The organism is Streptomyces sp. NPDC006602 (assembly GCF_042870385.1).
Lineage (GTDB): Bacteria > Actinomycetota > Actinomycetes > Streptomycetales > Streptomycetaceae > Streptomyces.
Genome location: NZ_JBIAHG010000004.1, coordinates 381,601 through 437,557, shown reverse-complemented (window position 1 = coordinate 437,557; position 55,957 = coordinate 381,601). Strand labels below are relative to the sequence as shown.

General features: G+C 71.7%; 55 protein-coding genes and 1 pseudogene (1 of these 56 cut by a window edge). 32 read left to right on the top strand and 24 right to left on the bottom strand.

What is annotated here, in order from left to right:
- From ACFYO2_RS14290 to ACFYO2_RS14260, 7 genes are all read right to left on the bottom strand, one after another.
- Window positions 1-13, bottom strand: the 5' portion of a protein-coding gene (locus ACFYO2_RS14290) for a hypothetical protein (RefSeq protein ID WP_388348309.1). The gene continues 221 nt to the left of window position 1, outside the view; the window shows 13 of its 234 coding nt (coding positions 1-13); it begins with the start codon at window positions 11-13; its stop codon lies off the left edge, out of view.
- Window positions 14-274: 261 nt separating this feature from the next.
- Entirely contained in the window at window positions 275-694 is a 420-nt protein-coding gene (locus ACFYO2_RS14285; protein ID WP_388348307.1) for an ATP-binding protein, read from the bottom strand.
- Between the two features lie 340 nt (window positions 695-1,034).
- Window positions 1,035-2,936, bottom strand: coding sequence for an SWIM zinc finger family protein (locus ACFYO2_RS14280; protein WP_388348619.1), 1,902 nt, complete (start codon window positions 2,934-2,936; stop codon window positions 1,035-1,037).
- 488 nt (window positions 2,937-3,424) lie between these two features.
- Complete coding sequence (locus ACFYO2_RS14275; RefSeq protein WP_388348305.1) at window positions 3,425-6,283, bottom strand: DEAD/DEAH box helicase; 2,859 nt, start codon at window positions 6,281-6,283, stop codon at window positions 3,425-3,427.
- 98 nt (window positions 6,284-6,381) lie between these two features.
- The gene (locus ACFYO2_RS14270; protein ID WP_388348303.1) at window positions 6,382-6,960 is read right to left on the bottom strand and encodes a sugar kinase; all 579 of its coding nucleotides are present in this window, start codon (window positions 6,958-6,960) and stop codon (window positions 6,382-6,384) included.
- A complete protein-coding gene (locus ACFYO2_RS14265) occupies window positions 6,957-8,105 on the bottom strand; it encodes an ROK family glucokinase (protein ID WP_388348302.1) in 1,149 nt (382 codons plus the stop codon). Before ACFYO2_RS14265 ends, ACFYO2_RS14270 begins: the two co-directional genes overlap by 4 nt.
- Window positions 8,106-8,354: 249 nt before the next feature.
- A complete protein-coding gene (locus tag ACFYO2_RS14260) occupies window positions 8,355-9,092 on the bottom strand; it encodes a GntR family transcriptional regulator (protein ID WP_388348300.1) in 738 nt (245 codons plus the stop codon).
- A 130-nt stretch (window positions 9,093-9,222) separates the two neighbouring features.
- Here ACFYO2_RS14260 and ACFYO2_RS14255 point away from each other — a divergent pair, with 130 nt between their 5' ends.
- The 3 genes and pseudogenes from ACFYO2_RS14255 to ACFYO2_RS14245 all read left to right on the top strand — a co-directional run bounded on the left by ACFYO2_RS14255 (window position 9,223) and on the right by ACFYO2_RS14245 (window position 11,545).
- Window positions 9,223-10,245 (top strand): Gfo/Idh/MocA family oxidoreductase, encoded by a 1,023-nt coding sequence (locus tag ACFYO2_RS14255; protein WP_388348299.1) that lies wholly within the window; start codon window positions 9,223-9,225, stop codon window positions 10,243-10,245.
- Between the two features lie 340 nt (window positions 10,246-10,585).
- Window positions 10,586-10,714: pseudogene (locus ACFYO2_RS14250) on the top strand (IMP dehydrogenase); the annotation flags it as partial.
- 372 nt (window positions 10,715-11,086) lie between these two features.
- Complete coding sequence (locus ACFYO2_RS14245; protein ID WP_388348297.1) at window positions 11,087-11,545, top strand: pyridoxamine 5'-phosphate oxidase family protein; 459 nt, start codon at window positions 11,087-11,089, stop codon at window positions 11,543-11,545.
- Between the two features lie 69 nt (window positions 11,546-11,614).
- Here ACFYO2_RS14245 and ACFYO2_RS14240 read toward each other — a convergent pair whose 3' ends face one another.
- Window positions 11,615-11,893 carry a hypothetical protein gene (locus ACFYO2_RS14240; protein ID WP_388348296.1) on the bottom strand — a complete coding sequence of 93 codons (279 nt, stop codon included), beginning with the start codon at window positions 11,891-11,893 and terminating at the stop codon, window positions 11,615-11,617.
- Window positions 11,893-12,294: a hypothetical protein gene (locus ACFYO2_RS14235; protein WP_388348294.1), complete on the bottom strand. Its 402-nt coding sequence runs from the start codon at window positions 12,292-12,294 to the stop codon at window positions 11,893-11,895. Before ACFYO2_RS14235 ends, ACFYO2_RS14240 begins: the two co-directional genes overlap by 1 nt.
- Before the next feature lie 469 nt (window positions 12,295-12,763).
- On the opposite strand from ACFYO2_RS14235, the gene ACFYO2_RS14230 reads away from it, so the two are divergent.
- Window positions 12,764-13,513, top strand: coding sequence for an SDR family oxidoreductase (locus ACFYO2_RS14230; RefSeq protein WP_388348292.1), 750 nt, complete (start codon window positions 12,764-12,766; stop codon window positions 13,511-13,513).
- Between the two features lie 154 nt (window positions 13,514-13,667).
- Here ACFYO2_RS14230 and alc read toward each other — a convergent pair whose 3' ends face one another.
- Together alc and allB are read right to left on the bottom strand one after the other, a co-directional pair.
- Entirely contained in the window at window positions 13,668-14,798 is a 1,131-nt protein-coding gene (gene alc, locus ACFYO2_RS14225; RefSeq protein ID WP_388348291.1) for an allantoicase, read from the bottom strand.
- Between the two features lie 63 nt (window positions 14,799-14,861).
- Window positions 14,862-16,199 (bottom strand): allantoinase AllB, encoded by a 1,338-nt coding sequence (allB, locus tag ACFYO2_RS14220; RefSeq protein WP_388348289.1) that lies wholly within the window; start codon window positions 16,197-16,199, stop codon window positions 14,862-14,864.
- Window positions 16,200-16,478: 279 nt separating this feature from the next.
- Here allB and ACFYO2_RS14215 point away from each other — a divergent pair, with 279 nt between their 5' ends.
- On the top strand, window positions 16,479-17,273 hold the full coding sequence (locus ACFYO2_RS14215; RefSeq protein WP_388348287.1) for an IclR family transcriptional regulator: 795 nt from the start codon (window positions 16,479-16,481) through the stop codon (window positions 17,271-17,273).
- A gap of 54 nt (window positions 17,274-17,327) precedes the next feature.
- Here ACFYO2_RS14215 and ACFYO2_RS14210 read toward each other — a convergent pair whose 3' ends face one another.
- On the bottom strand, window positions 17,328-17,648 hold the full coding sequence (locus ACFYO2_RS14210) for a DUF5955 family protein (RefSeq protein ID WP_388348285.1): 321 nt from the start codon (window positions 17,646-17,648) through the stop codon (window positions 17,328-17,330).
- A gap of 189 nt (window positions 17,649-17,837) precedes the next feature.
- Between ACFYO2_RS14210 and ACFYO2_RS14205 the strand changes: the two genes are divergently transcribed.
- Both ACFYO2_RS14205 and aceB read left to right on the top strand, forming a co-directional pair.
- On the top strand, window positions 17,838-18,437 hold the full coding sequence (locus tag ACFYO2_RS14205) for an NTP transferase domain-containing protein (protein WP_388348283.1): 600 nt from the start codon (window positions 17,838-17,840) through the stop codon (window positions 18,435-18,437).
- Between the two features lie 224 nt (window positions 18,438-18,661).
- A complete protein-coding gene (aceB, locus tag ACFYO2_RS14200; RefSeq protein ID WP_388348281.1) occupies window positions 18,662-20,293 on the top strand; it encodes a malate synthase A in 1,632 nt (543 codons plus the stop codon).
- A gap of 4 nt (window positions 20,294-20,297) precedes the next feature.
- Here aceB and ACFYO2_RS14195 read toward each other — a convergent pair whose 3' ends face one another.
- From ACFYO2_RS14195 to ACFYO2_RS14185, 3 genes are read right to left on the bottom strand one after another with little or no spacing between them, the layout of a single operon-like run.
- Window positions 20,298-20,573, bottom strand: a complete 276-nt coding sequence (locus tag ACFYO2_RS14195; protein ID WP_388348280.1) for a SelT/SelW/SelH family protein — start codon at window positions 20,571-20,573, stop codon at window positions 20,298-20,300.
- Window positions 20,570-21,484, bottom strand: a complete 915-nt coding sequence (locus ACFYO2_RS14190) for a HipA family kinase (RefSeq protein ID WP_388348278.1) — start codon at window positions 21,482-21,484, stop codon at window positions 20,570-20,572. Before ACFYO2_RS14190 ends, ACFYO2_RS14195 begins: the two co-directional genes overlap by 4 nt.
- 22 nt (window positions 21,485-21,506) lie before the next feature.
- Window positions 21,507-23,051 carry an IucA/IucC family protein gene (locus tag ACFYO2_RS14185; RefSeq protein WP_388348276.1) on the bottom strand — a complete coding sequence of 515 codons (1,545 nt, stop codon included), beginning with the start codon at window positions 23,049-23,051 and terminating at the stop codon, window positions 21,507-21,509.
- Window positions 23,052-23,155: 104 nt separating this feature from the next.
- Here ACFYO2_RS14185 and ACFYO2_RS14180 point away from each other — a divergent pair, with 104 nt between their 5' ends.
- From ACFYO2_RS14180 to ACFYO2_RS14170, 3 genes are read left to right on the top strand one after another with little or no spacing between them, the layout of a single operon-like run.
- The gene (locus ACFYO2_RS14180; protein WP_388348274.1) at window positions 23,156-24,655 is read left to right on the top strand and encodes an IucA/IucC family protein; all 1,500 of its coding nucleotides are present in this window, start codon (window positions 23,156-23,158) and stop codon (window positions 24,653-24,655) included.
- 45 nt (window positions 24,656-24,700) lie between these two features.
- Window positions 24,701-25,963, top strand: a complete 1,263-nt coding sequence (locus tag ACFYO2_RS14175; protein WP_388348272.1) for a VWA domain-containing protein — start codon at window positions 24,701-24,703, stop codon at window positions 25,961-25,963.
- Complete coding sequence (locus ACFYO2_RS14170; RefSeq protein WP_388348270.1) at window positions 25,963-26,766, top strand: hypothetical protein; 804 nt, start codon at window positions 25,963-25,965, stop codon at window positions 26,764-26,766. The genes ACFYO2_RS14175 and ACFYO2_RS14170 overlap by 1 nt, the downstream gene beginning before the upstream one ends.
- A gap of 51 nt (window positions 26,767-26,817) precedes the next feature.
- Here the strand turns inward: ACFYO2_RS14170 and ACFYO2_RS14165 are convergent, their stop codons facing one another.
- Complete coding sequence (locus ACFYO2_RS14165) at window positions 26,818-27,444, bottom strand: winged helix-turn-helix transcriptional regulator (RefSeq protein WP_388348269.1); 627 nt, start codon at window positions 27,442-27,444, stop codon at window positions 26,818-26,820.
- Between the two features lie 85 nt (window positions 27,445-27,529).
- Between ACFYO2_RS14165 and ACFYO2_RS14160 the strand changes: the two genes are divergently transcribed.
- The 5 genes from ACFYO2_RS14160 to ACFYO2_RS14140 all read left to right on the top strand — a co-directional run bounded on the left by ACFYO2_RS14160 (window position 27,530) and on the right by ACFYO2_RS14140 (window position 32,260).
- Window positions 27,530-28,738, top strand: coding sequence for a pyridoxal phosphate-dependent aminotransferase (locus tag ACFYO2_RS14160; RefSeq protein ID WP_388348267.1), 1,209 nt, complete (start codon window positions 27,530-27,532; stop codon window positions 28,736-28,738).
- 207 nt (window positions 28,739-28,945) lie between these two features.
- A complete protein-coding gene (locus ACFYO2_RS14155; protein WP_388348265.1) occupies window positions 28,946-30,133 on the top strand; it encodes a glycosyltransferase in 1,188 nt (395 codons plus the stop codon).
- 328 nt (window positions 30,134-30,461) lie between these two features.
- A complete protein-coding gene (locus ACFYO2_RS14150) occupies window positions 30,462-31,061 on the top strand; it encodes a histidine phosphatase family protein (RefSeq protein ID WP_388348263.1) in 600 nt (199 codons plus the stop codon).
- A gap of 82 nt (window positions 31,062-31,143) precedes the next feature.
- Window positions 31,144-31,776 carry a hypothetical protein gene (locus ACFYO2_RS14145; protein WP_388348261.1) on the top strand — a complete coding sequence of 211 codons (633 nt, stop codon included), beginning with the start codon at window positions 31,144-31,146 and terminating at the stop codon, window positions 31,774-31,776.
- A 61-nt stretch (window positions 31,777-31,837) separates the two neighbouring features.
- Window positions 31,838-32,260: an acyl-CoA thioesterase gene (locus tag ACFYO2_RS14140; protein WP_388348259.1), complete on the top strand. Its 423-nt coding sequence runs from the start codon at window positions 31,838-31,840 to the stop codon at window positions 32,258-32,260.
- A 16-nt stretch (window positions 32,261-32,276) separates the two neighbouring features.
- On the opposite strand, the gene ACFYO2_RS14135 is transcribed toward ACFYO2_RS14140, so the two are convergent.
- Window positions 32,277-32,672 (bottom strand): winged helix-turn-helix transcriptional regulator, encoded by a 396-nt coding sequence (locus ACFYO2_RS14135; protein WP_388348257.1) that lies wholly within the window; start codon window positions 32,670-32,672, stop codon window positions 32,277-32,279.
- Window positions 32,673-32,773: 101 nt separating this feature from the next.
- Here ACFYO2_RS14135 and ACFYO2_RS14130 point away from each other — a divergent pair, with 101 nt between their 5' ends.
- Window positions 32,774-34,216 (top strand): MFS transporter, encoded by a 1,443-nt coding sequence (locus ACFYO2_RS14130; RefSeq protein WP_388348255.1) that lies wholly within the window; start codon window positions 32,774-32,776, stop codon window positions 34,214-34,216.
- 67 nt (window positions 34,217-34,283) lie between these two features.
- Here the strand turns inward: ACFYO2_RS14130 and ACFYO2_RS14125 are convergent, their stop codons facing one another.
- On the bottom strand, window positions 34,284-35,138 hold the full coding sequence (locus ACFYO2_RS14125; protein WP_388348253.1) for an NAD(P)H-binding protein: 855 nt from the start codon (window positions 35,136-35,138) through the stop codon (window positions 34,284-34,286).
- A 96-nt stretch (window positions 35,139-35,234) separates the two neighbouring features.
- On the opposite strand from ACFYO2_RS14125, the gene ACFYO2_RS14120 reads away from it, so the two are divergent.
- On the top strand, window positions 35,235-36,032 hold the full coding sequence (locus ACFYO2_RS14120; protein ID WP_388348251.1) for a helix-turn-helix domain-containing protein: 798 nt from the start codon (window positions 35,235-35,237) through the stop codon (window positions 36,030-36,032).
- 263 nt (window positions 36,033-36,295) lie between these two features.
- Here ACFYO2_RS14120 and ACFYO2_RS14115 read toward each other — a convergent pair whose 3' ends face one another.
- The 6 genes from ACFYO2_RS14115 to ACFYO2_RS14090 form a co-directional block, all read right to left on the bottom strand.
- Window positions 36,296-37,675, bottom strand: a complete 1,380-nt coding sequence (locus ACFYO2_RS14115; RefSeq protein ID WP_388348249.1) for an 8-oxoguanine deaminase — start codon at window positions 37,673-37,675, stop codon at window positions 36,296-36,298.
- Window positions 37,676-37,791: 116 nt separating this feature from the next.
- On the bottom strand, window positions 37,792-38,730 hold the full coding sequence (gene pucL, locus ACFYO2_RS14110) for a factor-independent urate hydroxylase (protein WP_388348247.1): 939 nt from the start codon (window positions 38,728-38,730) through the stop codon (window positions 37,792-37,794).
- 4 nt (window positions 38,731-38,734) lie between these two features.
- Window positions 38,735-39,148, bottom strand: a complete 414-nt coding sequence (gene uraH / locus ACFYO2_RS14105) for a hydroxyisourate hydrolase (RefSeq protein ID WP_388348245.1) — start codon at window positions 39,146-39,148, stop codon at window positions 38,735-38,737.
- Between the two features lie 2 nt (window positions 39,149-39,150).
- Entirely contained in the window at window positions 39,151-39,663 is a 513-nt protein-coding gene (gene uraD, locus ACFYO2_RS14100; protein WP_388348244.1) for a 2-oxo-4-hydroxy-4-carboxy-5-ureidoimidazoline decarboxylase, read from the bottom strand.
- Between the two features lie 147 nt (window positions 39,664-39,810).
- Window positions 39,811-40,179, bottom strand: a complete 369-nt coding sequence (locus ACFYO2_RS14095; RefSeq protein ID WP_388348232.1) for a helix-turn-helix domain-containing protein — start codon at window positions 40,177-40,179, stop codon at window positions 39,811-39,813.
- Window positions 40,176-40,442 carry a hypothetical protein gene (locus ACFYO2_RS14090; RefSeq protein WP_388348230.1) on the bottom strand — a complete coding sequence of 89 codons (267 nt, stop codon included), beginning with the start codon at window positions 40,440-40,442 and terminating at the stop codon, window positions 40,176-40,178. Before ACFYO2_RS14090 ends, ACFYO2_RS14095 begins: the two co-directional genes overlap by 4 nt.
- A 178-nt stretch (window positions 40,443-40,620) precedes the next feature.
- Between ACFYO2_RS14090 and ACFYO2_RS14085 the strand changes: the two genes are divergently transcribed.
- The 15 genes from ACFYO2_RS14085 to ACFYO2_RS14015 all read left to right on the top strand — a co-directional run bounded on the left by ACFYO2_RS14085 (window position 40,621) and on the right by ACFYO2_RS14015 (window position 55,563).
- Window positions 40,621-41,586, top strand: coding sequence for a lytic transglycosylase domain-containing protein (locus tag ACFYO2_RS14085; protein ID WP_388348618.1), 966 nt, complete (start codon window positions 40,621-40,623; stop codon window positions 41,584-41,586).
- 115 nt (window positions 41,587-41,701) lie between these two features.
- Complete coding sequence (locus tag ACFYO2_RS14080) at window positions 41,702-42,775, top strand: sigma-70 family RNA polymerase sigma factor (RefSeq protein WP_388348228.1); 1,074 nt, start codon at window positions 41,702-41,704, stop codon at window positions 42,773-42,775.
- A gap of 109 nt (window positions 42,776-42,884) precedes the next feature.
- Window positions 42,885-43,829, top strand: coding sequence for an ABC transporter ATP-binding protein (locus tag ACFYO2_RS14075; RefSeq protein ID WP_388348226.1), 945 nt, complete (start codon window positions 42,885-42,887; stop codon window positions 43,827-43,829).
- Window positions 43,826-44,596, top strand: a complete 771-nt coding sequence (locus ACFYO2_RS14070; protein WP_388348224.1) for an MlaE family ABC transporter permease — start codon at window positions 43,826-43,828, stop codon at window positions 44,594-44,596. Before ACFYO2_RS14075 ends, ACFYO2_RS14070 begins: the two co-directional genes overlap by 4 nt.
- A gap of 3 nt (window positions 44,597-44,599) precedes the next feature.
- Window positions 44,600-45,403 (top strand): MlaE family ABC transporter permease, encoded by an 804-nt coding sequence (locus ACFYO2_RS14065; RefSeq protein WP_388348222.1) that lies wholly within the window; start codon window positions 44,600-44,602, stop codon window positions 45,401-45,403.
- 5 nt (window positions 45,404-45,408) lie between these two features.
- Entirely contained in the window at window positions 45,409-46,653 is a 1,245-nt protein-coding gene (locus tag ACFYO2_RS14060; RefSeq protein WP_388348220.1) for an MCE family protein, read from the top strand.
- A complete protein-coding gene (locus ACFYO2_RS14055; RefSeq protein ID WP_388348218.1) occupies window positions 46,650-47,687 on the top strand; it encodes an MCE family protein in 1,038 nt (345 codons plus the stop codon). The genes ACFYO2_RS14060 and ACFYO2_RS14055 overlap by 4 nt, the downstream gene beginning before the upstream one ends.
- Complete coding sequence (locus tag ACFYO2_RS14050) at window positions 47,684-48,697, top strand: MCE family protein (RefSeq protein ID WP_388348216.1); 1,014 nt, start codon at window positions 47,684-47,686, stop codon at window positions 48,695-48,697. Before ACFYO2_RS14055 ends, ACFYO2_RS14050 begins: the two co-directional genes overlap by 4 nt.
- The gene (locus tag ACFYO2_RS14045) at window positions 48,694-49,806 is read left to right on the top strand and encodes an MCE family protein (RefSeq protein WP_388348214.1); all 1,113 of its coding nucleotides are present in this window, start codon (window positions 48,694-48,696) and stop codon (window positions 49,804-49,806) included. Before ACFYO2_RS14050 ends, ACFYO2_RS14045 begins: the two co-directional genes overlap by 4 nt.
- Entirely contained in the window at window positions 49,803-51,065 is a 1,263-nt protein-coding gene (locus ACFYO2_RS14040) for an MCE family protein (protein ID WP_388348212.1), read from the top strand. The genes ACFYO2_RS14045 and ACFYO2_RS14040 overlap by 4 nt, the downstream gene beginning before the upstream one ends.
- On the top strand, window positions 51,062-52,339 hold the full coding sequence (locus tag ACFYO2_RS14035; protein WP_388348210.1) for an MCE family protein: 1,278 nt from the start codon (window positions 51,062-51,064) through the stop codon (window positions 52,337-52,339). Before ACFYO2_RS14040 ends, ACFYO2_RS14035 begins: the two co-directional genes overlap by 4 nt.
- Window positions 52,336-52,851, top strand: a complete 516-nt coding sequence (locus ACFYO2_RS14030; protein ID WP_388348616.1) for a hypothetical protein — start codon at window positions 52,336-52,338, stop codon at window positions 52,849-52,851. Before ACFYO2_RS14035 ends, ACFYO2_RS14030 begins: the two co-directional genes overlap by 4 nt.
- 27 nt (window positions 52,852-52,878) lie before the next feature.
- The gene (locus tag ACFYO2_RS14025) at window positions 52,879-53,628 is read left to right on the top strand and encodes a hypothetical protein (protein WP_388348208.1); all 750 of its coding nucleotides are present in this window, start codon (window positions 52,879-52,881) and stop codon (window positions 53,626-53,628) included.
- A gap of 156 nt (window positions 53,629-53,784) precedes the next feature.
- Window positions 53,785-54,624 carry a TIM barrel protein gene (locus ACFYO2_RS14020; RefSeq protein WP_388348206.1) on the top strand — a complete coding sequence of 280 codons (840 nt, stop codon included), beginning with the start codon at window positions 53,785-53,787 and terminating at the stop codon, window positions 54,622-54,624.
- A 45-nt stretch (window positions 54,625-54,669) separates the two neighbouring features.
- On the top strand, window positions 54,670-55,563 hold the full coding sequence (locus tag ACFYO2_RS14015) for a 2-hydroxy-3-oxopropionate reductase (RefSeq protein ID WP_388348204.1): 894 nt from the start codon (window positions 54,670-54,672) through the stop codon (window positions 55,561-55,563).
- The last annotated feature ends 394 nt before the right edge of the window (window positions 55,564-55,957 follow it).

Sequence of the window (55,957 nt, the reverse complement as noted above, 5' to 3'; positions counted from 1 at the left end):
CCAGTTCGTCCACGACAGGGCTCCGGCTTCCGCCGGTTCTCCGGGTCGGGGACCGCCGCCCGCCGGTACCGCTGACCAGCCTCGTGTTCACCGAATCGAAGGCGCCTGGCACGCGGATGGCCGGGACAGCACCAGCCCATCACGGGAGGGGTGTCGCCCCCGAGGACGTGAGCGGTGACGACTCGCTGGACACCGCGGAGGCTTCGGCACTGAGCAGGAGCTCTGCGGCAGCGCCGACTTGCTTGAGGCGGCCCTCGGGGCCCCTGGCGCAGCGTCACATGGCCAGGACCGCGCGTACCCGCTTGCCGCCCCCGGTGACCGGAGTGACGTCGAAGCCCTGTGCCAGGCACCGCACCATGGCCAGGCCTCGCCCGCTCTCGCCCTCGGCCGCGGGCTTCCGCAGGCGGGGCCGGGCCGGGCTGTCGTCGAAGACCTCGACGGTCACCCGTTCGTCGGACACCCGCAGGCGCAGGCGGCAGCCACCTTGGCCGTGCCGGGTTGCGTTGGCGACCAGTTCGGACACGATGAGCGTCGCGTCGTCGATCTGCTCGGCATCCACCGGCGCCATGCGGTGGCGGGGCCGGGAGAGAAACGCTGAGGTCAGCCTCCGTGCCTGTCCTGCCGATGTGGCCTCGTCGGGCAACAGGTACTCCACTCCTACGGAACGCCGATGGGTACGCCGATGCGTACGCATGGCGGATCACTTCCCCTCCTAGGACACCCGGCATGCCCGCGGCCTGGCCGCTTGCCGGGGCCACGCCATATCTTGGGCGGCCGGTCCTGCCCAGTCCTGATGCCCCTGGACGGTGATCGCCAACCCGCAGGCGGGCATGCGACTTGACGGTGCCGCCCGCGACGAGCAGCACTGGTCGGCGGCCGCGATCGTCGGCGCCTCCGAGCGCGGCAAGTACACGCTCGCGCGGGCGCCGTGGCCGGAGGCGTACGTGTCCGGCCCGTGCGATCTCCTCTGGTGGCGAGCTCGTCGAGCAGGAGTCTGGCACCAGAACTCACTCCCGCTCAGTTTCCAGGAGCGGTCACAGGTCGGTCGGTGTGCCGAGGCCGGTGAGGGCGCCGACCGGGTCCAGGTCGGGGGTGCCGCGGGGCCACCAGTCGTCGTGGCCCGGCTCGGACTCGTAGGCGTACCACAGGCCGTCGCGGCCGAGACGGAGCTGGACATGGCCGCGGGGGTGGGTGAGGTGGTTGTGCCAGGGGCGGAAGGCGGGGAGGTCGGCGGCGAGGAGGAGGGGGCGGGCACGGTCGAAGCGGCCGGCCGGCGGGTCCCAGGGCTCTTCGAGGACGGCGAGTCCCTCAAGTCCGCCCTGCCGCCAGGCGGCGACCGCGCGGGCCAGTTCGGACGGGGTACGGCCGGCTGCGGAGGCCAGTGCGGCGTAGATGGCGCGGGTGCCGGCGGTGAGTCCGGAACCGGGGCGGGCCGCGGCGAGCCGCACCGCGTCCTGCCACAGGGTCAGTTCGCCGACCGGGTCGCGGCCGGTGGCGAGCAGCGCATGGGCGCGGGCCGCGGCGTCGGTCGCCAACTGGTCCAGCGCGAAGGGGTCCGGGCCGCCCGGGGCCGCGGGATACGCCGGGGGCTGCTCGGGGTGCGGGGGCGGGGGCAGGGGCGCCGGGAGGGGCGGGAGGCGGCGGGGCGCGAGGACGTCGCCGGCCCGTACGCAGGGCAGCCGGGCCGGGCCCTGATCCTGGGCGGCGCGGGCCGCGCGGGTGGCGCTGAGCCGGGACAGGGCGTCGAGCAGGTCCTGTTCCCCGCGGCCGCGCAGCAGGAGGAGTACGAAGGGATCGGCGTCGAGGAGTCGGGCGGTCTGGTAGCAGAGGGCCGCGGCGTGCTTGCAGGGGTGACCGCGGTCGGGGCAACTGCACTGCGGTTCGAGGTCGCCGGGGCCGGGCAGCAGCCGCACGCCGCCCTCGGCGAGCGCCTGGGGCATCTCCTTGTCCAGCAGCGCGGCGATGTGTCCCGGCCGCTCGGCGGCACTGTCCAGGAACCGCTCCCAGTCTGCGTCGTCGAGCGTGCGCAACCGCACCTGGACGCGGTACGGCCGGGGGCGGCTCCCCTGCACGTACGCGAGCACCAGCCCCGGAGTCACCGTGATGGCATCCACGTTCCCCTGCTCGGCATATCCCCGCCCACGCGCCAGCCTCTTGCCGTCCAACGCCCCCTCCTCCAACGCGGCGACCCACGCATTGCCCCACCAGGTCTCGGCGAACCCGGCGCCGTCCGACGGCCGCGGCGGGAAGGCGGGGAAGGTACGACGCAGGTCGCCGTCCCGGCCGGGGGCGGCCATGGAGCGCGGGCGGCGGGGTGGTGCCGGTGGGGGCTGAGAGCTGGGGGTGGCGGACGCCCAGGGGGGCGGGGGCGGGGGCGTGGTGGAACCTGGCATGCCGGTGCCGGTGCCGTCTGCGTCAGTGGCTGCGTCTGCGGGGTGCGGGTCCGCCGAGGGCGGGAGAGACCCCGCCCTGTCGGCGCCGGTGCCCGCCGGGCTCGGAGCAGAGGGGGCCGCAGGTGGCCCGAACGTGTGGCTGCCGGCGTCCGCCGGACTCCCACCGGGCGTGGGTGAGGGCGACCCCGACGCATCCGACCCGGTCTGCCCGGGACTCGGGGCAGACGCGGCAGAGGACGACCCCACCATGCCGGCGCCGGCCTCCCCCGGACGCCCACCGGGCACGCGCGAGACCGACCCCGACGCATCCGAGCCGGTCTGCGCCGGACTCGAGGCAGACGCGCGCGAGGACGACTCCTCCACGCCGACGCCCGCGTCCCCCGGACGCCCACCAGGCGCGCGAGGGGCCAACCCCGGCACATCAAAGCCCGCGTCCGCCCGGGCCTGAGGGTCGGTCGATGTCCGTGCAGCCGAACGAGCCTGCCGCGTAACGTCGTTGTGCTCCCTCTGCTCCTCCCCCGGATCGTCCACGTCCGCGGGCATGCGGAAGGCGTCGGCCAGGAACTCCCGTACGTCACGCGCCCGGAGGTCGGCGGTCCGGCCCGGGGCGCCGCTTCGAGGCCGGCGGACGGCGGTCGGGGCCGTACGGCGCCGTCGACGTGCGGCCTCCGTCTCCTGGGTCGCCGCGTCCGCCCGGGCCTGCCGTGCAGCATCGCGAGCCGCACGCAACGCCTCGCGCGCGACGTCCGCGGGACGCGCGCCCTCACGGGCGGTTTCGTCGCCGCCCTGGGTCGCCGTGGCGGGCTGTTGCTCGGGGGCGCCGGGCTCGTCGATTCCTTCGGGCGGCTCAAACGCGTCGAGGTCCCCACCAGGCCCACCAGCCTCGCTTGCCCGGTCGCTCTCAAGCGCCGCCCGCTCCACATCACGCCCTGGATGCCCGGCCGCCCCCCGCCGATCGGCACCACCGCGCCCGCCGGCCCGCTCCCGTGCCTCCTGGAGCGCGCGGCGTGCTTCGTCGGCGGGACCGGGGGTCACTGGGGCCTCCTCAGGGAGACCAGGTCGGTGAGTTCGCGGTCGGTGAGTTCGGTGAGGGCGGACTCGCCGGAGCCGAGGATCGCGTCGGCGAGGGCCCGCTTGGCCTCGAGCATCTCGGCGATGCGGTCTTCGACGGTGCCCTCGGTGATGAGGCGATGGACCTGGACGGGCTGGGTCTGGCCGATGCGGTAGGCGCGGTCGGTGGCCTGTTCCTCGACGGCCGGGTTCCACCAGCGGTCGAAGTGGACGACATGGCCCGCGCGGGTGAGGTTGAGGCCCGTGCCGGCCGCCTTAAGGGACAGGACCAGGACCGGGGTCGCCCCGCTCTGGAAGCGGTCCACCATGCGTTCGCGCTCCGGCACCGGTGTCCCGCCGTGCAGGAGGTCCACCGGGACCGCGCGGGCGGCCAGGTGGGAGGTGATGAGGCGGGCCATGCCGACGTACTGCGTGAAGACGATCGCCGAGCCGTCCTCGGCCAGGAGCGTGTCCAACAACTCGTCCAGCAGGGCCATCTTGCCGGAGCGGGCGGCCAGCCGGTCGGTGGCCGTCGTCGGGACGTCCTCCTTCAGATACAGGGCGGGGTGGTCGCAGATCTGTTTCAGCGCGCCCAGCAGCTTCAGCACCAGGCCCCGGCGGCCGATGCCCTCCGCGGTCTCGATGGCCAGCATCGACTCACGGACCACCGCCTCGTACAGCGCGGCCTGCTCCCGGGTGAGCGGGACCGGGTGGTCCGTCTCCGTCTTGGGCGGCAGCTCGGGGACGATGCCGGGGTCGGACTTCTTACGGCGCAGCAGGAAGGGGCGGACGAGGCGGGCCAGCCGGGCGACCGCCTCGTCGTCCTCGCCGTTCTCCACGGCGCGCGCGTGGCGGGCGCGGAAGGACTTCAGAGGGCCGAGGAGTCCCGGTGTCGTCCAGTCCAGCAAGGCCCACAGCTCCGACAGGTTGTTCTCCACGGGCGTGCCGGTGAGGGCCACGCGCGCGGGGGACGGGATCGTGCGCAGGGCCTTGGCCGTCGCCGAGTACGGGTTCTTGACGTGTTGTGCCTCGTCCGCGACGACCATGCCCCAGTGCTGCTCGGCCAGTCGCGGTGCCGCCGACCGCATGGTGCCGTACGTCGTGAGGACGAAGCCGCCGTCCAGGTCGTCCAGGGTGCGTTCGGGGCCGTGGAAGCGGCGGACGGGGACGCCGGGCGCGAACCGGGTGATCTCCCGCTGCCAGTTGCCCAGCAGGGAGGCCGGGCAGACCACCAGCGTGGGTTCGGTGCGGGCCCGGCGCAGGTGCAGGGCGATGAGAGTGATCGTCTTGCCGAGTCCCATGTCGTCGGCGAGGCAGCCGCCGAGGCCGAGGGAGGTCATGAGGTCCAGCCAGGCCAGGCCGCGGAGTTGGTAGTCGCGGAGGGTGGCGTGCAGTCCGGGCGGCGGCTCGGCGGGGCGCACCCCGGCTGTCAGGCGGTCGCGCAGGGTGGCCAGGGCGCCGGCCGGGACCGCCTCGACCGTCTCGCCGTCGACCTCGGCGCTGCCGGTGAGGGCGACGGACAGCGCGTCGACCGGGTCGAGCAGGCCGAGTTCGCGCTTGCGGGCCTTGCGGACGAGGGCGGGGTCGACCAGCACCCACTGGTCCCTCAGGCGGACCACCGGACGGTGGGCCTCGGCGAGCGCGTCCATCTCGCCCTCGCTGAGCGGGTCGCCGCCGAGCGCCAACTGCCAGCGGAACTGGAGCAGTTCCTCGCTCTCGAAGAAGCCGGTACCGTCGGTCGCCGAGCCGGGTGCGGGCCGGACCACGGCGGCCGCGGTCAGGTCCTGCGCGAGGTCCCGGGGCCAGTGCACGGCCACTCCGGCCGCTGCGAGCCGGGTCGCCGCCACGCCGAGCAGATCCCCCAACTCCTCGTCGGACAGGGCCAGTACGTCGGGCACGTCCTGCTCGGAGAGGCGGTCCAGGGGCGGCCATACGCGGGCCGCGCGGCGCACCGCGAGGGCCGCGTCCACGCGGGCGCGGGGGCCGAAGGCGGCGTCCGCGTCGCCGGACCACAGGGCCGCCGCGTCGGCCACCAGGGTGGGGTCGGCGAGGCTGTGCACCTGGACGATCGCCGCGCCGGCGTGGCGCGCCCCGTCGCCGCTGTCGTCGAACAGGTTGTACGCCGCCAGGTCCAGGCGGAGCGAGATGCGCACGCCCGCGTCCATGCCGGCGGCGACCTCGGCGGCCCAGTCGGCGGCGCCGGGCAGGCGCTGCGGCTCGCGCGCGGCGAAGGGCTTGCCGGAGGCGTACGCGGCGGCCGGGGTGCGGGGCAGGGTGTCCGCGACCGCGTCCAGGAAGGAACGCATCAGCGCTTCCGGTTCGGGCAGCTTGATCACGCCCGGGCCGGGCAGCGGGACCGCGTGGCCTTCGTACGGCAGGGCGGCCGCGACCGCGCGCAGGTGGGCGATGTCGGAGGGGTCGAGGGGACCGGCCCGCCAGGCGTCGTGGCCGGTGGCCGTCAGTCCGGGCAGCAGCCGGCCGCGGGCGGTGAGCCGCAGCGCGTGCAGTGCGGCCGCGCCCCAGCAGGCGGTGGCGGGGTGGGCGGCGGGGTCGCGCCGGGCGCGGACGAGCAGGGGCAGGGCCTCGCCGAGGGTGAGCGACAGCGCGGGGGCGGCCCTGCGGCGTACGCCCGCGCCGTGGCGTCGTACGACGGTGAGCTCGGTGTCGGCGGCGGGCAGCGGTCCGTCTTCCGGGTCCCAGAAGGCGATCCGGCCCTGGCGCGGAAGGGGCGCGGGCAGGAACACGGCCGCGAGTCGGACGGGGACGGACTGCGCCGCCCGCCCGTCCGACGAGACCGCTCGGCCCGCGCTGCCGTACGCCGTCGTCGCCATGTCGCTCATACGTCCTGTCACCTCCCGCCCGTGTGTCGGATCACTCGTCTTCGACTCTACGGGCGGGGTCTGACAATCGGCCCCGGGGACCGGCCGGGGCCCTCGTTCTAGGGAACGGTGCGCGAGACGACGTAGACCATCGGGCTGGCCGGGACGGACAGGTTGACGACGATGTCCTGGGTGGGGGCCGGGTTCATCTGCGTGTGGACGAGGCCGAACCACGGGCCGGGGCCCTCGAAGGACCAGCCGGTGATGCTCCGGTCACGTGTGCTGATGGTGATCTCGCCCTGCTGAAGGTCCTCCCGGTCGACGCCCACGCCGGTGAGGAAGGCGTCGAGGCCGGCCTTGCTGGTCCGGAACTGGACGTAGAGGCGGCTGGTCTTCCAGTTGTTGGTCTCGTAGTAGGCGATGTGGTCCGCCGGGTGCGGGACCGGCACCTGGTAGAGGCGGCGCTGCACCTTGGACGGCCAGCCCGCGCTCAGGCCGGTGGCCGAGTACTTCGCCTCCTTGTCCTTGCCGCTGTCACGGCTCTGGTTGGCGGAGATCACGAGGTAGCCGGCCGGGACGCCGATGAGCAGGACGATGATGAGCAGTGTGAGCGCCCTGCGGCGGTTGCGGTGGCGGCGGTCCTCCGGCGACCGGCTCTCGTCCGAGGCCGCGGCCGGGCGCGGCAGCGACGCCGTCACGCCGTGTCCTGTGACGTACGGCGGGCCTCCACGTACCGCTCGTAGCGCTCGTACCGCTCCACCCGGCGCCGCTTGGCGCGGCGGAAGCGGCGGGCGACCAGCCGGGACAGGTCGGCGGCGCCGACCATGCCTGCCTCGGGGCCGAGCTGGGCGCGGACGATCCGGGCCTCGGGGCGGTAGCCGCGGCCGGTGAGCTGCCGCTTGAAGGCGTCCCGCGCGGGGTCGATCAGCAGGCCGTCGGCGGCCGAGACACCGCCGCCGATCACGAAGCAGGACGGGTCGAGGGCTGCGGCCAGGTTGGCGATGCCGACGCCGAGCCACTGGCCGATGTCCTGGAGCAGTTCGATGCACATCGCGTCGCCCTCGCGGGCCAGCTCGGTGATCATCGGGCCGGTGATGTCGCCGATGTTGCCCTTGACGTGCTCGATGATCCCGTACGCCACCGGGGAGTCCGCCGCGGCCAGCTCGCGCGCCTCCCTGACCAGCGCGTTGCCGGAGCTGTACTGCTCCCAGCAGCCGCGGTTGCCGCACGGGCAGCGGTGGCCGCCGGGCACGACCTGCATGTGGCCGAACTCGCCGGCGACGCCGTACTTGCCGCGCTTGACCTGGCCGTCCTCGAGGATCGCGCCGCCGATGCCGGTGCCGAGCGTGATCATGACGAGGTGGTCCTCGCCGCGGCCCGCGCCGAAGCGCCACTCCGCCCAGGCGGCGGTGTTGGCGTCGTTGTCGACGAGGACGGGCACGGAGAGCCTGCTCGAGATGCGGTCCCTGAGGGGTTCGTTGCGCCAGGACAGGTGGGGCGCGAACAGCACGCGGTTGCGGTCGGCGTCGACCCAGCCGGCCGCGCCGATGCCGACCGCGTGCACGTCGTGGCGGTCGGACAGGTCCAGGACCAGTTCGACGATCGTGTCCTCCACGACCTTCGGGCTCTTGGACTTGTCCGGAGTCTCCGTGCGGAGCTTCTCCAGGATGTTGCCGTCGGCGTCGACGACGCCCGCCATCACCTTCGTGCCGCCGATGTCGATGCCGACGGTGGGCACGCGGGGTGCGGTCAGGTGCGATCGGCGCTCCCTCGTGCCGACCGTGCGGAGCGCCGGCGCGCGGCGGGAGCCGATGGGGGCGGTGAAGTTGCCGTAGGTGCTCATCGCCGCCGATTCTGCCTCAACGTCGGGGTGGATGCTGTACTGGGGAGCGAAGGACGGTTCCTGTGCTCTGCCGGGTGCGGGTGCGTCGGGGCTGGTCGCGCCCCGCGGCGGAGCCGTATGGTGATACATCCCGTATGCCCCTTGCGCTGCGGTTCACGGCGCGGATCGTCCGGCTCGGCTCGAAGGGGGCGGTGTCCTTGTGCGAGCCGGTCGATTGTCCTGACATTGCGACGAACCGGCACGTCTGCCTCAGGGGCGTACGAGCAGCTGGAACTCGAAGGAGTAGCGGCTCGGCCGGTAGGTGTGGCTGCCGAACTCGACCGCGCGGCCGGTGTCGTCGAAGGTCGTGCGCTGCATGGTGAGCAGTGGGGCGCCCTCCTCCTCGGCGAGCCGTTCGGCCTCGGCGGCCGTGGCGGCGCGGGCGCCGATGGACTGACGGGCGCTGTGCAGCGTGATCCCGGCGGCCCGCATCATGCGGTACAGGCCGGTGGCCTCCAGCTGCTCGGTGTCCAGGTCGAGCAGTCCGGGCGGCAGGTGGTTGCTGAGGTACGCCATCGGCTCGCCGTGCGCGAGGCGCAGCCGTTCCACCCGGTGTACGTCGCTGTCCTCGGTCACGCCGAGGGCGGCCGCGATCTCGGCGGTCGCCGGGACGATGGTGTTGACCAGGACCTTTGTCGCCGGGCGCTGGCCTGCTGCCTCCAGGTCGTCGTAGAGGCTGCTGAGCTCCAGGGGGCGCTTGACCTGGCTGTGCACGACCTGCGTGCCGACACCGCGGCGGCGCACCAGCAGGCCCTTGTCGACGAGCGACTGGATGGCCTGTCGGACGGTGGGCCGGGACAGGCCGAGCCGGGCGGCGAGCTCGATCTCGTTGCCCAGCAGGCTGCCGGGGGTGAGTGCTCCGTGCTCGATGGCGGCCTCCAACTGCTGGGACAGCTGGAAGTACAACGGCACCGGGCTGCTCCGGTCCACACTGAGCTCGAGCGTCACGGTCGGGTCCACTCCTGGTTTCGGCACGGGGCCGAGCGTAGCTCCGTGGATGGTTGACGGGAAGTTGTGTAGTTCGATTGTCCGGACATACGCATTGACAGCGCGCCGGGTCGGCACGCAGGTTGGTCACATGCGCATCGGAGTCATCGGTACGGGCCGCATAGGCACCATCCATGCGAACACCCTCAGCCGACACCGGGAGGTCGGCTCCCTGATCCTCACGGACGCGGACCCCGCGCGGGCCCAGGATCTCGCGCACCGGCTGGGCGAGACGGCGGCGCCGGGAGTGGACGAGATCTTCAAGTGGGGCGTGGACGCGGTGGTGATCACGACGGCGACATCGGCGCACGCCGAACTGATCGGTCGGGCAGCACGCTCGGGGCTGCCCGTGTTCTGCGAGAAGCCCATCGCCCTCGATCTGGCGGGCACCTTACAGGCGATCGGCGAGGTCGAGACCGCCGGAACGATCCTGCAGATGGGGTTCCAGCGTCGGTTCGACACGGGCTACACGGGGGCGCGGGAGGCGGTGCGCTCCGGGCGACTCGGCAGGCTGCACACCGTGCGGGCACTGACGTCCGACCAGGCGCCGCCGCCGGCCGCGTACCTGCCGCAGTCCGGCGGGCTCTACCGTGACACCCTGATCCACGACTTCGACGTGCTGCGCTGGGTGACGGGGCGCGAGGTCGTCGACGTGTACGCGGCCGGGTCCGACGCGGGTCCCGCGATGTTCCGCGAGGCGGGCGACGTCGACACGGGCGCTGCGCTGCTCACCCTGGACGACGGCACGCTCGCCACGGCGACGGCGACGCGGCTGAACGGGGCGGGGTACGACGTGCGCATGGAGCTCGCCGGGGAGCTGGACCAGATCGTGGTCGGGCTGGACGACCGTACGCCGATCGCGTCCACCGAGCCGACGGGGCCGCCGGCCGCGGACAAACCGTGGGCGGGGTTCCTGGAGCGGTTCGGGCCGGCGTACGAGGCGGAGTTGTGCGCGTTCGTCGACGTCGTACGGGGTGAGCTGGCCAACCCGTGCGACGGGCGCGAGGCGTTGCAGGCGTTGCGGATCGCCGAGGCGTGTGAAATGTCGCGGCGGGAGCGGCGGGGGGTGTGGCTGGCGGAGGTCGCCGGCGCGACCGGCGCTGTCGTGATGTGAAGGGACTCCGCCCCTTCTACCCCGCCCTCAAAAGCCAATGGGCGACCGCCCTGGTGAGGGCTGCGCCGGTGCTACGCCAAGCAGGTTGACACCGTTCGGCAGCTGCTGGGCGACGACGACGCCGTGCGGCGCTGGTTCGGCGCCGGAATGCTCGACAACGTGGTCGCCGTGCTGGGTCTGGCCGACATCGATGAGCCGTGGGCGCACGTCCTCACCGCTCGATGACCCGACACCGGCAGTTCGGCGACGAGGGCCCCGAGTCTTCCTCGTAGGCCGGCTCGGCCGGTGGGACTCGGCTTCTCCGCCCGGCCGCGGGCAGGCTTCTTCCGGGTCAGCCTTCCAGCTCATCTGGGACCGCAAGATCGACCCGGGCAAGGTGTTCGACCTCACCCTGCCGCTGGAGCAGGCCGCCGAGGGCTACAAGGCGATGGACGAGCGACGCGCCACCAAGGTGCTCCTCACCTTCTGACCCGCCTGCCCGTACCCACCCCCGCCCCGTGTCGCTGCCACGGGGCGGGCCGACACGTTCGCTCGCTGGAGCGGGTTCTCGCACATCCCTGGTCTGAGGGAGGATGTGGTCGCCGAACTGCCCGGCCCCATCGCCCTGTTCCGGACTGGTATGCCTGGGCACCACGCCCTTCGGCCTCTATTCCCCCCACAAGTACGCTCGAACTGCTCACTCCCGAGGCCCTGCACGAGCGACGCGGGCGCAGTGTGCGCGGCTGTTCCTCCGCAGGGGCCCCTCAGCCATTGCAGGCTTATGGAAAATGCCCAATGCTTCTGACGCCCATCAGATACGCCTCCTCCCTGGCACCCTGACGCAAGAGAAAAGAGGCCCCGCATGGCTGCGACTCAGCGCAGGAGCCGAAAGATCATGATGACGCCGGACGAGCTGGACGAGTTCCTCGCCAGCCAGCGCACGTGCCGCATCGCTACCGTCTCAATCGACGGCGCCCCGCATCTCAGTGCCCTCTGGTTCGCCTGGGACGGCACCTCGCTGTGGCTGTACTCCATCGTGCGCAGCAAGCGATGGGCCGACCTCCGTCACGACCCGCGCGTCGCTGTCGTCGTCGACTCCGGCGAGGGGTACGGGGAGCTGCGCGGAGTCGAACTGTCAGGCACCGCGGAGTTCGTGGGCGAGATCCCCCGCACCGGAGAACCGTGCACCGAACTCGACGCGTTGGAACCGCTGTTCGCCCGCAAGAACTTCGGCCTGGAGGCAATGCCGCACGATGGTCGGCATGCGTGGATCCGCCTGACACCGTCGAAGACCGTCTCCTGGGACTTCCGCAAGCTGTAACAGGCGGGTGGCGGGAGGGGACGGATGGGGGGCGCAAGTGCTGCCCCTCCCCTGGTGACCGGCCACTGCTCAGCCGTTGAAGACGACCTCGGACCGGTGGTTGCGTTCGTGCAGGTCCCAGTACAGGGGCGCGATCTGCTCGGGTGTGGCCGTCGGGAAAGCCGGCGGCCCGCCGTCGCCGATCCAGATGTTGATCGCGACGTGCGCGGCGTGCACGCCGGTGCCGGCCAGGAGGATTTTCCCGTCAAGGCCGATGAGTTTTCGGGAAGTTGATCTGCCGCCCGGCACTTTCACGAAATACCGGGCGACTGGCCGCAACCGTTCCACGGGCCGGGACACGGCGCGCATCAAGACTGGCTGCGGACGCGTTCGATCCGGTCGGCGAAAACGTGGAATGCGCTCTGGACGTCGATGGCATCGGCGAGGCTGGCTCCCCCGTTGCCGGCCTTGACGTTGCGCAGGCAGTGAGAAGCGGCCGTCTTGAGTCGATCGAGTGTCTCCTCCCAACTGATTTGAGCGCCCTTGTCCGGCAGCTCGCCGTAGGCCCTCGCCGCCTTCACGTCGTCGAGCATCTGACTGCAGCGCGGGCCGATCGTGGAGTCCGCGCCGATAGGATCGCTCACCCGGGTCAGGGTGGTCACGTCCGCACCGATGGTGTCCATGTGCTTCTGGCCGCCGTTCTCGGACCAGCTCGCCAGAGTCTCCTTGTCCTCGGAGCAGCCGACGAGGGTGGTGAGCAGCAGGGCCACGCCGGCCGCGAGGAGAGCACCTCGCACGGCAGGACGCGATCGGATCGACGGGTTCATGGGATACGCCCTTCTCTTCACGTGAAATACCGGGCTCAGCCGAGGGTTTGCGAAGCCTGAGCAGGCGGAAGGGCCGCGCTTGATCCAGACGGCTCCGCACACGTGCAACGACGGCCGGCCGGCCGCCCTGCCAAAGCGGCATGCCGCCTCTGGGACACCCTCATGTGCGCTCCCCCCTCCGCACCGTCCGGATAGGGCCGGCCGATTGACCATGGTCGCCAACCGCGGCCCGGGATCCATCGGGGGAATTACTGACCCGTCTACGTATCAGGAAGAGGGACCGGAACGTGCCGGGCGTACATCGGATCTCACGCAGATCCGTGGCCATGACGGAGAGAAAGGTTCCAGATGGCTGAGGTCGATGTCCGAGGGCCGCCAGCGATCCGGGTTCCGGGCCGGTGGGATGGACGTCATGACAACGACTCACGGAACTCTGAACGGCAAGGTCGCGCTCGTCACCGGCGGCAGCCGTGGCATCGGTGCGGCGACGGCTCTGCGGCTGGCCCGGGAGGGCGCCGACGTCGCTCTCACCTACGTGAACGACAAGTCGGCGGCCGAGGACGTCGTACGGGCCGTCGAGACGCTGGGGCGCCGGGCTGTGGCCCTGCGGGCGGACTCCGCGGACGCGGAGGAGGCGGCGGGGGCAGTGCCGCGTGCGGCGGACGCGCTCGGCGGCCGTCTCGACGTGCTGGTGAACAACGTGGGGGTGGGCCTGCTCGGGCCCCTGGAGAACCTCTCGCTCGCCGATGTGGACCGGGTCCTGGCCGTCAACGTGCGCGGTGTCTTCCTCGCCTCGCAGGCGGCCGCCTCACGGATGGGCCCCGGCGGCCGGATCATCACCATCGGCACCTGCATGACCCAGCGCGTGCCGGGGCCCGGCGGCACGCTCTACGCGATGAGCAAGTCGGCCCTGACCGGTCTGACGAAGGCCCTCGCCAGAGAGCTGGGCGGGCGTGGCATCACGGCGAACATCGTGCATCCCGGGCCGATCGACACGGACATGAATCCGGCGGACGGGCCGTTCGCGGCGGGGCAGGCGGGGATGACGGCACTGGGGCGTTTCGGCACGGCCGATGAGGTGGCGTTCACGGTCGCCCATCTGGCGGGGGCGGACTACGTCACTGGTGCGGAGTTCTCGGTGGACGGGGGCCATGCGGCGTGATGCCGACGGGCGGTGGGGTTCGCCCCCGACGCCCCTTCCCGTTCCCGACCTTGGGGGCTCCGCCCCCAAACCCCCGCTCCTCAAACGCCGGAGGGGCTGAAATCAGCCCCTCCGGCGTTTGAGAAGGGGCGGCGGGGGCGAACCCCACCCTGTGTCAGCCGCCCAGTTCCTGATGGCGTGCCGCCAGCGCCGCGGCGCCGCTTTCCGTCAGCGAGCCGAACAACCGCAGCCGCGAGATCCCGCCGTCGGGATAGATGTCCACGCGCGCGTGCGTGCCGACGGCGGGCGTCGGGAGGACGAAGCGGTGGTTGGTGTCGGGCTGGAGGCGGGTGCGCGGGAGGATCTCGGTCCAGGCGCCGTCCTCGCCGTCCCGTACGGACACCGATGCCCAGCCCGCGCTGTTGCCCTTCAGGTATGCCGTGTCGATCTCCAGCGCGCGGATCTGGGACTGGGCGGCCAGGCGGTAGCGGATCCAGTCGTTGCCCCGGTCGCGGCGGCGGCGCGTCTCCCAGCCGTCGTCCATCTTGCGGGAGCGGCCCGGCTGGATGGTGTTGGTGGCCGGTGAGTAGAAGAGGTTGGAGGCGTCCTCGGCCCGGCCGCCGTTCTCCAGGGCGACCACGTCGAGGGTGCCGAGCGCCTGGAGCCACTTCGGGTCCGGGACGACCTCGCCGTACACCCGCAGGCGCGCGATGCCGCCGTCGGGGTGTTGGTTGACGCGCAGGTGTGTGAAGCGCTGTTCGACCGACACCGTGAAGCCGTTCGCCGCGTGACCGCCCACCGCCGTGCGGGGCACGAGCGTCGTCCACTTCACGTCACCGGACAGCAGCGCCTCCGGCGAAGGGGAGCCCGGCACCGACGTGCCTTCGATCGACACCGCCTGCGGATAATTGCCGCGGAAGTGGGCCGTGTCGACGACGATGCCGCGGATGACGCCGGGGGCGCCGAGGCGGACCAGCGCCCAGTCGTGGTCCTCCGCCGTGGGCCAGGGGTGGTCGGCGGAGGCCCCGCGGCGGCGCCTGGTCTCCCAGCCGTCCATGATCTTGCCCTTGTGCCCGAAGTGCTCGGGGTCGAACTCGGCGGGCCCGGGCACCAGCAGGTTCTCGCGCTGGGCGAAGAACTCGTCGTTGGCGGCGATCACTCCGGCCCCGAGCTGCCGGTCGGCGAGGTTGGCGTACTGGGTGAAGGGGAAGTCGGCGGTGCGGTAGTCCGCGTACGGGTCACCGCCTCCGTAGGGGTTCGCGTCGCCGGTGAAACGAGCCAAAGGGAATTGAGGCTGCGCCGTCACGAGGTGTGCCTTTCGGGAGTCGGCCGCTGCGGGTGCGGGTGCGGGCGTTTACCGGGATGTGGATCAGGGGGTTCTGGTGAGCAGTCGGCCCTTCGGGGTCGTGAACTCGCCGTTTGCGACGATGCGTTCGCCGCGCAGCCAGGTGGACTTCACGACGCCGGACAGGGTCCTGCCCGCGTACGCCGTGACGCGGTTGCGGTGCTGGAGGGCCGCCGGGTCCACGGTGAACGTCTCGTCGGGTGCGAGGACCGCGAAGTCGGCGTCGCGGCCCGCCTCGATGGCGCCCTTCTGACCGAGGCCCACCAGATCGGCCGTCCGCGTGGACATCCAGCGGACCACGTCCTCGAGGCCGTGGCCGCGCTTGCGTGCCTCCGTCCACACCGCCGCGAGGCTCAGCTGGAGGCCGGAGATGCCGCCCCATGCCGTCGCGAAGTCGTCCGTCTTCAGGTCGGCCGTCGAGGGTGAGTGGTCGGTGACCACGCAGTCGATCGTGCCGTCCGCCAGCGCCTGCCACAACAGGTCCTGGTTGGCGGACTCGCGGATCGGCGGACAGCACTTGAACTCGCTGGCGCCGTCCGGGACTTCCTCGGCGGTGAGGGTGAGGTAGTGCGGGCAGGTCTCGACCGTGACGCGCACGCCCTCCGCCTTGGCGGCCGCGATCAGCGGCAGCGCGTCGCTCGACGACAGGTGCAGCACGTGCACGCGCGCGTCGAGGCGCTTCGCCTGGGCGATGAGTTGGGCGATCGCCGTGTCCTCGGCGTCCCGCGGGCGGGAGGCGAGGAAGTCGGCGTACTTGGGGCCGCCGTACTGCGGGGCGGCGTCCAGGTGGTGCGGGTCCTCGGCGTGCACGATCAGCAGGCCGCCGAAGGAGGCGATCTCGGCGAGGGACTGGGCCAGTTGGTCCTGGCCGAGGTGCGGGAACTCGTCCACGCCGGAGGGCGACAGGAAGGCCTTGAAGCCGAAGACGCCGGCCTCGTGCAGCGGGCGCAGGTCCTTGACGTTGTCGGGCAGGGCGCCGCCCCAGAAGCCGACGTCGATGTGGGCCTTGTCGGCGGCGACCTCCTTCTTCGTACGGAGGTGGTCGACCGTCGTGGTGGGCGGGAGGGAATTGAGCGGCATGTCGACGAGGGTGGTGATGCCGCCGGCGGCCGCGGCGCGGGTGGCGGTCCAGAAGCCCTCCCACTCGGTGCGGCCGGGGTCGTTGACGTGCACGTGCGTGTCGACCAGGCCGGGCAGCAGGACGTCGTCGCCGACGTCCTCCATGCGGGCACCGGCCGGCACCTCGGCGTCGTACGGCAGGACGGCCGTGATCGTTCCGGCGGAGACCGCGACCGAGGCGGCGCGTGTCCCTTCCGGGGTGATGACGCGCGTCGAGCGCAGCACCAGTTCTACGTCGGACACCCGGACCCCTCTCGCTCTGCCTGTCGCCGTTTTACTTCCGGGAAACGGGATTTACTTCCACGTAACGGAATTCAACGTTCTGTTGAAGGAGTCTTCACTCCCGCCCCCGTACCGTCAAGAGCACACCTCTTCAGGGGACCACGCGGGCGCACACTCTGGACGTTTCCACAAAGCGGAATTAGCATTCCGATAGACAGAACGTAGCTACGCACCATCAGGGAGTCAACCGACCGACGGGTAGGCTTCTGCTCTTCCCGACTGTCCCGAAAGGAACGCGCCGTGCCGACGTCCAGCGCCAGCACCACCGACTCCGCGAAGTCCGCCAGCGGCGGAGTCCAGTCCCTCGAGCGCGCCTTCGATCTGCTGGAACGGATGGCGGACGCGGGCGGCGAGGTGGGGCTGAGCGAGCTCTCCGCGAGCAGCGGTCTGCCCCTGCCGACCATCCACCGCCTGATGCGCACCCTGGTGGTCTGCGGATACGTACGCCAGCAGCCCAACCGCCGCTACGCCCTCGGCCCGCGCCTGATCCGCCTCGGCGAGTCCGCCTCCCGTCTGCTCGGCACCTGGGCGCGCCCCTACCTCGCCCGCCTGGTCGAGGAGACCGGCGAGACGGCGAACATGGCACTGCTGGACGGCGACGAGATCGTCTACGTGGCACAGGTGCCGTCGAAGCACTCGATGCGCATGTTCACCGAGGTCGGCCGCCGCGTCCTGCCGCACTCCACGGGCGTCGGCAAGGCCCTGCTGGCCGACACGCCGGACGCCGAGGTGCGCGCCCTGCTGGCCCGCACCGGCATGCCCGCCGCCACGGACAAGACGATCACCACACCGGAGGGCTACCTCGCGGCGCTGGAGGACGTGCGGCGCCAGGGATACGCGGTCGACGACAACGAGCAGGAGATCGGCGTCCGCTGCCTGGCGGTGTCCGTGCCCAACTCCCCCACCTCGGCGGCCATTTCGATCTCGGGTCCGGCGGGCCGGGTCACGGAGGCGGCGACGGAGCGGATCGTGCCGGTGCTGCAGCAGGTGGCGATGGAACTGTCCCAGGCACTGGCGAGCCAGAACCCGGCCTGACGGCGTCACCACGCCGAGGGTCACCGAAGCGTTTCCCCGCGCGGCCGGCGACCCCTAGCCCCGCCGCCCCGGCGGTTCGCCGAACAGGTCCACGGCCGCCCTGACGTCCGACAGCCCCGGGGACAGCGCGCTGACCGAGCCGATGGCGCCCGCGATCAGCAGCAGCGACCGCCGCAGTCTCGGGATCTCGGGCGGCCCGTAGAGCGTCATCGCGGCCAGCGCAGCGAGTTCGTCCTCGGCGATGCCACGATCGGGGAACTCGGCGGGATGTGCGGCGAGCTGGCGCCGCAGCCGGGACACCGCGGTCCGCAGTTCCGCCACCCTCAGGTCCTCGTCGCTGCCGCTCACCGGTCTCTGCCCCAAGCTCCGCAACACAGCCCTCCCCCTCGCACTCCGTTGTGCGCCCACACGTTCCCTCGTCCCACCGCGCCCGCGCGTGCGCTGGTCGGGCGCCGGGGGACGCGGGTCAGTAAACGCCACCCCGCACCGGGTGCGCCACTGCGCGGACCGAAATTCAGCCCATGGAAACCGGGCGCGTGCCGGAGCGTCAGGTATGCAGGACGTATGACTGAGAACGCACAGCAGGTCGCCGGGCTGCTCCTCGCCGCGGGCGGCGGACGCCGGCTCGGCGGCCGCCCCAAGGCACTGCTCGAACACCGGGGGCGGCCCCTCGTCGAACACGCGGTCGGCGTGCTGCGCGCGGCCGGCTGCACCCGCGTCCACGTGGTCCTGGGGGCCGAGGCCGCCGCCGTACGGGAGCGGGCCGAGCTCGGTGGCTGCGTGCTCGTGGAGAACCCCGGCTGGGCCGACGGCATGGGGTCGTCGCTGCGGGCCGGGCTCGACTCGCTCACCGGTACGGGCGCACGGGCCGCGCTCGTCTCGCTCGTCGACCAGCCCGGCATCGGGGCGGCGGCGGTCGGCCGTGTGCTCGCCGCGTACGAGTCTCCCCGGTCGCTGGTCTGCGCCGCCTACGACGGCGTACGGGGCCATCCGGTCCTCCTCGGCGCCGACCACTGGCCGGGCATCGCGGAGACTGCGACCGGCGACCGGGGGGCACGCGCCTATCTGAGGGCGCATGAGGAGGCGATCACGCTCGTCGAGTGCGGGGACGTGGCTCAGCCCTACGACATCGACACCGTCGCGGACCTGGGACACCTTGCGTGAGCGGGGTGGCACTGAGCGCCACCTTGCCTCGACCCGAAGAATCTCGACATCAACAAACCATTGAAGTTCCACGATGAGGAAACTAGTATCCACTGTTCAGGAGCGCCCGACTTCCCCCCCACGCTCGACTTCGCACGCGCGGGGCCACCTGATCCCGGGCGTCCACCGCCGTACCGTGGTCGACTGGCACCCGGTGCCACGCTCGCTGAAGGAAGTGACAGCTCATGTCCGCACCAGCGCCGTCCCCGCTGGACATCGTCGACGCCGAGCCCCTGCCCCGGCAGGAGGAGGTCCTCACCGACGCGGCCCTCGCCTTCGTGGCCGAGCTGCACCGCCGGTTCACGCCCCGGCGTGACGAACTCCTCGCCCGCCGTGCGGAGCGCCGCGCCGAGATCGCCCGCACCTCCACGCTCGACTTCCTCCCGGAGACCGCCGCCATCCGCGCCGACGACTCCTGGAAGGTGGCCCCCTCCCCCGCGGCCCTGGACGACCGCCGGGTCGAGATCACCGGCCCCACCGACCGCAAGATGACCATCAACGCCCTCAACTCGGGCGCCAAGGTCTGGCTCGCGGACTTCGAGGACGCCTCGGCGCCGACCTGGGAGAACGTCGTCCTCGGTCAGATCAACCTGGCCGACGCCTACACCCGGAACATCGACTTCACGGACCCCAGGTCCGGCAAGTCGTACGCCCTCAAGGACGACGGCGAACTCGCCACCGTCGTCATGCGCCCGCGCGGCTGGCACCTGAACGAACGGCATCTTCAGCTGGACGGGCAGCAGGTTCCGGGCGCGCTCGTCGACTTCGGCCTCTACTTCTTCCACAACGCCCAGCGGCTGCTGGACCTCGGCAAGGGCCCGTACTTCTACCTCCCGAAGACCGAGTCGCACCTCGAAGCCCGCCTGTGGAACGACGTGTTCGTCTTCGCGCAGGACTACGTCGGCATCCCGCAGGGCACCGTCCGCGCCACCGTGCTGATCGAGACGATCACGGCCGCGTACGAGATGGAGGAGATCCTCTACGAACTGCGCGACCACGCCTCGGGGTTGAACGCCGGCCGCTGGGACTACCTGTTCTCCATCGTCAAGAACTTCCGTGACGGCGGCGCCAAGTTCGTCCTCCCGGACCGCAACGCGGTGACGATGACGGCCCCGTTCATGCGCGCGTACACCGAACTCCTCGTCCGTACCTGCCACAAGCGCGGCGCGCACGCGATCGGCGGCATGGCGGCGTTCATCCCCTCCCGGCGCGACGAGGAGGTCAACAAGGTCGCGTTCGAGAAGGTCAAGGCCGACAAGGACCGCGAGGCGAACGACGGCTTCGACGGATCGTGGGTGGCCCACCCGGACCTGGTCCCGATCGCCATGGAGTCCTTCGACCGGGTCCTCGGTGACAGGCCGAACCAGAAGGACCGCCTGCGCGAGGACGTGGACGTCAAGGCGGCCGACCTGATCGCCGTCGACTCCCTGGACGCCAGGCCGACGTACAACGGTCTCGTCAACGCCGTCCAGGTCGGCATCCGTTACATCGAGGCATGGCTGCGCGGCCTCGGCGCGGTCGCCATCTTCAACCTGATGGAGGACGCGGCGACCGCCGAGATCTCGCGCTCGCAGATCTGGCAGTGGATCAACGCGGGCGTCGAGTTCGAGCACGCCGGAGACACGGTGAAGGCCACCCCGGAGCTGGCCCGCAAGGTCGCGGCCGAGGAACTCCGGAACATCAAGGGCGAACTCGGCGAGGAGGCCTTCGCCGCCGGTCACTGGCAGCAGGCCCACGACCTGCTCCTGGAGGTCGCGCTCGACGAGGACTACGCGGACTTCCTGACGCTGCCGGCGTACGAGCAGCTGCGCGGCTAGAGCGTCACTTGTCCGAGTGGCCCAGGGACTTTCCCGGGGCCACTCGGTCGCGTACGGCCTGCTTCACGGCGGTCGGCTCCGGGAAGCCTTGCTCGCGGCGGTCCCAGACCACCTCGTCGTTGACCCTGACCACGAAGATCCCGCCCTTGCCGGGCTTCAGGGACAGCTCGGTCAGATCCGTCTCGAAGGTCGTCAGCAGCTCCTGGGCCAGCCAGGCGGCGCGCGGCAGCCAGCGGCACTGGGTGCAGTACTCGATCTCGACGCGCTGGATGTCACTCATCCGAGGTGCACCGACCAATCCTGTTCCGCGGCCGGTTTGCCGTGCAGGTCGGGGACCCGCTTGAGCCAGTTCGGCCGGCCTTGCTGTGTCCTCGCCGACCGGAGGGCCTCCTCGGCGGCGAGTTCCTCCCGGGTGGGAAAGTCGGTGGGGAGCCAGGCCGCGGACACCCGCACGCGCGTGTGGAGGTAGTCGACGTACGCCGTGCGGACGTCGTCCGGGGTCGCGAACCCCTCCTCGTCGGCCAGCCACGCGTCCGGGACGGCCGCCGTGACCGCGCGCAGCAGATCGAGCGTCACCCGGGGCGCCAGTTCCGCGTCGGCCGCCCGCACGTCCGGCGCGTAATGGCCGAGCGCGTGGTGGCGGAAGTCGTACGCCTTCTCGGGATCCGAGCCGTCCCAGCGGTGGTGGAAGACGAGCGCGGCCCCGTGGTCGATCAGCCACAGGCGCGGCGGTACGGTCCCGAAGGTGGGCCAGATCATGAGGTTGGAGCTGTGGACCGTACGGTCCACGTTGACCGTCAGGGCATCCAGCCAGACGATCTTGCCGGCCTCCAGCGGGTCGACGGGGAAGGTCTTGGCGAGCTCCGGGGTGAAGTCCTTCGCGTTCGGCAGGTAGTCCATGCCGAGGTTGAGTCCGGCGCTCGCGCCGTGGAGTTCGCGTACTTCCTGGTGGGGCTCGTGGTCGGCGATGGCCGGGTCGAAGTGGACGAGGACCAGTTCGGGGAAGCGCAGTCCGAGGGCGCGCGCCAGCTCGCCCACGATCACCTCGGCGACCAGCGCCTTGCGGCCCTGCGCGGAACCGGTGAACTTCACGACGTACGTCCCGAGGTCGTCGGCCTCCACGACTCCGGGCACGGAGCCGCCGGACCGCAACGGATTCACGTATCGAACAGCAGTCACATGGCGCAGCACACCGGCCAGGGTATGCCAGCCGTCATCCCGCGAGGGGGTTGGGCAGTGGCAGGTAGCGGGCGTCGGCGCCGTCCGCGCCGGTCCAGCGCAGCAGGAGGTTGGTCTTGCCGGGCAGGGTGGGCGAGGCGAGCAGGGCGGCGATCTCGGGGAGGCCGTGCCGGGACAGTTCGCGGCGGACGGCGGGCCAGGGGTCGAGGCCGGGGTGGCGTTCGGCGAGGGCCGCGGCGACCTCGCAGAGGTGGTTGACGACCAGGCAGTACACCAGCCGTTCCCAGCCCGCGGCCCGGGACACGTCCGGCAGCAGCTTCACGCCCTCGGAGTCCCGGAACAGCGCCTGCACGGGTGTTCCGTCGGTGTCCACGGCGACCAGTGTGTTCTGCAGGTGTGCTTCGAGTACGACGCCGTGGTCGGCGAAGGCCGCGAGGGCGGGGGGCACGACCTGGGCCAGGTAGGCCTCCCACCATGCCGCCGGGTCCTGCGCGCCGTCGAGCGGGCTGCCGTCGAAGCCCTCCACGAGTGCGGCGGCCAGCAGCGGGGTCGCGCCGGGCACCACCCGGTCGCGCAGTCCGTCGCGGACCAGGACGGCGAGTTCCTCGAAGGCGAAGTCCGCGGTGCGGTAGCCGTGGTCGCCGAGCCAGGCCGCCGGCCCGTCGATCGCCTCGAAGGCGCGCAGCGCGGCCGTGTCGGTTCGGCGCAGTTTCAGCAGGTCGTGGCGCCAGAGCCGGCGGATGTCGTTCGTGATGCGGACGTCGAGGCTGAACTTCAGGAAGAGGTCGCGTGGGGGCGCGTACAGCGTGCGGATGGCGGCCGTCGGCCAGGCATCGAAGGCGGTCGCGCCCAGGTGGATCAGGCGGCCGTCGGCGAAGGCGGGGGCGAGGTCGCGGGCGACGAGGTCGAGCTGCCAGGGGTGGGCCGGCAGCAGCCGGTAGCCGGGCGGGGCCTCGCCGAGCGCGTCGAGCGCCTCGGTGTCGCCCTCCTCGACGACCGTGTCCGCCCGCAGCCCGAGCAGCGTCAGCGGGAAGCGGGCGTGCGCCTCCGGGGCGTACGGCAGCCAGCCGGCGACGGGGCCGCCGCCGCGGGCCTTGGGGGCGGGGTGGTGGGGGTGGCCGGTGATGAGGGCCTGCTCGGAGAGCAGGTACGGGTCCTCGGGCGGCGTCGCCCGGGCGCGGGCGGTGAGCAGCGCGGCCACCGCGTCCCGGCTGTCGATCATCTCGGCGGGCAGTTCGTGGTTGGACAGGCCGGTGTGGCGGACGAGTTCCTCGGCGACGAGTTTGACGAGTTCGGGATGGGAGACGGGCTGCCAGCCGCCCGCCGTGTACACCTCGGGTCCGGCGGGCCGCCGCTCCCCGCGCACGCGCAGCAGTCTGCCCCCCGGCAGCCGGTACACCCGGTGGTCGCCGGGTCCACCGGGTCCACCGGGTCCACCGGTTCGTGGGAGGGGCTCGGCCACCTCCCGCAGCAGGCAGTTCAGGAGGGGCGCCGCCGCGTACGCGTCGGCGCGGTCCGCCACGTCGTCGCGCGGTGCGGCGTCGTCGGCGGGCGGAGAGATGAGATCCACGCGTTCCACTCGTTCTCTACGGTCCGTTCGGGAGGAGACGATCAGTATGTCTGCCGTCACCGCCTGTCGTGACATCCCCTTCGTACCCGACTTCGTACCCGAGGAGCCCGCCCGTGCACCGTCCCTTCACCGCCGAGGCCGAGGTCGCCGGGGAGCTGGCAGCCGTACGCCCCGGCCTCGTGCCGCGGTACACGGCCGAGCTGCCCGGTGCCCGTGCGGCCGTGCTGACCCGGCTGTGGCGTGCGCTCACCCATGAACCGCTGCCGTGGCTCGCGGGCCGCGCGGCCGGCCGGGAGGGTATCGGCCTGCGCCTTTCGGACGGCCGCCGGCTGCACGGTCCGCACCCGGACCCGTACGCCACTTCCGGGTACGTCACCGAGGTTCGGCTGGACGACCTGGCGTACGACGATCCGGCCCGGCTGATGACCGATCTCGCCGTGCCGCACGGTTCGGGCTTCGCCACCGAACTCGGCCACAGCGTCGCCTCGTTGGCGCTGTCGCGGGCCGGGGCGCCGGCCCGCACCGAAGAGTGGCCGGTGTCCGACTGGGAGTGGGAGCAGCGGGTGGTCGACGGGCATCCGTTCCACCCCGGCTGCCGTTCCCGGCCGGGCTTCTCGGTGGCCGAGCAGCTCGCCTACGGGCCCGAGCACGGGCCGGTCGTGCGGCTCGGGCTGCTGCCGGTTCCGGCGGCCGAGTGCCTGGTGACGGGTGAGTGGCCGGTCGGGATGCGGGACGGGGAGCGGCTGTTGGTGCCGGTGCATCCCTGGCAGGCGGAGCATGTGCTCAAGCGTCGGTGCGAGGAAGGGCTCCCGGCGCACCCGTTGATGTCCCTGCGCACCCTCGCGCTGCCGGACGGGCCGCACGTCAAGACCGCGTTGAGCGCCCGCCTTACCTCCTCGGTACGGGACATCTCCGTCTACTCGATCAGCCTGTCCGCGACCCTCTCGGCGTTCGCGGAGGCGCTGGCGGCCCGCACGGACGGCCTGCTGCACGTCACCCGCACACTGGGCGCGGTCACGGCCGACTCGCCCGATCTGGCAGCGGTGTTGCGGGAGTCGCCGCAGGACTACGCGGTGCCGGAGCACGGCGAACGGGTGCTGCCGGTCGCCGCCCTCGCCACCACCGGCCTGCCCGACTCCCCCGCCTGGCTCGCCGACTTCACCCGCCTCGCCCTCACGGTGGGCCTGCGGCTCCTCGAACTGGGCGTGGCCCTGGAGGCGCACGGCCAGAATCTCCTCGTCGTCCTGTCCGCGGCCGGCGCCCCGCTGCGCCTGGTCTACCGCGACCTCGCCGACATCCGCGTCAGCCCGGCCCGGCTGGCCCGGCACGGCATCCCGGTCCCCGAACTGACCGGGCGGATCGTCACGGACGACGAGACGACCCTGCGCCGCAAGCTGTTCGGCTCGCTGGTGGCCGGGGCGCTGGCCGGTACGGCGGGCTCGGAGGCGGCGTTGCGAGGGGCGCTGGGGTCGGCCGTACGGGATCTGCCGCGCACGCCCGATCTCGTCGCACTGCTCGAAGAGCCGCTGCCCGCCAAGGCGTTGACGCTGATGCGGCTGTCGCCGGGGACGGCCGGTGACCAGTGGATGCAGCTGCCGAGTCCGCTGCTCTGAACGGTCGTTTTGGAGCCGGGCACCTCTGATCAATAGGATCCGCCGATGATCACAAGTAAACGGCTGGCAGCAGGAGTGTGCGCCCTGCTCGCCGCCCTGACGGCCGGGATCGCCTTCCCGGCCGCGGCCTTCGCCGGCGAACCGACGGGCGGGGCCACGCCCCAGGTCGGCCTCGTCCTCGACGTCAGCGGTTCCATGCGGACCCGGGACATCGACGGCGGAACCCGGATGGCGGCCGCGAAGCAGGCGTTCAACGAGGTGCTGGACGCCACGCCCGAGGACGTCGACCTCGGCATCCGCACCCTCGGCGCCAACTACCCAGGGGACGACCAGAAGACGGGCTGCAAGGACACCGCGCAGCTCTACCCGGTCGGTCCGCTGGACCGTACCGAGGCCAAGACGGCGGTGGCGACGCTCGCCCCCACCGGCTGGACTCCGATCGGGCCCGCCCTCCTCAAGGCGGCCGACGACTTCGACGGCGACGGCTCCAAGCGGATCGTGCTGATCAGCGACGGCGAGGACACCTGCGCCCCGCTCGACCCGTGCGAGGTGGCCCGCGAGATCGCCGCCAAGGGCATCGGGCTGACCATCGACACCCTCGGTCTGGTCCCGAACGCCAAGATGCGGCAGCAGCTCAGCTGCATCGCGGAGGCGACCGGCGGGACGTACACCTCGATCGAGCACACCGACGAACTCACCGACCGCGTCAACCAGTTGGTGGACCGCGCGGCCGATCCGGTGGTGACGCCGGTGGCCGTGGAGGGTGCCGCCGCGTGTGCCGAGGCGCCGGCCGTGAAGTCCGGTCTGTACACGGACCGCGAGGAGTTCGGGCAGCAGCGCTGGTACCGGGTGGACGTCGAGCCCGGCCAGGAGCTGCGTGCCTCGGTGAGCGTGGGGGCCGACCGGGCCGTGAACCCCTCCTATGGGGTGCTGGTGCGGGCGGTCACGGTGCACGGCCGGGAGATCGTGCGCGGCGAGGCGGCGGGCGACGGCCGTACGGACGTGGTCTCGACGGGGCTGCGCTATCCCAAGGCGGAGAGCGACGACGAGGACGCGGCTGCGGAGACGGTGTGTCTCCAGGTCACCAACTCCTTCTCGGTGGCTTCCGGGGTGAAGACCACGCCGGGTCTGCCGCTGGAGCTGACCGTCGACGTGGTGGACGGTCCGTCGCCGGCGAGCGACGTGGCCTCCTTCGGCCTCGGGCGCGGCTGGTGGCTGCTCGGCGCGCTGATCCTCACCGGCTTCCTCGCCGGTGTGGTCTGGGGCTGGGTGTCACGCTGGCGGGTCGCGGTCTGGAGGACCAACTGATGCGGATCACACGAGTGCTGAGCGCTTCCCTGCTGATGCTCGGCCTGGCGGTCTCCCCGGCCGCGGCCGACACCTCGCCGTCCCCTTCGGCTTCGGCGGACAGCGGGGCGCCCACCGAGGCGGGCACCTCCTTCCGTACGGCGACCGAGGTCGAGCAGGGGCAGACGGCCACCGCGAACGGCTCCGCGGGCGACTACCTGTACTGGTCGTTCCCCGCGGACGCCGGCCAGCGGCCCACCGTCAAGGCGACGGTGAAGCTGCCTGAGACGCACGCCGCCGAGACCTGGCAGATCGACGTGTACGACGGTCTTCGGCGCCGCCAGGCCTGCCAGTACGGGGCGCAGACGCGCACCGCGGCGGCGAACACGGCCTCGGTGGAGCCGGCCTGCGTCCTGCGCACGGTCCGCGCCTGGTCGGAGCCGTGGGCGAACGACCCGCTGCGGGGGACGTACTACGTCCGGCTGACGGTCGTCGACCTGACGACGGGCGACCTGGGTCTGCCCGTCGAGACGGAGCTGCGGGTCGACTCCAAGGACATCGGCGGTTCGGCCGCGGTGGACGGCTCGCTGGCTGAGCCACTGGTGCCGGGGATCGCGGTCAAGTCCGCTGCGGAGGAGGACGGTTCGTCCGCCTCGGCCGTGCTGTCCAGTATCGAGCCGGACGACGGCTGGTCCTCCGGCTGGTGGTCCGACCGGTGGGTGTGGACCGCGCTCGGTGGCGTACTGGCCGCGCTCGCGGGGGTCGGCGGGTACTCGCTGACGCGCGGGGCGGGGCGGCCGTCGCGGATGCCTCCGGGCGCCTGACGGGACCGTCAAGGGGCCCGCTGTGCTTCGGCACGGCGGGCCTTCTCGCGTTCAGCCCTCGCGCAAGGCCTTCGCGAGCGTGCCCTCACCGGTCACCTCGATACGGCCCGCCCGCACCGCGTCCGGCACGCTCAACTCCCCCCGGCCGACCGCCAGGCACGTGCCGGTGTCCAGGACCAGCCGCGCGTCGGGCTCGGCGGGCGCGGGCCCGTCGCCGTAAACGGGGCCGTCCTGGGCGCCGACGTACAGATGGAAGTCGCCTTCTTCGAGCCGTACTTCGACGAGCCCCTCGCCCTCCAGCGCCCGGAGCAGCGGCAGCGCGAACCAGTGCGCGCGTACGGCGTCCGTGGGCCGCCGCTCGCCCAGCTCGACCTGCCCCCACCGCCCCAGGGCCTGCAGCACCGGCAGCAACTCCCGCCCGCGTCCGGTGAGTTCATACACGTACGCCGCACCGGGCGGTGGCAGCCGGCGCCGGGTCGCGAGGCCGTCCCGTTCCATGTCCTTCAACCGCGAGGCGAGTACGTCCGTGCTGACGCCCGGCAGGTCGGCGTGCAGGTCGGTGTAGCGGCGTGGACCGGCGAGCAGCTCCCGGACGATCAGAAGCGTCCAGCGGTCGCCGACGACGTCGAGCGCCCGGGCGGCGGAACAGTACTGGTCGTAGCTTCGGCGAGGTGACATGCGACGCAGTCTAGACATGTCGTTGGACTTTCCAAGCTCAAACTTGGTAAAACCAAGCAACACCACAACCGGAGGGCGTAAGCGCATGGAGTTCCGGCAGTCGAGCAAGCTGAGCGAGGTCTGTTACGAGATCCGCGGCCCGGTGATCGAGCACGCCAACGCGCTGGAGGAGGCGGGCCACAGCGTGCTGCGGCTGAACACGGGCAACCCCGCGCTGTTCGGCTTCGAGGCGCCGGAGGAGATCCTCCAGGACATGATCCGGATGCTGCCGCAGGCGCACGGCTATACCGACTCCCGCGGCATCCTCTCCGCCCGCCGTGCGGTCGCCCAGCGCTACCAGACCCTGGGCCTGGAGGTGGGCGTCGACGACGTCTTCCTCGGCAACGGCGTCTCCGAGCTGGTCTCGATGGCCGTACAGGCACTGCTCGAGGACCGCGACGAAGTCCTCATCCCCGCCCCGGACTTCCCCCTGTGGACGGCCGTGACGACCCTCGCCGGCGGCAAGGCCGTGCACTACCTCTGCGACGAACAGGCCGACTGGTACCCGGACCTGGACGACATGGCGTCGAAGATCACGGACCGCACCAAGGCCGTGGTCATCATCAACCCGAACAACCCCACCGGCGCCGTCTACCCGAAGGAGATCATCGAGGGCATCCTCGACCTGGCCCGCCGGCACGGCCTGATGGTCTTCGCCGACGAGATCTACGACCAGATCCTCTACGACGACGCCGTGCACCACTCGGTCGCCGCGCTCGCCCCCGACCTGGTCGTCCTGACCTTCTGCGGCCTGTCGAAGACGTACCGGGTGGCCGGCTTCCGCTCGGGCTGGATGGTCGTCACCGGTCCCCGGCAGCACGCCCGCAACTACCTGGAGGGCCTGACGATGCTGGCCTCCATGCGGCTGTGCGCCAACGCGCCCGCGCAGTACGCCATCCAGGCCGCGCTCGGGGGCCGGCAGTCCATCCGCGAGCTGACCACGCCGGGCGGACGCCTGCACGAACAGCGCACCGTGGCCTGGGAGAAGCTCAACGAGATCCCCGGTGTGTCGTGCGTGAAGCCGAAGGGCGCGCTGTACGCGTTCCCGCGCCTGGACCCGAAGGTGCACAAGATCCACGACGACGAGAAGTTCGTCCTGGACCTGCTGCTGCGGGAGAAGATCCAGGTGGTGCAGGGAACCGGCTTCAACTGGCCGAGCCCCGACCACTTCCGCATCCTGACCCTCCCGTACGCGGACGACCTGGAGGCGGCGATCGGGCGGATCGGGCGGTTCCTGAGCGGGTACCGGCAGTAGCGGCTGCCGACGCAAAACCCGGCGAAAAAACAAAGGCAAGGAGGTTTCCCACTCCTTGCCACTCTCAACTTATAGCGCACCGGGGGGCTTGCCGCAAGGCCCCGGTCGTGCCGCAGAATCGTCGGCCGAAGCCCGAATCTGCGGAAATGAGAGTCGCGTATGCGTGTGGTGTTGTCGACCTATGGGTCGCGCGGGGATGTCCAACCGATGGCGGGACTCGCGGTGCGGTTGCGGGAACTCGGCGCGGAGGTGCGGGTGTGCGGGCCGGCGGACAAGGAGTTCGCGGAGCTGCTGGCCGGTGTCGGCGTACCGCTGCTGCCCTTCGGCCCGTCGGCGCGCGCGCTGACGAAGGCGGCGCCGCCGCCGTCATCGCTGCCCCAGCGCGCGGCCGAGGTGATCGCCAGTCAGTTGGACGTGGTCACCGCGGCAGCCGAGGGATGTGACGTGGTGGTGGCGACCGGCATGATCTCGGCCGCGGCCGGAGCACGGTCGGTGGCCGAGAAGCTGGGCATCCCCTCCGTGTCCGTGACCTTCCAGCAGCTCACCCTGCCGTCGCCGCAGCGCCGCCCGCTGGAGTATCCGGGCCGGCCGTTCCCGCCGGAGGTGACCGACAACAGGGTGCTGTGGGACCTGGACGCCCAGAGCATCGACGCGCTGTTCGGCGAGGCGCTCAACACCAACCGGGCGTCGATCGGCCTGCCCCCGGTGGACAGCGTGCGCGACTACGTCATCGGCGACCGGCCGTGGCTGGCCACGGACCCGGCTCTGGACCCGTGGCAGCAGACGCCGGACCTCGACGTCGTGCAGACCGGCGCGTGGGTCCTGCCGGACCAACGCCCGCTCCCCGCCGAGCTGGTGGCGTTCCTGAACGCCGGTGCCCCACCGGTGTACGTGGGCTTCGGCAGCATGCCCATGCACGCGTCGACGAACGCCGCCCGGTCGGCCATCGAGGCGGTCCGTGCGCAGGGCCGCCGCGTACTCGTCTCCCAGGGCTGGGCCGACCTGGGTCTGATCGACCACCTCGCCGACTGCTTCGCCGTCGGCGAGATCAACCATCAGGCACTGTTCGGCCGGGTGGCCGCCGTCGTGCACCACGGCGGCGCGGGTACGACGACGACGGCCGCCCGGGCCGGCGCACCCCAGGTGGTGGTGCCCCAGATCGCGGACCAGCCGTACTGGGCGGGCCGGGTGGCCGACCTGGGCATCGGTGCCGCACACCAGGGGCCGACTCCGACCTTCGAGTCCCTGTCGGCCGCCCTCGAAACGGCCCTGGCCCCCGAAACCGCCGCCCGGGCGAAGGCCGTGGCCGGCACCGTCCGCACCGACGGGGCGACGGTGGCCGCGCAGCTGCTGCTCGACGCCGCCGGCCGGGAAGAGCCACCCGGGTCCGCGTGAAGCACTCCAGTCCGGACGCCCTGCCGCAGCGCCATGGTCGCGAGCGACCTCAGATCGGAGCCGATGCCGTGAAACCGCTGACCACCAGCGTGTTCGACCTTCCCGACCACCTCTCGCCCAAGGCCGACCCGACACTGATCGCCGGCGACAAGCAGCACTTCGCGGCCATCGCGGAGTGCCTGGAGCAGACGATCGCCGAACTGTCCGACAGTCTCGACGCCCAGCGCAGGGCCCCGGCGGCATGGGCCGGCAGCGGACGGACGCGCGCACAATGCCGGTCGGCCGTGCGGCCGCACACGACGTGTCTGCGGCTCGTAGCCTGTGACGCATGGGTGATCTCTTTCTCGTTCGGCACGGCGAGACCGAATGGTCGCGGTCCGGGCGGCACACCGGCTCGACGGACGTCCCGCTGACCGAGCGCGGGCGGCGGGAGGCGCGCGGCCTGGTGCCGCTGATCCGCTCGCACCGGATCGGGGCCGCGTTCGTCAGCCCGCTGCAGCGGGCCCGGGAGACCGCCGAGCTCATCGGACTGCACGACGTACGGGTCGACACGGACCTGCGCGAATGGGACTACGGCGGATACGAGGGCGTCACCACCGTCGAGATCCGGCGCACCCGGCCGGACTGGTTCCTGTTCACGGACGGGGTCGCGCCCGGACCGCCCGACCACCCCGGCGAGACTCCGGAGCAGGTGGGTGAGCGGGCCGACCGGATGCTGGCCAAGGTGGACGCGGCGCTGGCCAACACCGAGGGGGTCGTGGTGCTGGTGGCGCACGGTCACCTCCTGCGGGTCCTCACGGCCCGGCGGCTGGGGCTGCGGCCGTCGGCCGGGGCGCTGTTCCAGCTGGCGACCGGGACGCTGTGCCGGCTGAGCACCGAGCACGGGCGGCCGGTGATCGCCGGGTGGAATGTCAGACCGGGGTCGTAGTCTTCGAAGGGGCTGATCCTGGGGCCGGTCGCGGCGCTGCGGTAGCCCTTCGAGCAGGCCGTTCGCCGGGGAGGAGCACGCCGTGACACGACCGCCCACCGCCGCGCAGCGGCGTGTCATCGACGCCGCCGATCCGGTCACCGGCCGGCTGAAGGGCACGGAGGCGCAGCTCGCGGCGCTGGTCAAGCGAGGGCTCGCCTTCCGGCATCCGCGGCCGCCGCACGACCACTTCCTGACGCCGGCGGGACATCGCGTACGGGAGGCGCCCCCGGAGACCGTCGCCGCCGAGCCCGCGGTCCGGTCGCCCCGGACCGCCGACGTCTTCGCCGCCCGCATCGGCAGCGAGGAGGAGGCGGACACCGGTCCCGGTCGCGTCCGCGAGGTGCACAGCGCCTGGCAGGGGCTGCTGGAGCTGCGCCGGATGACCAACCAGGACGGCGCGACGGACCGGCCGTGCGGCTGGGAGCGCGCGCATCTGGTGCAGGCGGCCGCGCTCGCCCTGGAGGCGGCGGGTCACCGTCCGGCGGGCCGGGAGGCGGAGGGCTACCGGGTGCGGGCGACCCCGCAGCCGGAGGCCGTCGCCGTGCACGCGCCGGACAGCGCGCTGCTGCGGGCCTGTGCGGCCACGCTGGAGGGGGCGGGCTGGCAGGTCGGAGAGCACACGGAGCCGCGGACGAGAGACCGGTATCTGCTGGCGTCCCCACGCCGGAAGTGATGAGCATGCCAAGATCGACGGGGCAGATCGTCCACGACAAGCACGACGACAAGGGGAAGCCGTGACCGAACCGTTTTCCGTCCCGGTGACCGTCCGCGGATACGAGACGGACGTCCAGGGTCACCTCAACCAGAGTGTCTACATCAACTACGCGGAGCACGCCCGCTGGTCCATGCTCCGGGCCGCCGGGATCAGCCAGGCGGGCCTCATCGGCAAGGGCGTGGGTCCGGTGGCCCTGGAGACGACCATCCGCTACCGCCGGGAACTCCTGGCGGGCGACGAGGTCGAAGTGACGTGCGGCTTCGACTGGGGCGAGGGCAAGACGTTCCGGATCGAGCAGACCATCCGGAAGACCGACGGCACCGTGGCGGCCGAGATCACCGCTGTCGGCGGCCTGATGAACCTCGAGGAGCGCAGGCTGGTGGCGGATCCGCGGGAGTACTTCAAGGAGTTGGCGTCGGATCCGAGCCTGTTCGGACTGTAGGGACCGCGGGGAACCCTCACACCAGCTCCGGCTGGTGTTCGGTGTCGTAGGCAGCACGCGACTCGGCGATGTAGACCCTGTTCCGCTCGGCCCAGTCGGTCAGCCGTTGCAGCGTCTCGTGCAACTCGTGGGCCACCGGGGTCAGTTCGTACTCGACCTTCGGTGGCACCGTGGGGTGCACGGTGCGGGTGACGAGGCCGTCGCGCTCCAGGTTGCGCAGGGTGAGGGTGAGCATGCGGCGGCTGATGCCCTCGATGCTGCGCTCCAACTCGGTGAAGCGGATGGGTCCGTGGGCGGCCGCGACGAGGATCTGCACGCTCCATTTTCCGGAGACCCTGTCAAGAACTTCGCGGACGGGACACGCGTGCGCGTTCACCACTTGGGAGGTAACACCGGTGTTCCTCTGGGACATCGAACTGCCTCCTTATGCCGGACTCCATGGTCACCCACGATGTTGCCCGTTACAAGTCGTGCACTTAGGGTTTCGATGGAGATTGCGGAGGCCACGTCGCCATGACGCCCCTGATCGAGTCACCGACGCATACGCGTCCCAGGCAGCGAACGTACTCCCGTTGGGCGTCTCTCGTCGTGCTGTGCGCGGGCACGCTGATGACGATCCTGGACGGCAACATCGTCACGGTCGCCATGCCGGCCATCCAGAGCGACCTCGGCTTCTCGGCGCCGGGGCTGGCCTGGGTCGTCAACGCCTATCTGATCCCGTTCGGCGGACTGCTGTTGCTGGCGGGAAGGCTCGGCGACCTGGTGGGCCGCAGGCGGATGTTCACGGCGGGGCTCGCCGTGTTCACCGCGGCGTCCGTGCTGTGCGGGGTGGCCACCGACCAGGGTGTGCTCGTCGCGGCCCGTGCCCTGCAGGGTGTCGGCGGGGCGATGACCGCGGCCGTGGTCCTGGGCATGCTCGTCGCGCTCTTCCCCGAGCCGCGCGAACGGGCCCGCGCCATCGCGGTGTTCAGCGCGGTCGGCGCGGCGGGCGGCGCGCTCGGCACGTTCCTCGGCGGGGCGCTGACCGAGGCCCTGAACTGGCACTGGATTTTCCTGATCAACCTGCCGATCGGCATCGTCGCCTGGCTGGCCGCGGTCCGGATCCTGGCCCCGGACCGGGGCGAGGGGCTCGGCAAGGGCGCCGACTATCCGGGAGCGGCCCTGGTCACCGGCGCGCTGATGCTCACGGTGTACGTCATCGTCGGCGCCGGCGACCGAGACCTGAGCGCCACCCTGCTGCAGGCCGCGCTCGCGCTCGCCCTGTTCGTGGCGTTCACCGTCCGCCAGGCGCGGACCGCACGGCCGCTGCTGCGCCTGCGGCTGTTCGGCTCCCGGCTGCTGTCCGGCGCGAACGCCGTGCAGATCCTGATGATCGCGACGATGTACGGCTTCCAGTTCATCGGCGCGCTCTACCTCCAACGCGTCCTCGGCTACGGCGAGTTGCTCACCGGTACCGCCTTCCTGCCGGCCCCGGTCGCGATCGGCGTGCTGATGCTGGGCCTGTCCGCGCGGACCATCGGCCGGTTCGGGGCGTACCGGGTGCTGCTGGCGGGGCTCGTGCTCATCGTCGCCGGGACAGCGCTGCTCAGCCGGGCGCCCGCCGACGGCTCGTACGCCACGGACGTACTGCCGCCGCTGCTCCTGCTCGCCGCCGGGTTCGCGGCCGCGATGCCCGCGCTGACCGGGATCGCCATGTCGGGGGCGCGCGAGGAGGACGCGGGAGTGGCTTCCGGGTTGTTCAACACCACGCAGGTGGTGGGCGGTTCGCTGGGTCTGGCGGTGCTCTCGGTGCTGGCGGCGAGCCGCACCGAGGGGCTGCTCGACGGGGGCGGGGAGCTGGTGGCGGCCACGGCGGAGGGCTACCAGCTGGCGTTCCGGGTGGCGACGGTGATCGCGGTGGGGGCGCTGGTACTGGCGGCGGCGGTGCTGCGGCCGAGGAGGGGCGCGCGTAACTGACGTAACCGACTTAAATGACGAAACGGTCGCGGCGGCGGGAGCCCTCTCCCGCCGCCGCTCGCGTCGGTCAGGCCCCGGCGAAGACCCCCCTGTGGTCCTCGGCCCACTCCCGGTAGGACCGCGCCGGCCGCCCCAACGCCTCCCGTACGTCGTCCGTGACGAGCTCGTTGCCGCCCTCGCGGGCGAACAGGAGGCCGCCCAGGACGCTCTCCGCGGCCGCCGCGTCCAGTCCCGAGGCCGTCAGCTGTTCACGGATCCGGTCCGGCGAGAGATCGATCGTCCCCACCGGGCGTCCCACGACGGCGGCGATCGCGGCGGCCTGGTCGGGGACAGTGATCGCCTCGGGCCCGGTCAGCGTGTACGTCCGCCCGGAGTGCCGGGAGTCGGTCAGCGCTTCGACGGCCGCCTCGGACACGTCACGCGGGTCGACCACCCCCTGCCGGCCGTCTCCGGTCATGTTGGGAACGGGCCGGCCCGCGTGGATCGCCTCCGCCCAGCCGAGGGTGTTCGAGGCGAAGGACGACGGCCGCAGGATCGTCCACTGCGACCCGCCGGCCCGCAGGGCCTCCTCCCCGGGAAGATGCCAGGTGCCGAAGGGGCCGTAGTCGGGGTCGCCGGTACCGATGGAGGAGAGCTTCACGATCCGGCGAACGCCCGCCGCCCGTGCCGCCGCGACCAGCCCGGCGTCCCGTCCGCCGTCCGCCGGTCCGAGTACCGCCACCAGGAACACGGCCGCCGCCCCGGCCAGCGCCGCCGTCACGGACTCCGTGTCGAGGAAGTCCCCGCGCACCACCTCCACGCCGTCCGGTACCCGGGCCTTCGCCGGGTCGCGGGTCAGGGCGCGCACCTTCTCGCCGCGCGCCGCGAGCTGTCGTACGACTTCACTGCCGATGGTGCCCGTGGCACCGGTCACTAGGATCACGGCTCCAACGCTGACGGGCGGCCGCCCCCGGGTGCTAGGAAATTCCGGCACGGTCGTGGCGCCCGCACGGGTGGGGCGCGCACCTACCGTAGGAGGGTGACGAATGCCCTCGATGAGCGCGCCCTGACCGTCCCCGCCGCCCTCCGCCCCTGGATCACCCGCATCGAGTCGGTGGGCGCCGGGGAGGAGCTGCCGGCATCGTTCGCCCAGGTGCCGGACACGGCGACGAAGTTGGTCGTACGGGTCGAGGCGGGCGGCCGTCGTGACGCCCTGGTGGTCGGGCCGCGCACCCGTGCCTCGTACTACGCGGAGGCGGACCGGCGGCTGGCGTCCTGCGTCCAGGTGAGCCTGGGCCCGGGTGCGGTACTCCCGTTGCTCGGCACCCCGGCGGTCGATCTCGTCGGGCGGGCCGTGCCGCTGGGCGCGCTGCCGACCGGGACGGCACGTCAACTCGCCGAGAAACTCGTCGCATCGGCGCCGGAGGAGATGGTCGCGTACCTGACGGAGCTGCTCCCCGACCCGATGGCCGCCGGCCGCTCGCGCACCCGACTGCTGCGGGCCGCCGTCGACGCCCTGTCGACCCGGCCGGACCACGCCCCCGCGCAGGTCAAGGACGTGGCCCGCGAACTCGCCGTCAGTGAACGGCAGTTGCGCAACCTCTTCACCGAGGGGGTCGGCCTGTCTCCGAAGCACTACGCCCGCATCAGCCGCGTACGCCATCTGCTGACGCACGCGGCCGACGCTCCCTGGGCCGAACTGGCCGCCGCCACCGGCTACTACGACCAGTCGCACATGACGTCCGACTTCCGCACCCTGATGGGGGTGCCACCGAGGTCGTACTTCACCGGCCGGCTGCCGGACCCCCAGCCCTGCCAGGCGTTCAGGCAGGGCTGACGCCGGCGATCTCCTCCCCCGCCTCCATGGGATGTGACGTCCTGCGTGTCCCGGCGCCTGGCGGTGGCCATCTTGAGTGCGGGCGGAGGTCGTGCGCGGTCGTGCGGGACCGCCGAGGGGACGGAATCCCTCACCTGTGGCGAGGGAGGCCGTTCCGGGGCGCACACGTCCATGCGCGCCCCGGAGACGGTCGCCATGGACCCCGCTCGGGTCCACGGCCACCGGTCGAGGGCCGTCCCCCTCGACCGGAGATCTTCAACGGGTCAGCCCTGCGCGGCGATGCGCGCCAGGCGCTGGGCCTCGGCCCGCGTGGAGCGGGCGATGGCGTCCTCGTCGGCAGTGAGCAGCCGGTTGTTCTCGACGATCTGGCGGCCGTTCACGAAGGAGGCGGTGACCGGGGCCGCCGCGCCGAAGACCAGGGCGGTCACCGGGTCGGCGATGGAGGCGTGGGCCAGTGTGTCGAGCTTCCACAGCACCAGGTCGGCGAGCTTGCCGGGCTCCAGGGAGCCGATCTCGGCGGCGCGGCCCAGGACCTGGGCACCGCCGTAGGTGCCCAGACGCAGGGCCTGGCGGGCGTTCAGGGCGGCCTCGCGGTGGGCGCCGAGGCGGTTGATGAGCAGGGCGTTGCGCAGTTCGGTGTGGAGTTCGCCGGACTCGTTGGACGCCGTGCCGTCGACCCCGAGGCCGACCGGGACGCCGGCCGCCAGCATGTCGGGTACGCGGGCGATACCGGCCGCGAGCCGCGCGTTGGAGGAGGGGCAGTGGGCGACACCGGTCTTCGTACGGGCGAAGGCGGCGATGTCGGAGTCGTTCATGTGGACGCAGTGCGCCATCCACACGTCCTCGCCGAGCCAGCCGGTGGACTCGAAGTAGTCGGTGGGACCCATGCCGAACAGTTCCTTGCAGAACTGCTCCTCCTCCACGGTCTCCGAGCCGTGGGTGTGCAGCCGTACGCCGAGACGCCGGGCCAACTCGGCGCCCTGCTTGAGCAGTTCGGTCGACACGGAGAACGGCGAGCAGGGCGCCACGGCCACCTGGGTCATCGCGTCGAAGGAGGCATCGTGGTGCTGCCTGACCGTCTCCTCGGTCGCGGTGAGGGCCCCATCGAGGGTCTCGACGGCGAAGTCCGGGGGCAGGCCGCCGTCCTTCTCGCTGCGGTCCATGGAGCCGCGGGCGAGGGTGAAGCGGACGCCCATCTCGCGGGCCGCGCCGATGATCGCGCCGGACAGGTCGCCGGAGCCCTGCGGGAAGACGTAGTGGTGGTCCATGGCGGTGGTGACACCGCCGCGGGCCATCATCGCGAGGGAGCCCCCGGCGGCCGCCCGGACCATCTGCTCGTCGATGCGCGCCCAGGTCGGGTACAGCGTGACGAGCCAGTTGAAGAGGTTGTGGTCAGTGGCCAGGCCCCGGGTGATCCACTGGTAGTAGTGGTGGTGCGAGTTGACCAGGCCGGGAGTCACGAGGTGGCCGGTGGCGTCGATACGGCGGTCGACGTTCTCCAGGCCCTCGGGGGCCCTGCCCGCGCCGAGCGACTCGATGCGGTTGCCGTTGACGACGACATGTCCGCTCGCGTACTCGGTGTCGTGGGCGTCGACGGTCGCGATCGAACAGTTCTCGATGACGATGCGCCGGTCTGCTGCCATGATGCGTCCCTTTCGCTCAGTGGACTGTGGGAAGAGGGCACGGCAGGACCCTGGGAGGTTTGAGTGCCGCGGCCGAGAGACGGATTCCCGGCCGCGGGTGCCGCAAAGGGGGTTGCTCAGAGGTTGGTGAGGTCCACCGGGATCCTCGGCTCGCAGCCGTCCCGCAGGACGGTGGCCTCGATCAGGCCGTAGGGGCGGTCCGCGGCGAAGTAGACGGCACCGTCTTCGGTCCCGTTCTTCAGCCCGAACGGCTCCAGGTCCACCAGGAAGTGGTGCTTGTTCGGGAGCGAGAAGCGGACCTCGTCGATCTCGCTGCGGCTGTCGATGATCCGCGAGCCCATCTGGTACAGGGTCTGCTGGAGCGAGAGCGAGTACGTCTCGGCGAAGGCCTGGAGCATGTGCCTCTTCACCTGCTCGTAGGACTTCTCCCAGTGGGGCATCTGCTGCTTGTCGTCGGACCAGTTGAAGCGCCAGCGGGCGGAGACCTGGGTGGCCAGGACACGGTCGTACGCCTCGGGAAGCGTCGTGTACTTGTCCTTGACGTAGCCCCAGAACTCGGAGTCGGTCGAGTTCATCACGACGAGGTCCTTGAGGCCCGAGACGACCTCCCACGACTCTCCGTCGTAGGTGATCTGGGTCAGTCGGGTCTCCTGGCCCTTGCGCACGAAGGAGTGCGCTCCCTTCCCGGAGTGCTCGATCCGCTCCCAGGCATACTCCTCGATGCGGATGCGGGCCGTCTTGATCGGCTCCTGACTCGTGACGAAGTGCCGGGCCAGGTGGATGCCGAACTGCTCGGCGGACTCGATGCCGTGCTCCTTGGCGAACGCGTACACCGTGTTCTTGGTGGTGTCGGTCGGCAGCACGTTGGCGTTCGAGCCGGAGTAGTGGACCTCGTCCATGTCGCCGCTGAGCGACACGGACACGTTCAGGTCCTTGACGTGGTGGGTGGCGCCGTCCCGCGTGATCTTGACGACTCGGTTCTCGGCCTTGCCGTACTGGTTCTGTCCCAGGATGACAGGGCGGGCAGGGCGGGCAGGGCGGGAATTGTCTGTCATTTAGCTAGCTCCCTCGGTAAACGGAGTAGCCGAACGGGTTGAGCAGCAGCGGTACGTGGTAGTGCTCGCCGGGCTTGACGGCGAAGGAGATCGCCACCTCTGGGAAAAACGCACCGCTGTCCCGATTCGCGGGGGCGTCCTGCTGCGCATCGGCTTGCTTCTTCTCGACGTGCCTTTCGGCGTTCTTCTCGAAATACGGCTCTACGGCGAAGTCGAGCCGTACGTGTGTGGTGCCCTGCGGCAGTGTCGGCAGGTCCTTGCACCGCCCGTCCGCGTCGGTCGCGGAGCCGCCGAGCGCCTGCCAGTCCGCATCGCGCCCGGCGCGGGCGGAGAGCCGGACGGCGACGCCCTCGGCGGGGCGGCCGATGCTGGTGTCGAGAATGTGCGTGGACACCGAGGCGGTGGTGCTGGTGCTCATGGTCAGGCGTCCTCTTCGACGATACGGGCGAGCCGGATACGGTTGATCTTGCCCAGCTCGGTGCGGACGATCTCCCGCTCCTGCTCCGGCGCGTTGCCGATCCGCTCCTTGACCGCGTCGCGCATCTGCTCGCCGGTCCGGCCGGTGGCGCAGATCAGGAAGACGTGGCCGAACCTCTCCTGGTACGCCAGGTTCAGCTCCAGCATCTCCGCCTTGAGCTCCCCGGAGGCGCCGGCCATGCCGCGCTGTTCCCGCGCCGAGGTCGGGTCGCCCGGCTTGGGGCGGCCGATCGGCGGGTGCCCGGCCATGGCCTCGGCGAGGTCCTCGGTGCTCAGGTCGGCCATCGCGGCGTCACTGGCGGCGCAGAGGTCGTCAAAGGTGGCGTAGGGGCGGGCGGCGAGCAGCCGCTTCGCCCATGCCGTGGAGGCGCACGCCTCGTGGAGGGCGGCGAACGCCGCGTGCTCCTCCAGGGCGTTGAACCGGGCCAGGCCCAGGGGCGTGGGAGTCGACGTCACGGGAGCCTCCGTGGCCGCAAGCGGCCTTCGTACTGATCGGGCTGCCGCCAGCTAACGCCCTCCGGAAGACGGCGTCAACAGTTTGTTGAAAATTCCGGGTTACGAAACCGGGGCCGAACCCGGGGGCCGAAACCGGAGGCCGCCCGTTCAGCTCTCTCTCTCGCGGTTGAGGTAGTTGTAGACCGTGAAGCGGCTCACCCCGAGCGCGCTCGCCACGGTCTCCACGCCGTGCCGTACGGAAAAGGCGCCGCGCGCCTCCAGCATGCGTACGACTTCCTGCTTGGCCTTGCGGTCCAGGTCGGCGAGAGGCTTGCCCTTCTTGCGCTCCATGGCGACCAGGATGTGATCGAGGGAGTCGGCGAGCTGGGGCAGGCGTACGGCGACGACGTCGGCACCCTCCCAGGCGAGCACGACGTCGTCGGGGCCGGCCTCGTCCGGCGGGAGCAGCTCGCCGCCCATCGCGTCGACCAGCGGCTTCACTGCCGTGATGAAGGGCTCGTCGCCGATGCCGGTCACTTCCCGCCCTCCCCGGTCCCGCTCTCGTCGATCACGTTGAGCTGGAGCGAGATCCGGGTGGCGCCGGACTCCAGGGTCCGGCGCAGCAGGGCGTCCACGGCGGTGAGCACGGCGTCGGCACCGCCCTCGGCCGTGTTGCCGAACGGGCCGACGTCCACCGCGTCCAGCTCGGCCGCCTCGATGACCTCGCGGGCCACCAGGGCGTGCGCGGGCGCCTCGTCGAGGTCGAAGGGCTCGGTCGTGAACTCCACTCTCAATCGCACGCGCACAACCTAACGCGCCGCACGGATTTCCGGGCAGGCCCGCCGGACCCGGGATCCCGGCGACGGACCCGCCTCTTCGCCGCGTAGAGCAGACAAGGAGAGCTCACCGGGAGGGGAACGCAACGTGGCAGGGCACAGAGTCAGAGGCGCCAGAGGTACGGCGATCGCGGCGGCGGCGATGGCGGCGCTGACCGCGTCACAGGCACCGGGGGCGACGCAGGCACGGGTCCTGGCACCCGCGCCGCGGACGCCCGCCGCACCCGGGCCGAGCGTGTCCGGCGACGCCCCGTACCGCACGGCGCTGCCGCCGCTGCGGACCCGGGAGGGGGCGACGCGGGCGCGGGCGGTGGGCGCCGCGCTGCCGGCGAGCGTGTTCGCCGCCTATCGGCGGGCCGAGACCCGGCTGGCGAGCGAGGCGCCCGGCTGTCGCCTGCGGTGGCAGGTGCTGGCCGCGATCGGCCAGGTGGAGTCCGGGCAGGCCGGGGGCGGCCGGGTGACCGCGGACGGTACGACCGTGCCGCCGATCCTCGGACCGCGCCTGGACGGCGGCGCCTTCGCCGTGATCCGGGACACCGACGGCGGCGCCTACGACGGGGACACGGTGTACGACCGCGCGGTCGGTCCGATGCAGTTCATTCCGTCGACCTGGGCCCGCTGGGGAGCGGACGGCAACGGCGACGGGCGGGCCGACCCGGGCAACGTCTTCGATGCGGCGCTCTCCGCCGGTCGCTATCTGTGTGCGGGCGGAGCGGACCTGTCCGTCTCCGGCGCCCTGGACGCGGCCATCCTCGGCTACAACCACTCGCAGGCGTATCTGCGCACGGTCAGGGCCTGGTACACGTACTTCCTGGAAGGCCATCGTGTGGTGCCGGACGGCGTCGCGGAGGCCTCCTCCCGCCCGGAGGCGTCGGGGCCGGCCACCACGCCGAAGCCGGCACCGACACCGTCCGCCCGTCCCACCCGTCCGAGCACCACCCCGTCTGGTACCCCGTCGCCCCCGGCCTCACCGACGCCCGCCCGGTCCCGCCCGGCGGCCGGGACCGAGGGAGCAGAGGAGCCGCTGCTGCCCGCGCCCGGGACGGGCGTCGAACTGCCCACCGACGGCCTGTTGCCCAGCGGCGGTCCGCTGACCAGTGAGAGCTGACCTGTAACAGGGGGGACTCGATGGCCTCCTCCCCCTCCACAACCGCGGCTACCGGGCGGTAATCTCGCTGCCCGCCGGACGGTACGAACCGGCGGGCGAGCGCGAAGGGGCCCTCATGGCGACGGACATGCCTGCGGACACGCAGATGGACGACGACCGTTGGCAGCGCATGTGGAGCCACCGCGAGCACCTGCTCAGGGTGGCTCGGCGCAGGTCGATGAGCCTCGAGGACGCCGAGGACGCCGTGCACGAGGCGATGCTGCGCGCCGCGGAACGCCCCGGCCTGGACGAGGAGCGGCTCGCGGCCTGGCTGACGACGGTGACGATGCGGCTGTGCGTGGACCGCTACCGGCAGGTCAACCGCGAGGCCGAGGTCCGCACCAGTCCGACGCTGATCGCACCCGGACCGGCGCCCGTCGAAGAGGTGGTGTGCGACCGGGCCGAGGCCAAATGGCTTGCCGTGCGCAGCGGGGAGCTGCCCGCCCGCCAGGCGGAGGCGCTGCGGCTGAGGTCCGAGGACCTCGACGTCGGGCAGGTCGCCGTCCGGATGGGGCTGAGTTACCGGACCGTCGAGTCGTTGCTGGCCCGGGCCCGGCGGACGCTGCGCAACTCCCTGGCGGCGACGCTCGGATTCGCGCTGTTCCTCATCGGGCGGGGACAGCCTCGCGGGGGTGGGAAGGCGCAGGCCCTGGCGGCCGCCTCCACGGCGGCGACCCTGGCGGTGGCCGGGCTCGTGCTGCCGTACGCGTACGACGGACACGGACAGGGGTCGGCTCCACGGCCCACCGTGTCGGGGCCCGCGCAGGCGCTCCGGCCCGACGGCTCCGGCCGGGCCGAGGCTCCGGACGCGGGGCAGGTCGCGGACGCGACACCGGCTCCCGGGCCGGGGGCGGCCCCCCTGTCGGCCGGTGAGCAGTCACTCGTCCCCCTGTCGGTGCCACCCCTGCCGGAGGTCGCTCTCTCGCCACTGCCCGACCTGTCGGCACCGGAGGTTCCCGAGGTCCTGCGGCTGCCCGGGATACCGAGCGCGTCCGTGACACCCAGCGTGCCCGGGGTCCCGGAGCTGCCGGTCACACCCGACGAGGCGGTCGTGCCGGTCGAGTCCGCCGTGTCCACGATCCCGGACTCCGCCGGCGTACCGACGCCCCTGTCCTCGATCGACGCGCCCACCCCGAGCCCGCTCCGCTAGATCCGGGCGCATCCGCTCGAAAAAAAGTTCCACTCCCCAGCGACGGACACCCCGCCCCTGCCCGTAGAGCAGATGTCAGAGCTGCTCCATGGGCCGAAGGGTGAACCGGATGGGTGTCGAGATCTGCGTGGAAGGGCTGACCAAGTCCTTCGGTCACCAGGTCATCTGGCAGGACGTCTCGCTGACGCTGCCCGCCGGGGAGGTCTCGGTCATGCTCGGCCCCTCCGGCACGGGCAAGTCGGTGTTCCTGAAGACGCTCGTCGGACTGCTGAAGCCGGACCGCGGCTCGGTCCGGGTCGCGGGCCGGGACATCACCAAGCTGCGTGAGCACGACCTCTACGAGGTGCGGAAGCTCTTCGGCGTGCTGTTCCAGGACGGCGCGCTCTTCGGCTCGATGAACCTGTACGACAACATCGCCTTCCCGCTGCGCGAGCACACCCGCAAGCCCGAGAGCGAGATCCGGCGCATCGTGCTGGAGAAGATGGACATGGTCGGGCTGATCGGCTCCGAGGACAAGCTGCCCGGCGAGATCTCCGGCGGGATGCGCAAGCGGGCCGGGCTGGCCCGGGCCCTCGTCCTCGACCCGGAGATCATCCTCTTCGACGAGCCCGACTCGGGCCTGGACCCGGTGCGCGTCGCGTATCTCAACCAGCTCATCGTCGACCTCAACGCCCAGATCGACGCCACCTTCCTGATCGTCACGCACGACATCGCCTCCGCCCGCCAGGTGCCGGACAACATCGGGCTGTTGTTCCGGCGGGAGCTGGTCATGTTCGGGCCGCGCGAACAGCTGCTGACCAGCGACGAGCCCGTCGTACGGCAGTTCCTGAACGGCCGGATGCAGGGCCCGATCGGCATGGCGGAGGAGAAGGACGCCGCACAGGTCGAGCAGGAGCTGGCCGCGCTCGGCGACGGCGGGTACACACGGTCTCCCGGCAGTCAGGCGCTGACTCCCCGCCTGCTGCCGGGGCCGGGCATCACCCGCCCGCCCCGCTGGCAGGCGATCGCCGACCGGGAGGCGGCGCCGCACCGGACGGAGGTGGCCGACGCATGAGCCTGTCACCGACCGGAGCGCTGCGGCACTCGGGGCGTCTCTTCGCGATGGCACTGGACGTCGTCCGGACCATCCCCCGACGGCCCTTCCAGGCAAGGGAGTTCATCCAGCAGGCCTGGTTCATCGCGAGCGTCACCATCCTGCCGACGGCCCTGGTGTCCATCCCCTTCGGCGCGGTCATCGCACTGCAGATCGGCAGTCTGACCCGGCAGCTCGGCGCCCAGTCCTTCGCGGGGGCCGCCTCGGTGCTCGCGGTGCTGCGGGAGGCCTCGCCGATCGTCACCGCGCTGCTGATCGCGGGCGCCGGCGGCACGGCGATCTGCGCGGACCTCGGGGCACGGAAGATCCGCGAGGAGATCGACGCGATGCAGGTGCTGGGCATCGACCCCGTCCACCGGCTGGTCGTGCCGCGTGTCCTGGCGTCGATGCTGGTGGCGGTGCTGCTCAACGGGCTGGTGTCGGTGGTGGGTGTCGCGGGCGGCTACTTCTTCAACGTCGTGCTGCAGAACGGCACTCCGGGCGCCTATCTCGCCTCCTTCACCACCCTCGCCCAGCTGTCCGACCTGTGGGCGGCGGAGATCAAGGCGCTGGTGTTCGGGGCGATCGCGGCGATCGTCGCCTCGTACAAGGGACTTACGGCGAAGGGCGGCCCGAAGGGCGTGGGCGACGCCGTGAACCAGTCGGTGGTGATCACCTTCATGTTGCTGTTCGTGACGAACTTCGTGATGACCGCCGTGTACTTCCAAGTCGTTCCCCAGAGGGGCTGAGGCATGGCGCTGCTGAGAGGTCTGGAGGAGCTGGGTGCCCAGCTGTCCTTCTACGGGCGGTCGTTGGCCTGGACCGGCCGTACCGTGCGCCGCCACAAGAAGGAGATCCTGCGGCTGCTCGCCGAGGTGAGCTTCGGCCGCGGCGCCCTCGCCGTCGTGGGCGGCACGGTCGGTGTCATCGCGTTCCTGTCGTTCTTCACCGGCACTGAGGTGGGCTTGCAGGGGTATGCCGCGCTCAACCAGCTCGGCACCTCCAACTTCGTGGCGTTCCTGTCGGCGTACTTCAACACCCGGGAGATCGCGCCGCTGGTGGCCGGGCTCGCCCTGTCCGCGACGGTCGGCGCCGGGTTCACCGCGCAGCTCGGCGCGATGCGGATCAGCGAGGAGACGGACGCCCTCGAAGTCATGGGCGTGCCCTCGCTGCCGTTCCTGGTGACCACCCGGATGATCGCCGGGTTCGTCGCCGTGGTCCCGCTGTACGTGGTCGGCCTGCTGTCCTCGTACCTCGCCGCCCGCACCATCACCACCGGCTACTACGGGCAGTCGGCGGGCACCTACGACCACTACTTCGCGCAGTATCTGCCGCCGGTCGACGTGCTGTGGTCGTTCGGGAAGGTGCTCGTCTTCGCCGTCCTGATCATCCTGGTGCACTGCTTCTACGGCTACTACGCGAGCGGCGGCCCGGCGGGCGTCGGCGTGGCGGTGGGGCGCGCGGTACGGACCTCGATCGTCGCGATCAACGTCCTGGACTTCTTCCTGTCGCTGGCGATCTGGGGCGCCAGCACGACCGTACGGATTGCGGGGTGAGCCGTATGAGAGTGGTGAGACTGCGGTTGTACGGCGTGGTGTTCCTCGCGGTGCTGGCTCTGCTGCTGTCGCTGTCCGTCGCCGTCTACCGGCAGGCGTTCACGCCGGTCGTGCGGATCACCCTGGAGGCCGACAGCCTCGGCAACCAGCTCGATCCGCGGGCCGACGTCAAGCTGCGCGGGCTGCTGGTCGGCGAGGTGCGCGAGGTGCGCGCCGACGGCACGAAGGCGACGCTCGACATCGCGCTCAAACCGGAGTACGTGGCGCACATCCCCTCCGACGTGCACGCACGCCTGCTGCCCAAGACGCTGTTCGGCGAGAAGTACGTCGACCTGGTCGCGCCCGAGCGCTCCGCGCACTCCTCGGCCCGGCCCATCCGTGCCGGGGACGTCATCACCCAGGACCGCACCCGCGTCGGCATCGAGCTCCAGCAGCTGATGAACGACCTGTTGCCACTGCTGCGGACCGTGCAGCCCGGCAAGCTCAACGCCACGCTCTCCGCGTTCGCCACCGCCCTCGAGGGACGCGGCGACCGGATCGGCGACAACCTCACACGCGTGGAGGCCTACCTGCGCCGCCTCAATCCGCACCTGCCGTCCCTGACGGAGGACATCGCACGCTTCGCCGACGTCGCCGAGGTCTACGGCGACGCGGCGCCCGACCTGATGGAGATCCTGCGCAACACCGTGACCACCAGCCGCACCCTGGTCGAGGAGCGGGACCGGCTCGCGTCCGCCCTCACCACGACCGCCACCGTCGCCGGCACCGCGGACGACTTCCTCGCCGCGAACGGCGACCGGCTCATCACCCTGGGCCGGGTCTCCCGCCCCACCCTCGCGCTCTTCGCCCGCTACTCCCCCGAGTACCCGTGCCTGCTCGCAGGCCTGGTCCGTCAGGAGAAGGTCTCCGAGGAGGCGTTCCGGGGCGGAAAGATGCACATCACGCTGGAGGTCGTACGGTCGCAGGGGGCGTACGAGCCCGGTGAGGAGCCGCGTTACGGCGAGCGGTCGGGGCCGAACTGCCGTGATCTGCCGCATCCTCCGGTGCCGGCGCCCGGGGCCCACCTCAACGACGGTTCGAGGTCGGGGAGTTCGTCCGGTCCACCGGGCGTCTCCGCCACCCGGGCCGAGCAGCGTGCCGTCGGCTCGCTCGTGGCGCCCGTCCTGGGCGTGCCCGCCGACGAGGTGCCGCCGGTCACGACACTCCTGTTCGGGCCGATGGCGCGCGGTACGGCGGTGAGCGTCGCATGAGGAGCACCGAAGCCCGGCAGACCGCTGCCCCGCTGATCAAGTTCAGCCTGTTCGCCGTGGTGACCGTCCTGGCGACGTCCCTGCTGGCCGCCACCATCGTCAACATCTCCCTCACCCCCGAGCGCAGGTATCTCGCGGTGTTCAGCGACGTCACCGGCCTGGAGGAGGGCGACGACATCCGGGTGGCCGGGGTGCGGGTCGGCGAGGTCGAGGGCATCCGGATCAAGGACCGGACGCTGGCGGAGATCACCTTCACGGTCAGCACGGACCGGCCGCTGCTCACCGGCACGGGCGCGGTCATCCGCTACCGGAACCTGGTCGGACAGCGGTACGTCGCCCTCAGCGAGGGCGCGGGCGACGGCACCCGGCTGAAGCCCGGCGCCACCATCCCGCTGTCGCGCACCCAGCCGGCGCTGGACCTCAACGCGCTGCTGAACGGCTTCAAGCCGTTGTTCGCCGCGCTCAGCCCGAAGGACGTCAACCAGCTGGCCACCGAGATCATCAGGACACTGCAGGGCGAGGGCGGAACCGTCAACAGCCTGCTCGTGCACACGGCTTCGCTCACCACGACACTGGCCGACCGCGACAAACTGATCGGTTCGGTGGTCGACAACCTCAACACGGTGCTGGAGACCCTCGACAGGCGCGGCGGCCGCTTCTCCGGGCTGATCGAGCAGCTGCGCCGGGTGATCTCGGGGCTGTCCGCCGACCGCAAGCCCATCGGGGAGTCGCTGGTGAGCATCGGCGACCTGACCGAGGCCACGTCGGGGCTGCTGAAGGACGCGCGTCCGCCGCTCAAGGACGACATCGCCGAGCTGACCGATCTCACCGGAACGCTGAACGACAACCAGGAGACCGTGGAGGGCGTGCTGAAGCGGCTGCCGAACAAGCTGAACGAGCTGACGGGGACGGCGTCCTACGGCTCGTGGTTCAACTTCTACCTCTGCGACTTCGACGGCCGGATCGTGCTGCCGAAGACGCGGGAGGTACTCACACCCGACCTGCACGTGGCGAGGGCGAGGTGCGGCGCATGACGAAGCGCATCCTTGGACGCCGCCCACGCCTGACCCCGTTCCGTGAGCGAAATCCCGTGGTGGTCGGATCCGTCGGCCTCACCACGCTCGCGTTGCTGACCGTCGCCGCGTTCAACGCCGACAGCCTGCCGCTGATCGGCGACGGCGAGACGTACAGCGCCGCCTTCTCGGAGGCGGGCGGCCTGGGGCCCGGCGACGAGGTGCGGATCGCCGGGGTCAAGGTCGGCAAGGTCGAGGACGTCGATCTGGACGGCGACCACGTCAGGGTCACCTTCAAGATCAAGGACGATCCGGGGTTCGGCACCGACACCGGCGCGTCGATCCGCGTCAAGACGATCCTCGGCGCGAAGTACCTCGCGCTGCGCCCCAAGGGGCCGGGGCAGCTGAAGCCCGGCACCGAGATACCGCTCGGGCGCACGGTTCCGGCGTACGACGTCGTACAGGCCTTCAGCGACCTGACCACCACGACCGAGGAGGTCGACACCGACCGGCTGGCCACGGCCCTGGACACCATCTCCACCACCTTCCAGGACTCGCCCGCCGAGGTACGCGCGTCCATCAAGGGCCTGTCGAAGATCTCCCGGACGGTCGCCTCACGCGACAAGGAGCTCAGGGAGCTGCTCGACCACGCGAACGGCGTCACGGGCGTGCTGGCCGAGCGCTCCGAGGACTTCACCGCCCTGGTGAAGGACGGCGACGCGTTGTTCAAGGAGATCAGCAAGCGGCGCGAGGCGATCCACACCCTGCTGAAGAGCTCCGCCGCGCTCGGCGTCGAGCTCTCCGGCCTGGTCGAGGACAACGACAAGGAGATCGGGCCCGCGCTCAAGGGCCTGGGCCGCGTGGTCGAGATGCTCGAACGCAATCAGTCGAGCCTCGACCGGAGCGTCAAGCTGCTCGCGCCCTATGTGCGGCTCTTCACCAACACTCTCGGCAACGGCCGCTGGTTCGACTCCTACGTCCAGAACCTGGTCGCCGCTCCGGTGGTGCCGCGCACGGGAGGCGCGCAGTGAACAACCTGAAGAAACGCGTGGCCGTGGTCACCGCACTCGTCCTCGTCGGCGCACTCACCTACGCGCTGTGGCCGCGCTCCGAGCCCGTCCGGGTCACCGCGTACTTCCCGCGCACCGTCGGCATCTACCCCGGCTCGGACGTCCGTGTCCTCGGCGTCCGGATCGGCGAGGTCGAGAAGATCACGCCGGAGGGCGACCGGGTGCGGGTGGAGCTGGAGTACGAAGGCGGCCGCAAGGTCCCGGCCGACGCGCGGGCCGCGATCATCAACTCCTCGGTGGTCAGCGACCGTTACGTACAGCTGCTGCCGGTGTACCGCAGCGGTCCGGCGATGCGGGACGGCGACGTCATCCCCGAGTCGCGCACGGCCGTACCCGTCGAACTGGACCGCATCTTCGACAGCCTGCACACCACGGCCGAGTCGCTCGGCCCCGAGGGTGCGAACAAGGACGGCTCACTGTCCCGGCTGCTCGGGGTGAGCGCCGACAACCTGGACGGGCAGGGCGCACACCTCAACCAGACGGTCGAGGACCTCTCGGAGGCGGTCACCACGCTGTCCGACGGCCGTACCGATCTCTTCGGCACGGTCCGGAACCTGCAGGTGTTCACGGCGGCGCTGGCCGCCGACGACAAGAGCGTGCGGTCGTTCGACACCAGCCTCGCCGAGGTCGCCGAGCAGCTCGCGGGCGAACGCGAGGACCTCGCGGCCGCCCTGAAGAACCTGGGGACGGCGCTCGGCGATGTGTCCGACTTCGTGAAGAACAACAAGAACTCGCTGACCTCGAACGTGCGGGGCCTCAGCAAGGTGACCCGGGTGCTCGTCACCCAACGGGCGGCGCTGGCGGAGCTGTTGGAGGTCGCGCCCACGGGACTGTCGAACCTGAACAACGCCTACAACCCGGCCGCGGGCACCCTCGACACCCGCAACAACGCGAATCAGCCCCAGGATCCGGCTGCGCTGCTGTGCTCCGTGCTGAAGACCACCGGGGACGTGACCGACTGCAAGGAGTTGAGGGAGCTGTTCGACTCCCTGCCCAAGGTGCCGCAGGGCCCGGCGGTCACCGGCACGGTCGACCGGACGCTCGGCGGAATCCTGGGGGCGAGCGCATGAGCGTACGGCGCAAGGGCGGGCCGGTCGCCTGGGCCGTGGCCGGTTCGCTGCTGCTGTCCGGCTGCGAGTTCAACGGCTGGTACGACGTCCCGCTGCCCGGCGGTGCCGCCGCGGACGGGCACGCGTACCACGTCACCGTCGAGTTCCGGGACGTCCTCGACCTGGTGCCGCAGTCGGCGGTGAAGGTCAACGACGTGACCGTCGGGGCCGTGGAGAAGGTGGAGCTGGACGGCTGGCACGCGCGCGTGCGGCTGCGGGTCGCGGACTCGGTGAAGCTGCCCGCCAACGCGGTGGCCGAGCTGCGGCAGACCAGCATGCTCGGCGAGAAGTACGTGGCGCTCTCCGCCCCGACCGGCACGCAACCCGTGGGCCGGCTCGGCGACGGCGACCGCGTCCCGCTGTCCCGCAGCGGTCGCAACCCGGAGATCGAGGAGGTGCTGTCCGCCCTGTCCGCGCTGCTCAACGGCGGCGGAGTGGCCCAGCTCAAGACGATCACCGTGGAGCTGAACAAGGCCCTGGACGGGCGGGAGAACCGGGTCAGGTCCCTGCTCAAGGAGCTGAACACGTTCATCGGCGGGCTGGACGACCAGCGCCGGGACATCGTCCGTGCCCTGCAGGCCGTCGACCGGCTCGCGGGGCGGCTGGCGAAGGAGAAGAAGACGATCGCCGAGGCCGTCGACACGATGCCGCCCGCCCTGAAGGTCCTTGCCGACCAGCGGCGTGACCTGACGAGGATGCTCACCGCCCTGTCGAAGCTCGGCAGGACGGGCACCAAGGTGGTCACCGCCTCGCACGACGACACGGTCGCGAACCTGAAGCAGCTCGCCCCGATCCTGCGGCAGCTGAACAAGGCGGGCGACGACCTGCCCGACTCCCTCGAGCTGCTGACCACTTATCCCTTCCCACGCAACGCGGTGGACGCCATCAAGGGTGACTACGTCAACCTCCACCTCACCGCCGACCTCGATCTGGCCGGCCTCTACGGGAACCTGACGGACGAGCCCGGCTCCGGCGGGGGGAACGGTGACTCCGCCGAGCCCGAGCCGCCCGACGTGCCCGGCCTCCCGGACCTGCCCACCGTCCCGACGCCCACCGCCCTGCCGAGCACACCCGCTCTGCCGTCCCCCTCGGTTTCCTCGGACGGCGGCGACCTGCTGTGCCCGCCGGTGTGCAGCAGTGGCTACCGCACCGAGGCAGGCCTGCCCGAGGGCATCGACCTGGAGCTCGCGGAGCTGATGCTGAAAGGGGTTCAGCCGTGATCACACGTACGGTCAAGGCCCAGCTGCTCGCCTTCGCCACCGTCACCGCGGTCGGGGTCTCGTACGTCGGCGCCGAGTACACCGGCCTGGTGGACGCCGTCCTGGACCGCGGCTACACCGTGCGGGCGGACTTCGCCGACTCCGGGGGCATCTTCCCCGGCGCGGAGGTCACCTATCGCGGGGTGCCGGTGGGCCGCGTCGGCGCGCTGCGGCTGACCGGCGCCGACGGCGTCTCGGTCGCCCTCGACATCGACGACGGGGCGCCGCGCATCCCCGCTGACGCCCTCGCCGTGGTGGCGAACCGTTCGGCGGTGGGCGAGCAGTACGTCGATCTGCAGCCGCGTACCTCCCACGGCCCGTATCTGCTCGAGGGCAGCGCCATCCCACGCGGCAGCACCCGCGTGCCGCTGCCCACGACGGACCTCGTGCTCGCCCTGGACCGGCTGGTGAACTCCGTCGGCAAGGACGATCTGCGGGTCACCGTCGACGAGTTGGACAAGGCCTTCTCCGGCACCGGACCGAACCTGAGCCGGCTGGTGGACTCGGGCAACACGCTCGTCGAGTCGGCGTCCGAGTCGCTGCCCGAGACGATCGCGCTGATCGAGGACTCGCAAAAGGTCCTCAAGACGCAGGCCGACCAGGGCTCGTCGATCAGGTCGTTCGCCCGTGACCTGGCCGCGCTCACCGCGCAGTTGAAGTCGAGCGACGGGGACCTGCGCAAGCTGATCGGCAACGCGACTCCGGCCGCGCAGCAGGTGAACTCGCTGCTGAAGTCGACCGGGCCGCGACTGTCGGTGCTGTTGGCCAACCTGATCAGCGGCGGCCAGGTCACCCTGGCGCGGCTGCCCGGCGTCGAGCAGGCGCTGGTCACCTTCCCGCTGATGGTCGCCGGCAGCTACAGCGTCCTCCCGGGCGACGGCACCACCCACTTCGGCCTGGTGGTCAACGCCGACGACCCGCCCGCGTGCACCCAGGGCTACGGGACGGCACGACGCGACCCCGCGGACACCGGCACCCGCGAGGCGAACACCGAGGCGCGCTGCACGGCCCCGCGCGGGAGCGAGACGTCGGTGCGGGGCGCGCAGAACGCCCCCGGCGCGACGTCCGCTTCCGATGGCGCGAACCAGGCGGCGTACGTCACGCCGTACGACCCGGAGACCGGCACCGCCGCCGGCCCGGACGGAAGGCTCGTCGAGATCGGCTCGACGGGCGGTCAACAGGCCGTATTCGGAAAGGAGTCGTGGCAATGGCTGCTCGTCGGACCGATGGCATGACAAGGGCGACAAGAAGGGCCGTGAGAAGGGCTCTGTCGGGCAGGGCCTGGCCGGTGGGGCTCGTCGTGGCGACCGTCCTCACCACCGCGTTGACGATCTGGCTGAGCCTCGGTCTCTACGAACAGCACGAGGCCGAGCAGCGGCGCCAGGACATCCTGGCCGCGGCCCGCCAGTCGGCGCTGAACTTCACCTCGCTCGACTACCGGCACTACGACCGGGACAGCGCGAACGTGCTCAAGAGCGCAACCGGCGACTTCAAGAAGCAGTTCACCGCGCAGACCAGGCAGCTGACCGAACTCGTCGCCGAGAACAGGTCCGTGTCCGCGGGCCAGGTCCTCGAAGCGGGCATCGTCCGATCCGACGAGCACTCGGCCCGCGTCCTGGTCGTCGCCGACAGCAAGGTGACCAACACCGCCGTGCCCAAGGGGGAGGCGCGCACCTACCGGCTGCAGCTCGACCTGGTACAGCGCAGCGGCCGCTGGCTGACCTCCGACGTCGAGTTCGTCGGCTGACCGGCACCACCAGTGAGGAGTACGAGCATGGCGAGGACGACGACGCGGGGCCGCGGCTCCGGATCGGGCACCCGGCACACCATGACCGCGGCCGCCCGCGCGGCGGCCAAGCGCGCCGATCGCGGCCACCACGAACTCGGCCCGGCGACCGACGACGAGGGGGCGACCGGGCGATCCGAGGAACCGCTCTCGGGACGCACCGTGCTCATCGAGGCCCCGGGGAACGGCTGGGCCGACCCGCCCGAGCCGTCGCCGGAGTCCCTCACCGAGGACGCGCCGGAGGAACGGGACGTGTCCCGTCGGCGGAGGCTGTCCACCGCGGTCCTGGGTGTCCTGCTCGCGGCGAGCCTGGGCGCCGTCGGCGTACTCGGCTGGCAGTACCGGGAGGGGCAGCAGACGCACGACGCCAGGGCGGAGGCGCTCGCGGCCGCGCGGAAGGCGGCGCCTGTCGTGCTGTCGTACGACTACCGGCATCTGGACCAGGACTTCACCCGGGCCCGCACCCGGCTGACCGGGGGCTTCCGCGACGAGTACCGGAAGACGACCGCCGGCGTGGTCGGGCCGACTGCCGAGAAGTACCACGGGGTGGTGAAGGCGACGGTCGCCACGGCCTCCGTCGTATCGGCCTCCCCGGACCAGGTCATGGTGCTGCTCTTCGTCAACCAGGTCACCCAGAGCACCCAGGTCTCGGGTTCCCGGGTGGATCTCAACCGGGTGCGGATGACGATGGCACGCACCTCGGCGGGCTGGAAGGTGAGCGCCGTCGACGCGCTGTGATCAGTCCGTTCCCCCTGCCCCCGCGCACCCGCGCGGGGGCCTTTTTTGGGTGTGCGCTCTTGACACTCCTCCCCGTCCCCAGGCAATCTTCCATTGCGCAGAAACTAACTTCCGTAATACGGAATTGCTCGATATGGAAGGGAGCGCCGGACCCCCATGGGATTCGCAGAGCAGCGCTTCAACGTCAACCTGTCGATCCTCTTCACCGAACTCCCGCTCCTGGAGCGCCCCGCGGCCGCCGCCGCGGCCGGCTTCACGGCGGTCGAGCTGTGGTGGCCCTGGATCGACTCCGCCACCCCCGAGCGGTCCGAGCTCGACGCCCTGAAGAAGGCGATCGAGGACGCGGGCGTCCGGCTCACCGGGCTGAACTTCTACGCCGGGCAGCTGCCCGGCCCGGACCGGGGTGCCCTGTCGATCCCGGGCGAGGAGTCGGAGCGGTTCCGCGCCAACATCGACGTGGCGGCCGGCTTCGCCGAGTCACTGGGCTGCAAGGCCCTCAACGCGCTCTATGGCAACCGCGTCGAGGGCGTGGACCCGGCCGAGCAGGACGCGCTCGCGCTGGAGAACCTGGTGCTCGCGGCCCGGGCCGCCGACCGGATCGGCGCGATCCTGCTGATCGAGGCCCTCAACAAGCCCGAGTCGCCGCTGTACCCGCTGGTGAGCGCACCCGCCGCCGTGGGAATCGTCGACAAGGTCGACCAGGCGTCCGGCCTCGGCAACGCGCGGTTCCTGATGGACCTCTACCACCTGTCGATGAACGGCGAGGACCTGCCGTCGGTGATCGAGCGGTACGCCGCGAAGACCGGCCATGTGCAGATCGCCGACAACCCCGGGCGCGGTGCGCCCGGCACGGGCTCGCTCCCCCTCGAAGACCTCCTCGGCCGACTCGCGAAGGCCGGTTACGAGGGCTGGGTCGGCCTGGAGTACAAGCCGGGCGACCGTCCGAGCGCGGAGGCGTTCGACTGGCTGCCGGCCGAGGCCCGAGCCGCTCGCTGAGCGGCGACTCACAGACGTAGAAAAAGCAGTCAGAGAGGCACCCTCATGACCACCAACCTCCCCAAGATCGCTTGGATAGGCCTCGGCATCATGGGCTCCCCCATGTCCGAGAACCTGATCAAGGCGGGTTACGACGTCACCGGCTTCACCCTGGAACAGGACAAGCTCGACCGACTGGCCGCCGCCGGCGGCACCGCGGCCGGTTCGATCGCCGAGGCCGTCCGGGACGCCGACGTCGTGATCACGATGGTGCCCGCGTCCCCGCAGGTCGAGGCGATCGCGTACGGCCCGGACGGCATCCTGGAGAACGCGCGGTCCGGCGCGCTGCTGATCGACATGTCCTCGATCACCCCGCAGACGTCCGTGGACCTCGCGAAGGCGGCCGCGGAGAAGGGCATCCGCGTCCTCGACGCGCCCGTGTCCGGCGGCGAGGCCGGTGCCGTCGAAGCCGTGCTGTCCATCATGGTCGGCGGCGAGCAGGCCGACTTCGACCAGGCCGAGCCCATCTTCGAGGCGCTCGGCAGGACCATCGTGCTGTGCGGTCCGCACGGCTCGGGCCAGACCGTGAAGGCCGCGAACCAGCTGATCGTCGCCGTGAACATCCAGGCGTGCGCCGAGGCAGTGGTCTTCCTGGAGAAGTCGGGCGTGGACCTGAAGGCGGCGCTGGACGTCCTCAACGGCGGACTGGCCGGCTCCACGGTGCTGACGCGCAAGAAGGACAACTTCCTGAACCGCGACTTCCATCCGGGCTTCCGGGTCGACCTGCACCACAAGGACATGGGCATCGTCACCGACGCCGCCCGCAACGTCGGTGCGGCCCTGCCCGTCGGCGCCGTGGTCGCCCAGCTGGTCGCGAGCCTGCGTGCGCAGGGCGACGGCGGGCTCGACCACTCGGCGCTGCTGCGTGCGGTGGAGCGCTTGTCCGGCGCCCAGGTGTGACGCCCCTCCCCCAAGCTCCGGGCGGCGTCGGCGCCGACAACTGTCCTGTCGCGCCCAGGCGTCGGCGCCGCCCGGAATCCACTCCGGCGCGCCCCGAACTCCCTGCCCGCGCCCGACCACCGGCGACCCGGACGAATTGGGGTGGTCGACCGGTCATACGGGCGTGGGCAGGGCAGGGACCGCGGCGGTGGGCGAGCCAGTGCGGTGGTGAAGGAGCCGGGACCCCGTCTCGACCTGAGGGAAGGGCGTTCCAGGTTCCGTCGCAAGCGCCGCGGTCCCGGAATGCCCCGGGGGGGGGGGGGGGGGGGGGGGGGGGGGGGGGGGGGGGGCGCGGGGGCGGGGGGGGGGGGGGGGGGGGTAAAGGAGGGGGGCAGGAGCCCCCCCCCCGCACGGG

Bases quoted from the DNA above. Each gene is read 5' to 3' on its own strand.
- ACFYO2_RS14050 (WP_388348216.1), top strand. From the start codon at position 47,684: ATGACGAAGCGCATCCTTGGACGCCGCCCACGCCTGACCCCGTTCCGT.
- ACFYO2_RS14070 (WP_388348224.1), top strand. From the start codon at position 43,826: ATGAGCCTGTCACCGACCGGAGCGCTGCGGCACTCGGGGCGTCTCTTC.
- ACFYO2_RS14155 (WP_388348265.1), top strand. From the start codon at position 28,946: ATGGCGGGACTCGCGGTGCGGTTGCGGGAACTCGGCGCGGAGGTGCGG.
- ACFYO2_RS14130 (WP_388348255.1), top strand. From the start codon at position 32,774: ATGACGCCCCTGATCGAGTCACCGACGCATACGCGTCCCAGGCAGCGA.
- ACFYO2_RS14065 (WP_388348222.1), top strand. From the start codon at position 44,600: ATGGCGCTGCTGAGAGGTCTGGAGGAGCTGGGTGCCCAGCTGTCCTTC.
- ACFYO2_RS14175 (WP_388348272.1), top strand. From the start codon at position 24,701: ATGATCACAAGTAAACGGCTGGCAGCAGGAGTGTGCGCCCTGCTCGCC.
- ACFYO2_RS14060 (WP_388348220.1), top strand. From the start codon at position 45,409: ATGAGAGTGGTGAGACTGCGGTTGTACGGCGTGGTGTTCCTCGCGGTG.
- ACFYO2_RS14195 (WP_388348280.1), bottom strand. From the start codon at position 20,573: ATGAGTGACATCCAGCGCGTCGAGATCGAGTACTGCACCCAGTGCCGC.
- ACFYO2_RS14280 (WP_388348619.1), bottom strand. From the start codon at position 2,936: ATGCCCGCGGACGTGGACGATCCGGGGGAGGAGCAGAGGGAGCACAAC.
- ACFYO2_RS14230 (WP_388348292.1), top strand. From the start codon at position 12,764: ATGACAACGACTCACGGAACTCTGAACGGCAAGGTCGCGCTCGTCACC.
- uraH (WP_388348245.1), bottom strand. From the start codon at position 39,148: ATGAGCACCAGCACCACCGCCTCGGTGTCCACGCACATTCTCGACACC.
- ACFYO2_RS14205 (WP_388348283.1), top strand. From the start codon at position 17,838: ATGACTGAGAACGCACAGCAGGTCGCCGGGCTGCTCCTCGCCGCGGGC.
- aceB (WP_388348281.1), top strand. From the start codon at position 18,662: ATGTCCGCACCAGCGCCGTCCCCGCTGGACATCGTCGACGCCGAGCCC.
- pucL (WP_388348247.1), bottom strand. From the start codon at position 38,730: ATGACAGACAATTCCCGCCCTGCCCGCCCTGCCCGCCCTGTCATCCTG.
- ACFYO2_RS14170 (WP_388348270.1), top strand. From the start codon at position 25,963: ATGCGGATCACACGAGTGCTGAGCGCTTCCCTGCTGATGCTCGGCCTG.
- ACFYO2_RS14080 (WP_388348228.1), top strand. From the start codon at position 41,702: ATGGCGACGGACATGCCTGCGGACACGCAGATGGACGACGACCGTTGG.
- ACFYO2_RS14265 (WP_388348302.1), bottom strand. From the start codon at position 8,105: ATGAGCACCTACGGCAACTTCACCGCCCCCATCGGCTCCCGCCGCGCG.
- ACFYO2_RS14255 (WP_388348299.1), top strand. From the start codon at position 9,223: ATGCGCATCGGAGTCATCGGTACGGGCCGCATAGGCACCATCCATGCG.
- ACFYO2_RS14135 (WP_388348257.1), bottom strand. From the start codon at position 32,672: ATGTCCCAGAGGAACACCGGTGTTACCTCCCAAGTGGTGAACGCGCAC.
- ACFYO2_RS14040 (WP_388348212.1), top strand. From the start codon at position 49,803: ATGAGCGTACGGCGCAAGGGCGGGCCGGTCGCCTGGGCCGTGGCCGGT.
- ACFYO2_RS14240 (WP_388348296.1), bottom strand. From the start codon at position 11,893: ATGCGCGCCGTGTCCCGGCCCGTGGAACGGTTGCGGCCAGTCGCCCGG.
- ACFYO2_RS14275 (WP_388348305.1), bottom strand. From the start codon at position 6,283: ATGAGCGACATGGCGACGACGGCGTACGGCAGCGCGGGCCGAGCGGTC.
- ACFYO2_RS14150 (WP_388348263.1), top strand. From the start codon at position 30,462: ATGGGTGATCTCTTTCTCGTTCGGCACGGCGAGACCGAATGGTCGCGG.
- ACFYO2_RS14020 (WP_388348206.1), top strand. From the start codon at position 53,785: ATGGGATTCGCAGAGCAGCGCTTCAACGTCAACCTGTCGATCCTCTTC.
- ACFYO2_RS14015 (WP_388348204.1), top strand. From the start codon at position 54,670: ATGACCACCAACCTCCCCAAGATCGCTTGGATAGGCCTCGGCATCATG.
- ACFYO2_RS14085 (WP_388348618.1), top strand. From the start codon at position 40,621: ATGGCGGCGCTGACCGCGTCACAGGCACCGGGGGCGACGCAGGCACGG.
- ACFYO2_RS14285 (WP_388348307.1), bottom strand. From the start codon at position 694: ATGCGTACGCATCGGCGTACCCATCGGCGTTCCGTAGGAGTGGAGTAC.
- ACFYO2_RS14030 (WP_388348616.1), top strand. From the start codon at position 52,336: ATGACAAGGGCGACAAGAAGGGCCGTGAGAAGGGCTCTGTCGGGCAGG.
- ACFYO2_RS14165 (WP_388348269.1), bottom strand. From the start codon at position 27,444: ATGTCACCTCGCCGAAGCTACGACCAGTACTGTTCCGCCGCCCGGGCG.
- ACFYO2_RS14115 (WP_388348249.1), bottom strand. From the start codon at position 37,675: ATGGCAGCAGACCGGCGCATCGTCATCGAGAACTGTTCGATCGCGACC.
- ACFYO2_RS14025 (WP_388348208.1), top strand. From the start codon at position 52,879: ATGGCGAGGACGACGACGCGGGGCCGCGGCTCCGGATCGGGCACCCGG.
- ACFYO2_RS14075 (WP_388348226.1), top strand. From the start codon at position 42,885: ATGGGTGTCGAGATCTGCGTGGAAGGGCTGACCAAGTCCTTCGGTCAC.
- ACFYO2_RS14245 (WP_388348297.1), top strand. From the start codon at position 11,087: ATGGCTGCGACTCAGCGCAGGAGCCGAAAGATCATGATGACGCCGGAC.
- ACFYO2_RS14055 (WP_388348218.1), top strand. From the start codon at position 46,650: ATGAGGAGCACCGAAGCCCGGCAGACCGCTGCCCCGCTGATCAAGTTC.
- ACFYO2_RS14160 (WP_388348267.1), top strand. From the start codon at position 27,530: ATGGAGTTCCGGCAGTCGAGCAAGCTGAGCGAGGTCTGTTACGAGATC.